The 57,304-nt window shown below is 67.5% G+C and carries 49 protein-coding genes, 1 tRNA gene, 1 other RNA gene and 1 riboswitch (1 of these 52 cut by a window edge); of the genes, 21 read left to right on the forward strand and 30 right to left on the reverse strand.

Features of this window, described 5'->3' with window-relative positions; genetic code table 11:
* Positions 1-204: 204 nt before the first annotated feature.
* Complete coding sequence (gene greB / locus BST28156_RS09610; protein ID WP_009690986.1) at positions 205-768, forward strand: transcription elongation factor GreB; 564 nt, start codon at positions 205-207, stop codon at positions 766-768.
* Between the two features lie 93 nt (positions 769-861).
* Here the strand turns inward: greB and BST28156_RS09615 are convergent, their stop codons facing one another.
* Positions 862-2,004: a porin gene (locus BST28156_RS09615; RefSeq protein WP_174902074.1), complete on the reverse strand. Its 1,143-nt coding sequence runs from the start codon at positions 2,002-2,004 to the stop codon at positions 862-864.
* Positions 2,005-2,500: 496 nt separating this feature from the next.
* Positions 2,501-2,767, reverse strand: coding sequence for a hypothetical protein (locus BST28156_RS09620; protein WP_174902075.1), 267 nt, complete (start codon positions 2,765-2,767; stop codon positions 2,501-2,503).
* A 392-nt stretch (positions 2,768-3,159) separates the two neighbouring features.
* On the opposite strand from BST28156_RS09620, the gene BST28156_RS09625 reads away from it, so the two are divergent.
* Both BST28156_RS09625 and BST28156_RS09630 read left to right on the forward strand, forming a co-directional pair.
* Positions 3,160-3,363: a cold-shock protein gene (locus BST28156_RS09625; RefSeq protein ID WP_006764903.1), complete on the forward strand. Its 204-nt coding sequence runs from the start codon at positions 3,160-3,162 to the stop codon at positions 3,361-3,363.
* A gap of 144 nt (positions 3,364-3,507) precedes the next feature.
* Positions 3,508-4,632, forward strand: a complete 1,125-nt coding sequence (locus tag BST28156_RS09630; RefSeq protein ID WP_174902076.1) for an exonuclease domain-containing protein — start codon at positions 3,508-3,510, stop codon at positions 4,630-4,632.
* A gap of 56 nt (positions 4,633-4,688) precedes the next feature.
* On the opposite strand, the gene BST28156_RS09635 is transcribed toward BST28156_RS09630, so the two are convergent.
* Both BST28156_RS09635 and BST28156_RS09640 read right to left on the reverse strand, forming a co-directional pair.
* Positions 4,689-5,282: a chorismate mutase gene (locus BST28156_RS09635; RefSeq protein ID WP_174902077.1), complete on the reverse strand. Its 594-nt coding sequence runs from the start codon at positions 5,280-5,282 to the stop codon at positions 4,689-4,691.
* A gap of 223 nt (positions 5,283-5,505) precedes the next feature.
* Positions 5,506-5,652, reverse strand: coding sequence for a hypothetical protein (locus BST28156_RS09640; protein ID WP_009690993.1), 147 nt, complete (start codon positions 5,650-5,652; stop codon positions 5,506-5,508).
* A gap of 198 nt (positions 5,653-5,850) precedes the next feature.
* Here BST28156_RS09640 and BST28156_RS09645 point away from each other — a divergent pair, with 198 nt between their 5' ends.
* Together BST28156_RS09645 and BST28156_RS09650 are read left to right on the forward strand one after the other, a co-directional pair.
* Positions 5,851-6,240, forward strand: coding sequence for a DUF2946 domain-containing protein (locus BST28156_RS09645; RefSeq protein WP_060242567.1), 390 nt, complete (start codon positions 5,851-5,853; stop codon positions 6,238-6,240).
* Positions 6,241-6,367: 127 nt separating this feature from the next.
* A complete protein-coding gene (locus BST28156_RS09650) occupies positions 6,368-8,743 on the forward strand; it encodes a TonB-dependent receptor (RefSeq protein WP_174902078.1) in 2,376 nt (791 codons plus the stop codon).
* Between the two features lie 169 nt (positions 8,744-8,912).
* Here the strand turns inward: BST28156_RS09650 and BST28156_RS09655 are convergent, their stop codons facing one another.
* The 7 genes from BST28156_RS09655 to pepN form a co-directional block, all read right to left on the reverse strand.
* Positions 8,913-9,167, reverse strand: coding sequence for a GlsB/YeaQ/YmgE family stress response membrane protein (locus BST28156_RS09655; RefSeq protein WP_060242572.1), 255 nt, complete (start codon positions 9,165-9,167; stop codon positions 8,913-8,915).
* Positions 9,168-9,409: 242 nt separating this feature from the next.
* Positions 9,410-9,619, reverse strand: a complete 210-nt coding sequence (locus BST28156_RS09660) for a hypothetical protein (protein WP_060242575.1) — start codon at positions 9,617-9,619, stop codon at positions 9,410-9,412.
* Positions 9,616-11,355: an FAD-dependent oxidoreductase gene (locus BST28156_RS09665; RefSeq protein ID WP_174902079.1), complete on the reverse strand. Its 1,740-nt coding sequence runs from the start codon at positions 11,353-11,355 to the stop codon at positions 9,616-9,618. Before BST28156_RS09665 ends, BST28156_RS09660 begins: the two co-directional genes overlap by 4 nt.
* A gap of 165 nt (positions 11,356-11,520) precedes the next feature.
* A complete protein-coding gene (locus tag BST28156_RS09670; protein WP_060242580.1) occupies positions 11,521-12,330 on the reverse strand; it encodes a helix-turn-helix transcriptional regulator in 810 nt (269 codons plus the stop codon).
* A gap of 163 nt (positions 12,331-12,493) precedes the next feature.
* Positions 12,494-12,569: transfer RNA gene (locus BST28156_RS09675), tRNA-Thr, on the reverse strand.
* Positions 12,570-12,778: 209 nt separating this feature from the next.
* The gene (locus BST28156_RS09680; RefSeq protein ID WP_174902080.1) at positions 12,779-13,792 is read right to left on the reverse strand and encodes a class 1 fructose-bisphosphatase; all 1,014 of its coding nucleotides are present in this window, start codon (positions 13,790-13,792) and stop codon (positions 12,779-12,781) included.
* Between the two features lie 287 nt (positions 13,793-14,079).
* Positions 14,080-16,773, reverse strand: coding sequence for an aminopeptidase N (pepN, locus tag BST28156_RS09685; protein ID WP_174902081.1), 2,694 nt, complete (start codon positions 16,771-16,773; stop codon positions 14,080-14,082).
* 186 nt (positions 16,774-16,959) lie between these two features.
* Here pepN and BST28156_RS09690 point away from each other — a divergent pair, with 186 nt between their 5' ends.
* Positions 16,960-17,661 (forward strand): DUF4136 domain-containing protein, encoded by a 702-nt coding sequence (locus tag BST28156_RS09690; protein ID WP_174902082.1) that lies wholly within the window; start codon positions 16,960-16,962, stop codon positions 17,659-17,661.
* Positions 17,662-17,706: 45 nt separating this feature from the next.
* Here the strand turns inward: BST28156_RS09690 and BST28156_RS09695 are convergent, their stop codons facing one another.
* The 8 genes from BST28156_RS09695 to BST28156_RS09730 all read right to left on the reverse strand — a co-directional run bounded on the left by BST28156_RS09695 (position 17,707) and on the right by BST28156_RS09730 (position 25,645).
* On the reverse strand, positions 17,707-18,279 hold the full coding sequence (locus tag BST28156_RS09695) for a TMEM165/GDT1 family protein (RefSeq protein WP_060242590.1): 573 nt from the start codon (positions 18,277-18,279) through the stop codon (positions 17,707-17,709).
* Between the two features lie 75 nt (positions 18,280-18,354).
* Positions 18,355-18,491: riboswitch (yybP-ykoY riboswitch) on the reverse strand.
* A gap of 60 nt (positions 18,492-18,551) precedes the next feature.
* Positions 18,552-19,871, reverse strand: coding sequence for a guanine deaminase (gene guaD / locus BST28156_RS09700; RefSeq protein WP_174902083.1), 1,320 nt, complete (start codon positions 19,869-19,871; stop codon positions 18,552-18,554).
* Complete coding sequence (locus BST28156_RS09705) at positions 19,868-20,167, reverse strand: hypothetical protein (RefSeq protein ID WP_060242595.1); 300 nt, start codon at positions 20,165-20,167, stop codon at positions 19,868-19,870. Before BST28156_RS09705 ends, guaD begins: the two co-directional genes overlap by 4 nt.
* Positions 20,168-20,193: 26 nt before the next feature.
* Complete coding sequence (locus BST28156_RS09710; RefSeq protein WP_174902084.1) at positions 20,194-21,219, reverse strand: adenosine deaminase; 1,026 nt, start codon at positions 21,217-21,219, stop codon at positions 20,194-20,196.
* An 18-nt stretch (positions 21,220-21,237) separates the two neighbouring features.
* A complete protein-coding gene (gene xdhC / locus BST28156_RS09715) occupies positions 21,238-22,242 on the reverse strand; it encodes a xanthine dehydrogenase accessory protein XdhC (protein ID WP_174902085.1) in 1,005 nt (334 codons plus the stop codon).
* A gap of 687 nt (positions 22,243-22,929) precedes the next feature.
* A complete protein-coding gene (locus tag BST28156_RS09720) occupies positions 22,930-23,445 on the reverse strand; it encodes a disulfide bond formation protein B (RefSeq protein ID WP_060242602.1) in 516 nt (171 codons plus the stop codon).
* Between the two features lie 138 nt (positions 23,446-23,583).
* Complete coding sequence (locus tag BST28156_RS09725; protein ID WP_174902086.1) at positions 23,584-24,960, reverse strand: amidase; 1,377 nt, start codon at positions 24,958-24,960, stop codon at positions 23,584-23,586.
* Positions 24,961-24,967: 7 nt separating this feature from the next.
* Positions 24,968-25,645 (reverse strand): GntR family transcriptional regulator, encoded by a 678-nt coding sequence (locus BST28156_RS09730; protein ID WP_174902087.1) that lies wholly within the window; start codon positions 25,643-25,645, stop codon positions 24,968-24,970.
* A 281-nt stretch (positions 25,646-25,926) separates the two neighbouring features.
* On the opposite strand from BST28156_RS09730, the gene BST28156_RS09735 reads away from it, so the two are divergent.
* Positions 25,927-27,123 carry a gamma-glutamyl-gamma-aminobutyrate hydrolase family protein gene (locus BST28156_RS09735; protein ID WP_060242609.1) on the forward strand — a complete coding sequence of 399 codons (1,197 nt, stop codon included), beginning with the start codon at positions 25,927-25,929 and terminating at the stop codon, positions 27,121-27,123.
* 115 nt (positions 27,124-27,238) lie between these two features.
* On the forward strand, positions 27,239-27,946 hold the full coding sequence (locus tag BST28156_RS09740) for a DUF2968 domain-containing protein (RefSeq protein WP_060242612.1): 708 nt from the start codon (positions 27,239-27,241) through the stop codon (positions 27,944-27,946).
* A gap of 70 nt (positions 27,947-28,016) precedes the next feature.
* On the opposite strand, the gene BST28156_RS09745 is transcribed toward BST28156_RS09740, so the two are convergent.
* Positions 28,017-29,027 carry a hypothetical protein gene (locus tag BST28156_RS09745; RefSeq protein ID WP_367651223.1) on the reverse strand — a complete coding sequence of 337 codons (1,011 nt, stop codon included), beginning with the start codon at positions 29,025-29,027 and terminating at the stop codon, positions 28,017-28,019.
* Positions 29,028-29,377: 350 nt separating this feature from the next.
* Here BST28156_RS09745 and BST28156_RS09750 point away from each other — a divergent pair, with 350 nt between their 5' ends.
* The gene (locus tag BST28156_RS09750) at positions 29,378-30,673 is read left to right on the forward strand and encodes an MFS transporter (protein ID WP_060242616.1); all 1,296 of its coding nucleotides are present in this window, start codon (positions 29,378-29,380) and stop codon (positions 30,671-30,673) included.
* 78 nt (positions 30,674-30,751) lie between these two features.
* Here BST28156_RS09750 and BST28156_RS09755 read toward each other — a convergent pair whose 3' ends face one another.
* The gene (locus BST28156_RS09755) at positions 30,752-32,590 is read right to left on the reverse strand and encodes a tetratricopeptide repeat protein (protein WP_174902088.1); all 1,839 of its coding nucleotides are present in this window, start codon (positions 32,588-32,590) and stop codon (positions 30,752-30,754) included.
* Positions 32,591-32,870: 280 nt separating this feature from the next.
* Between BST28156_RS09755 and BST28156_RS09760 the strand changes: the two genes are divergently transcribed.
* On the forward strand, positions 32,871-34,517 hold the full coding sequence (locus BST28156_RS09760; protein WP_174902089.1) for an FAD-dependent monooxygenase: 1,647 nt from the start codon (positions 32,871-32,873) through the stop codon (positions 34,515-34,517).
* Between the two features lie 7 nt (positions 34,518-34,524).
* Here BST28156_RS09760 and BST28156_RS09765 read toward each other — a convergent pair whose 3' ends face one another.
* The 4 genes from BST28156_RS09765 to BST28156_RS09780 are packed head-to-tail and all read right to left on the reverse strand — an operon-like array spanning position 34,525 to position 39,812.
* Entirely contained in the window at positions 34,525-34,776 is a 252-nt protein-coding gene (locus BST28156_RS09765) for a formate dehydrogenase subunit delta (RefSeq protein WP_060242623.1), read from the reverse strand.
* Between the two features lie 7 nt (positions 34,777-34,783).
* Positions 34,784-37,732: a formate dehydrogenase subunit alpha gene (fdhF, locus tag BST28156_RS09770; RefSeq protein WP_174902090.1), complete on the reverse strand. Its 2,949-nt coding sequence runs from the start codon at positions 37,730-37,732 to the stop codon at positions 34,784-34,786.
* Between the two features lie 17 nt (positions 37,733-37,749).
* On the reverse strand, positions 37,750-39,327 hold the full coding sequence (locus BST28156_RS09775) for a formate dehydrogenase beta subunit (RefSeq protein ID WP_174902091.1): 1,578 nt from the start codon (positions 39,325-39,327) through the stop codon (positions 37,750-37,752).
* Positions 39,324-39,812: an NAD(P)H-dependent oxidoreductase subunit E gene (locus tag BST28156_RS09780; protein WP_174902092.1), complete on the reverse strand. Its 489-nt coding sequence runs from the start codon at positions 39,810-39,812 to the stop codon at positions 39,324-39,326. The genes BST28156_RS09775 and BST28156_RS09780 overlap by 4 nt, the downstream gene beginning before the upstream one ends.
* A gap of 131 nt (positions 39,813-39,943) precedes the next feature.
* Here BST28156_RS09780 and BST28156_RS09785 point away from each other — a divergent pair, with 131 nt between their 5' ends.
* The 3 genes from BST28156_RS09785 to BST28156_RS09795 all read left to right on the forward strand — a co-directional run bounded on the left by BST28156_RS09785 (position 39,944) and on the right by BST28156_RS09795 (position 42,053).
* The gene (locus BST28156_RS09785; protein ID WP_174902093.1) at positions 39,944-41,050 is read left to right on the forward strand and encodes a substrate-binding domain-containing protein; all 1,107 of its coding nucleotides are present in this window, start codon (positions 39,944-39,946) and stop codon (positions 41,048-41,050) included.
* Between the two features lie 101 nt (positions 41,051-41,151).
* Positions 41,152-41,421, forward strand: coding sequence for a hypothetical protein (locus tag BST28156_RS09790; protein ID WP_040126890.1), 270 nt, complete (start codon positions 41,152-41,154; stop codon positions 41,419-41,421).
* 281 nt (positions 41,422-41,702) lie between these two features.
* A complete protein-coding gene (locus BST28156_RS09795) occupies positions 41,703-42,053 on the forward strand; it encodes a DUF4148 domain-containing protein (RefSeq protein ID WP_060242632.1) in 351 nt (116 codons plus the stop codon).
* 368 nt (positions 42,054-42,421) lie between these two features.
* Here BST28156_RS09795 and BST28156_RS09800 read toward each other — a convergent pair whose 3' ends face one another.
* The 5 genes from BST28156_RS09800 to ompA form a co-directional block, all read right to left on the reverse strand.
* Positions 42,422-43,183 (reverse strand): hypothetical protein, encoded by a 762-nt coding sequence (locus BST28156_RS09800; protein WP_174902094.1) that lies wholly within the window; start codon positions 43,181-43,183, stop codon positions 42,422-42,424.
* A 713-nt stretch (positions 43,184-43,896) separates the two neighbouring features.
* Positions 43,897-44,266: a transfer-messenger RNA gene (gene ssrA / locus BST28156_RS09805) on the reverse strand.
* 17 nt (positions 44,267-44,283) lie between these two features.
* On the reverse strand, positions 44,284-45,000 hold the full coding sequence (gene gph, locus BST28156_RS09810) for a phosphoglycolate phosphatase (RefSeq protein ID WP_174902095.1): 717 nt from the start codon (positions 44,998-45,000) through the stop codon (positions 44,284-44,286).
* Between the two features lie 13 nt (positions 45,001-45,013).
* Positions 45,014-45,712, reverse strand: a complete 699-nt coding sequence (gene ubiG, locus BST28156_RS09815) for a bifunctional 2-polyprenyl-6-hydroxyphenol methylase/3-demethylubiquinol 3-O-methyltransferase UbiG (RefSeq protein WP_060242640.1) — start codon at positions 45,710-45,712, stop codon at positions 45,014-45,016.
* A gap of 145 nt (positions 45,713-45,857) precedes the next feature.
* Positions 45,858-46,526: an outer membrane protein OmpA gene (gene ompA, locus BST28156_RS09820; protein WP_040126893.1), complete on the reverse strand. Its 669-nt coding sequence runs from the start codon at positions 46,524-46,526 to the stop codon at positions 45,858-45,860.
* 517 nt (positions 46,527-47,043) lie between these two features.
* Here ompA and gyrA point away from each other — a divergent pair.
* From gyrA to rpsA, 8 genes are all read left to right on the forward strand, one after another.
* On the forward strand, positions 47,044-49,647 hold the full coding sequence (gene gyrA, locus BST28156_RS09825; RefSeq protein ID WP_060242641.1) for a DNA gyrase subunit A: 2,604 nt from the start codon (positions 47,044-47,046) through the stop codon (positions 49,645-49,647).
* 102 nt (positions 49,648-49,749) lie between these two features.
* Positions 49,750-50,349 carry a DUF2059 domain-containing protein gene (locus BST28156_RS09830; RefSeq protein ID WP_060242710.1) on the forward strand — a complete coding sequence of 200 codons (600 nt, stop codon included), beginning with the start codon at positions 49,750-49,752 and terminating at the stop codon, positions 50,347-50,349.
* A gap of 171 nt (positions 50,350-50,520) precedes the next feature.
* Positions 50,521-51,603 carry a 3-phosphoserine/phosphohydroxythreonine transaminase gene (gene serC, locus BST28156_RS09835; RefSeq protein ID WP_174902096.1) on the forward strand — a complete coding sequence of 361 codons (1,083 nt, stop codon included), beginning with the start codon at positions 50,521-50,523 and terminating at the stop codon, positions 51,601-51,603.
* 33 nt (positions 51,604-51,636) lie between these two features.
* On the forward strand, positions 51,637-52,719 hold the full coding sequence (gene pheA, locus BST28156_RS09840; RefSeq protein ID WP_060242645.1) for a prephenate dehydratase: 1,083 nt from the start codon (positions 51,637-51,639) through the stop codon (positions 52,717-52,719).
* 199 nt (positions 52,720-52,918) lie between these two features.
* A complete protein-coding gene (locus BST28156_RS09845; protein WP_174902097.1) occupies positions 52,919-53,845 on the forward strand; it encodes a prephenate dehydrogenase in 927 nt (308 codons plus the stop codon).
* A gap of 13 nt (positions 53,846-53,858) precedes the next feature.
* The gene (gene aroA, locus BST28156_RS09850; RefSeq protein WP_060242649.1) at positions 53,859-55,163 is read left to right on the forward strand and encodes a 3-phosphoshikimate 1-carboxyvinyltransferase; all 1,305 of its coding nucleotides are present in this window, start codon (positions 53,859-53,861) and stop codon (positions 55,161-55,163) included.
* Between the two features lie 12 nt (positions 55,164-55,175).
* On the forward strand, positions 55,176-55,862 hold the full coding sequence (gene cmk, locus BST28156_RS09855) for a (d)CMP kinase (RefSeq protein ID WP_040126898.1): 687 nt from the start codon (positions 55,176-55,178) through the stop codon (positions 55,860-55,862).
* A gap of 142 nt (positions 55,863-56,004) precedes the next feature.
* On the forward strand, positions 56,005-57,304 hold the 5' portion of the coding sequence (rpsA, locus tag BST28156_RS09860) for a 30S ribosomal protein S1 (RefSeq protein ID WP_009694035.1). The gene runs 413 nt beyond the window's last position; 1,300 of the gene's 1,713 nt are visible here — the first part of the coding sequence; its start codon is at positions 56,005-56,007; its stop codon lies off the right edge, out of view.

The following is a 57,304-nucleotide window of genomic DNA, read 5'->3' on the forward strand; positions in this document are numbered from 1 at the left end:
CGGCTGGCAGGATTCGAACCCACGACCCCTTGGTTCGTAGCCAAGTACTCTATCCAACTGAGCTACAGCCGCACGCAGAAGCGAAATTATAGCAGGGTTGTATAAAAAGGGAAGCCTTATTCGCAAAATATGCGGCGCGGCCTCGCGGGCGCGCCCTTCGTGTACCCTTGAAGCATCCGTTACCCGTATTGTTGAACCTGCATCATGAACAAGGCGTTTGTCAAAGAGTCGGACGGCGACGACGACGATCTCGACCAGGCCCAGCCCGCGATCCCGGCGGGCGCGAAGAACTACATCACGCCGGCCGGGCACAAGCGGCTCAGGGACGAGTTGCTGAACCTGATCGATGTCGAGCGACCCGAAGTCGTGCGGCTCGTCTCGTGGGCCGCGTCGAACGGCGACCGTTCGGAGAACGGCGACTATATCTACGGCAAGCGGCGGCTGCGCGAGATCGACCGCCGGATCCGCTTCCTGACCAAGCGGCTCGATCTTGCCGAGGTCGTCGATGCGAGCCGGCAGGAGAACGTCGACCAGGTGTTCTTCGGCGCAACCGTCGACTATGCGACGCCCGACGGCGAGGATCACACGATCACGATCGTCGGGATCGACGAGGTCGACCTCGACCGCGGCTGCGTGAGCTGGATCTCGCCCGTCGCGCGTGCGCTGATCAAGGCGAGGATCGGCGATACCGTCACGCTGATGACGCCGGCCGGCCCGCAGCCGATCGACGTGCTCGACGTTCGCTACCCAGCGGCAGGCGAGGCCTGAGCGCCGGCAGTGCTTTGCGGCAAGCAAAAAGCGCCCTGACCGGGCGCTTTTTCGTGGGCGGCATGACGGCTGCCGAACCGGCGTGCCGTCCGCTCAGAAGCGATGGCGCATGCCGGCCGTAACCGCGATCTGCTTGTTGGACGACGACGCGGTGCCGAGCCCGTTGATGTTCGCGCCGATCGGCAGGCCGTCCGCCAGCACGCGCTGGTACTCGCCCTGCAGATAGACGTCGGTGCGCTTGGACAGCGCATAGTCGGCCTGCAGGTTGAACTGGTGCCAGCTCGGCTTCTGGCCGTCGAGGCGGCCGTCGGTATACGTATAGGAGCCCGCGAGCGAGAGTGCCGGCGTCAGCGCGTAGCGGCCGTTCAGTTCGTAGTTGTTGAAGCGGGTGCTGCCGGCCAGCGGAATGCCGGACGACACGCCGGACTGTCCCGCGCTGATGGCGGCGGAATCGTTCAGATGCGTCTGCGTGAATACGAAGCCGGCCGTCGCGGGACCGAACGAGTAGTTCAGGCCCGCGCCCCAGGTGCGCTGCCGGCTGGCCGCGAAGGTCCAGTCGCCGGCCACCGCACCCGGATCGCTGGCCGCCTGCGACAGCGAGTTGATGTTGTTGTTCAGCTGCATGTATGCGGCCGCGACGTTGAAGCCCATGAAGTTGTACGACGCGCCGACGCTGTACGCACGGTTGTTCGAGAAATTGCTCGAATTCGAGAAGCCGTACAGCGCGCCGAACTTCAGCCCGCCATAGTTCGCACTCTGGTACTTGACCGCGTTGTTGATCCGGAACGAATTGTTCAGGTTGTCGTTGTCGAACGGGTGCGCGAACTGGGTGCCGCCATATTGCGTGCCGGTCAGCGACAGCGGGCCGAGATAGTCGACGACGCTGTCGTACTGGCGGCCGAGCGTCAGCGAGCCGTAGCTGTCGTGCGCGAGGCCGACGAACGCCTGTCGGCCGAATTCGCGGCCGTTCTGCTTCAGCGTGCCGTTGTTGATGCCGAAGCCGTTTTCCAACGTGAAGATCGCTTTCAGGCCGCCGCCGAGATCTTCGGTGCCACGCAGGCCCCAGCGGCTGCCGTTGATCGAGCCGCTCGTTTCCTGCCACGCGCTGTGGCCGCCCTGGTTGTTCGTGTAGGTGATGCCGGCGTCGATCAGGCCATATAGCGTGACGCTGCTTTGCGCATAGGCGGTCGTGACGAACGCGCCCGACAGTGCGGCGAAGATCAGGGTCTTTTTCATGGATCTGTCTCCAAACAGGATGATGTGTCGATCGAACCTGCTGCTGGCATCGGCGGCGCACATGGCGGCGCCGAGCCTGTCGGGCGGGGCGCCCTTGTCGAAATCCATCTGCAGTGTACGGAGTGACGCGGGCGCCGAAGAAAATTGCTTTAAGCAATACAGTATTTTGGATTCCGCAAGAATTGAGAAATGCGCTCAAACCCCCGTCCAGCAAGGATTTGCGGCAGTGCGGAAAACGAAGAGGTCGATCAGGAGTGCAGAAACGGCGTTGCGCAATCGCGACAGGATTCCGCAACGGGTGGGTGCCGCTATAGCGCGATTATTGACACATCGGCAATAGAGGTTTGTGCGGACCATTAATAATGCAAGGAAGTTATCTCGCTATACTGCGATCTCTGCTTTCCGAAGCAGACTTTTTCGTTGACGGAAAAGATCTCCAAACCTTTGTCGGCGCGACTTCCCAGTCGCGCTTTTTTTTGCCCCCTCGTTCCGTCCTTTATTGCGCGTACGAGCGCCGCTTGCGCTTGCCCGCGGGCGCGGGGGCCTCGGCGTCAGCCGGCGGCGGTGTGTACGTCCAGTCTTCCATCACGTAGTGACGGGCATCCAGCGGCGACGCCAGCAGGTTTTGCCAGTGGTCGCCATGCCAGGTCGGATCGAACTCGGTATCGCAAGGGGTTTCATGGGCGGCGTCGGCGAGCGCGCGGGACTTGCGGCGCATGCGCCCGAGTCGGCTCGCGAAGCGCTTGATTCCGTCCAGCCACATGACGCTCTCCCTCCAGTCAACACGATGTCAGCATCGCAACGTCCCCCGCTTTCCGCAACCGGAAAAAACCCGAGGAATTTACCGAATCGATTTGTCCCCGGTAGGATTTTCGTCCTCGAAATAATTGATGATCCGATCCCGGTAATATTGACAGGTTTTTGATGCGAATCAATTAATCATGGGTGATCGGGTACCGATTCCATCGGCATTAGCGCTTTTTTGATAAAGCAGTCGCCAAAAATTTTCTTGACGCACCCGGATCGCCCAATTTATAAAGTCAGCACTCCGCCCCCGGGCGGTGGGCTGGCGCGGCTGCCGGCGTACGGCTTCGGGATTTCGGGAAACGGCTATAACAGTAGCTTTTTTGATCTAATCCAGTGGGGAACGAAGGTATGGATACCGGTATCGTGAAATGGTTTAACGATGCTAAAGGTTTCGGCTTCATTACGTCGGACAATGGTGGTGAGGATTTGTTTGCGCATTTTTCCGAAATCCGGATGGACGGCTTCAAGACACTGAAGGAAAACCAGCGCGTTTCCTTCGATGTGAAAGTCGGCCCGAAGGGCAAGCAGGCCGCGAATATCCAGGCGATCTGACGCGCCGCGCGTTGCCGATCACGTCCGGCCCCCGTATTGCGGGGGCTTTTTGCATTTCGGGGGCGGAAAAGGGTGGGGCGCCGGGCTGGCCGCGAACCCGCCGGCCGGTGCATACTCACGGAAGCGTCGCTTTTCCGTCCTTTCATGTCCGATTTCCGCCCGTCCGATCCTGCCTGCGAGCAGCCGCTCGTTTTCGTCGACCTTGAAACCACCGGCGGCTCGTCCGCCGAGCATCGCATCACCGAAATCGGGGTCGTCGAAATCGGTCCGCTCGGCGTGTCGACCTGGACCTCGCTCGTCAATCCCGGACAGCCGATTCCGCCGTTCATCCAGCAACTGACGGGCATTTCGGATGAGATGGTGCGTGACGCGCCGTCGTTCGCGTCGCTCGCGCCGGTGCTGTTCGAGCGGCTCGACGGCAAGCTGTTCGTCGCGCACAACGCGAGCTTCGATCGCGGCTTCTTGCGCGCCGAGTTCGAGCGGGCCGGCTTTGCATTCAATCCCGACGTACTGTGCACGGTGCGGCTGTCGCGTGCGCTGTTCCCGCGCGAGTCGCGGCACGGGCTCGATGCGCTGATCGCGCGGCACGGCCTCGTGCCGGCGGCGCGCCACCGCGCGCTCGCGGACGCCGATCTGCTGTGGCAGTTCTGGCGCCAACTGCACGAGATCGTGCCGCTCGAACGGCTGCGCGACCAGATCGCGCGCACGACGCGCCATTTCCGACTGGGGGGCGAGCTGACGGAGGCGTGGCTCGACACGGCGCCGGCCGGCTGTGGCGCGTATGCGCTGTTCGGCGAAGCCGACGCGCCGCTTTACGTCGGCCGCAGCGTGCGCGTGCGGCAGCGGCTGCGCGCGCTGCTGACGGGCGAGCGGCGTTCGGCGAAGGAAATGCGGCTCGCGCAGCAGGTGCGGCGCGTCGAATGGCGGGAAACCGGTAATGAACTGGGCGCGATGCTTGCCGAAGCGCAGTGGATCGCCCGCCTGCGCCCGTCGTTCAACCGTCGTCCCGCCGATGCGGGCCGCGCGGGGGCCGCCCCCTGGCCGTTCGACGGCGCGGTCGCATTCGAGGCGCACGGCGAGCGCCGGCTGTTCCACGTGATCGACAGCTGGCGCTACCTCGGCGCGGCGGAATCGCTCGACGCCGCCGCGCGACTCGCGGCCGACGGCATGGACGGCGCATTCGAACCGTTTACCCACCGCCTGTTGCAGACCCATCTCACGCGCGGTCTGCAACTGATCCCGCTCGCGGCGCTCACGCCGGCCGGGTGAGCGGGGCGCCGCGCGGATCGCGCGGCGTTATCGTGGGCTGAGTCGCAGCCTCGACTTCAACCGATCGCGCTTGCGCCACCGGCCGCGCACACATGCGACAGCGCGGTATCGAGCGCCTGCGTCTGCCCGGAGTCGTAGCGCGTGAGCGTCTTCCAGTTTGCGATGCTGCGCGCGAGCCGCGCCTGGCAGTCGGGCGCCTCGCGCAGCGGCGCGACCTGCGCCAGTCCCGCGAGCATTTTCTGCGTCAGCCGGTCGAGTGCCGGGCGCGTGCCGGTCGCAAGATCGGGCGGCGTGCCTTCGGGCGGGCGCGTCGCGCGCCAGGTGGCGAACAGCGCATTCTGCACGTCCTTGCTGGCAGCGATCTGATCTTCGAAGAACGTGCGCGCGAACGCGGGATCGACGCCGCTCTGCGGCGCGCGCTTGACGACGTTTGCCAGCAGCGCGGCTTCGCGCGGCCGGTCCTCGATCGGCTGGTGATTGGCCCACTTCCAGCGCGCGACGGGTTCGGCGAGCGCGAGGCGCTGCGACGCGAGCGCGACGAGGTTGGTGAGCGCGGTGTCGTCGCCGTCGGCGCTGGCGCGTTGCGACGGGACGAAAAGGGCGACGCCGAGCGCGGCGGCAGCGACGCTGACACGAATGGCTTGCTTCATCGGGACGATCGGGGAAACCGGGCGGGCCGGAGGTGGAAAACCAGAAGGATAGACGAAGACAGTCGCGCGGCGGAACGACGCGACAGCAGAATCAGCGGGCGAGCCGATCCGGCACCGTCAGGCCGTTGCAGCCCGGGTGCGAAGGGAACTGCGCCGAAAACGCAGTGATGTACCGCACGATGGCGACGATCGACACGTGGCGGTTACAGAGCGGAACGGTCGTTCACTTCGGCGAGTACAGCTTGTGCTGCTCGTCGAAGAACGCCCGGACATGCTCGGGCAATTCGGCGAGGAATTCCACGCCGACGGGTTCCGGATCCGGGCTCATCACTTGCTCGGGCGGCGGCATGCGGGTCGGTCTTTCGTCCATGATCGTTTCTCCAGCAGGTGCAATGATTATCAACCTCGCGCTCGGATTTATGCCAGTGGCGAATCGTTAGATTTTGTCTCTGTTGTATTAACGGCACATGCGCTGCGGCGTGCAGTGCGATGCCGGCTATTACCCTCTGCAGAATCGGCAACAATCGAGTCGCTTGTTATACTTGCGCGCACTTTTTTCTGAGCCGCGATGAAACGAACGACGCGATGGATCGGCCTCGTCTGGCTGGCGCTGGTACTGAACGTACTGTCGCCTGTCATCGGCTATGCGCGTCTTGCGTCGAGCGGTTCCGGCGAACTCCCGCTCGATTTGTGCAGTGCGGCGGGCGCGCATCGGGTCGTCCTCGCGCAGGCCGGCGGCGACCGCGGTACGTCGTCGCTCGATCATGCCGGCGTCGCGCACTGCGTGTATTGCCCGGGCTTCGCGGCGAACGTCGCGCTCGGCGCGAGCCTGCCCGCGCTGCCGGGCTTCGTGCGGTCGTACGCGTACCGTGCGGTGACGCCGGTCGTCGCCGATTTGCCGCGCAATCGCATCCGTCTCGCGCAACCGCGCGCCCCGCCTGAAAACGCTCCGATCTGATTGATGTCGCTCGCGCGCCCCGACGGCGCGCGTGCCGTCCGTGGCCAGGGCCGCGTGCCGTGCCGTTCGCGCGCGGTGCGCCGCCCTGCGCGCGACGGCATCCGATCCCGTTTTCAGGAATGCACTCATGTCGTTCTCTTTCACCGCGCGTTCATCGCGCGGCCGGCTCGCGCTCGCGTGCGCAGCCGCTTTCGCGTTGCCTGCCGCCCATGCGGCATCGACGGACGGCGCGCACGTCGATCCGCGCGAGGACGCTGCCGGCCGATCCGCCGGCGCAGCCTCGTCTTCCGCACCGGCCGCCGCCGTCGTCGCGACCTCGTCCGCGGCGCCGGCGGACGATACGCTGCGCGCCGTCAGCGTGACCGCCCGGCGGCAGCCGGTCGATCCGGATACACCGGCCGTCGTCGAGTCGATCACGCGCGAGCAGATCGACTCGCACACCAACGTCACGACCGAGGACGCGCTGAAATATGCGTCGAACCTGATGGTCCGCAAGCGCTACATCGGCGACCGCAACAGCGTGTTCGCCGGCCGCGATTTCAACGAGCTGCAGAGTGCGCGCGGGCTCGTGTATGCGGACGGGCTACTGCTGTCGAACCTGCTCGGCTCGAGCTATGCGTATCCGCCGCGCTGGTCGCTGATCCCGCCCGACGACATCGCGCGCGTCGACGTGCTGTACGGCCCGTTTTCCGCGCTGTATCCGGGCAATGCGATCGGCTCGACCGTGCTGCTCACGACGCGCCGTCCGGAAAAACTCGAGGCGTCGCTGTCGACGCAGTTCTTCACGCAGCGCTATCACGACGGCTATGGCTTTGCCGACAGCTTCGGCGGCAATCATCAGACCGCGCGAATCGCGAACCGCGTCGGCCGCTTCTGGTTCGCGCTGTCGCTCGACCGGCTCGAGAACGACAGTCAGCCGATGCAGTACGCGAGCCCCAATGCCGCGTACAACCCGAAACTCGGCCCCGCGGTGCCCGTGACGGGCGCGGCGGTCGACATCGGGCCGAACGGCAAGCCGCGCACGATCGTCGGCGCGCAGTCGCTCGAGCGGACCGAGCAGATCAACGAGACGGTGCGGATGGGCTATGCGTTCACCGACCACGTCGACGCGACGCTCACGCTTGGCCACTGGGAGAATCATTACCGGCAGCACGGCGAGACCTTCCTGCGCGATGCGGCCGGCAATCCGGTCTACGGCGGCAACGTGTCGATCGGCGGGCAGAACATGACCGTCGCGCCGAGCGCGTTCGCCCCGCAGCGCGGCGACCAGGAGAACTGGCTGTACGCGCTCGGCCTGAACGGCCGGCTCGATTCGGGCTGGCGGCTGTCGGGCATCGTGTCCGCGTACGACGTGTCGCGCGACGTGCAGCGCGCCGCGTCGACCGCGCAGGGCGGCGCGGGCACGCTGTTCCAGGGCGACGGCACGGGCTGGCGCACACTCGATCTGAAGGCCGAGGCGCCGGAAGTGAAGGGCCACACATTCACGTTCGGCTACCACTACGACAACTACTTCCTGCGCAGCGTCACGTACAACACGGCCGACTGGCTGGCCGGCCCGACCACGTCGCTCGCGAGCGTCTACCGCGGCGACACGCGCACGCAGGCGCTGTTCGCGCAGGACGCCTGGCGCGTCGCGCCGGGCTGGCTCGCGACGCTCGGCCTGCGGTACGAACGCTGGGACGCATACGGCGGCGCGCTCGGCAACGCGAGCGGCACGCTCGGCTATGCGGACCGCAGCGCGAATGCGCTGTCGCCGAAACTGGCGCTGCAATGGGATGCGACGGACGTGTGGCGGTTCCGCGTGTCGTTCGCGACCGGCACGCGCTTTCCGACGGTCGGCGAGCTGTTCCAGGGCACGATCTCGAACAACGCGATCGTCAACAACAACCCGAACCTGCGGCCGGAAAAGGCGATCGACTGGGACTTCACCGCCGAGCGCGACGTGGGGGTTGGCGTCGTGCGCGCGAGCGTGTTCCAGAGCGACCTGCGCGATTCGATCTACAGCCAGACGACCGTGTCGGGCGCGTCGACCGTCACCAACATCTCGAACGTCGACCGTGTGCGCGTGCGTGGCGTCGAACTCGCGTTCAGCGGCGAGAACGTCGGACTGAAGGGGCTGTCGGTCGATGCGAACGTATCGGCGAGCAATGCGCAGATCCTGGCCGACGCGGCGAACCCTGCATACGTCGGCTCGCGTTTTCCGCGCATCCCGCGCATGCGCGCGAACCTGCTCGCGTCGTACCGCTTCGACGAGCACTGGCTCGCGAGCGTCGGCGTGCGCTACTCGGGCCGCCAGTTCAACACGCTCGACAACAGCGACGTGAATCCGGACGTCTATGGCGGCACGAGCGCCTTCACGGTCGTCGACCTGAAGGCGCGCTATCGCTTCGATCGTCACTGGACCGCGTCGGTCGGCATCGACAACCTGACCGATCGCCGCTACTACGTGTTCCACCCGTATCCGGGCCGCACGTTCTACGGAGAGCTGAAATGGTCGCTGTGAAAGCGCTTACGAGCACGAGCGCATCGGCCGGCGGCGGGTTGACGAGCGACCTGCTCGATCGCCGGTCGCGGTGCCCCGAGCGTCGCTGAGACGGGCGCGACGTGCGGCGAATGCCGCCGCGCGCCGTGCCCGATACAAAAACGCGCCCGAAGGCGCGTGGAGACGATCGTCAGGCCGCTCGCTTGAATAGACGGATCACGAACAGCAGGATCACTGCGCCGACGACCGCGACGATCACCGAGCCGACGAAGCCGCTGCCGATGCTGATGCCGAGGATCCCGGCAAGCCAGCCGCCGATCACCGCACCGACGATCCCGACGATGATGTCGACGATCAGCCCGAACCCGCCGCCCTTGACGAGCAGTCCGGCGAGCCAGCCGGCGATCGCGCCGATGATGAGCCACATAATCAAGCCATGAGTCATGGTGGTCCTCTCCTTGTGTTGAGTCGAAATGACCGGACGTCGGCTGTGTCGCCGCAAGCTCGATGCAGGCGGCTTCGCGACCCGCCGCGCCGCCCCCGCAATGTAACGCGATAGGCGGGTCGGAATCGTTAAGTAATGTTATGCACCCTTAACTGGATTTTCCAGGGAATTCGTCTGCACAGGACGCGAAGTGTGTGCAAACCCGGCTTGATGAAATGGATCTGTAAGAAACGGGCGGCGCGTTATTGCCCGAGCGTCGATGCCGGCGCGAATGCATCGGGCAGTCCGTCGCCCGCATCGGCGATCAGTCGCGTGACGGTGGCGGTGTCGCCGATCGCCTCGATTGCGAGCAGTGCGAAGCGAGCGAGAAAGAGCGGCGCATCGGTTTGGCCGATGCGGGTCATCGTCGTGCAAAGGTCGGTGTAGAGCATGTCGCGTTCGGCGTCTGTCATCGTGCGTTCTCCTGAGGATGGGGTGCGGCGTGCGGGCGCAGGCCCGCCCGTTCGAGCGCGGCCGTCAGATCGTCGGCGTGCGCGTCGTGCCAGCGGCCGAGTACGTGTCCGTCGGGCCGCACGAGATAGACGGTGCCGTCGCGCGCGCCGTACATGCGGAACAGCCGGCCGTCGTCGTCGTAGCCTCGGCAGGACGGCTGCCGCGGCGCCGCGTGCCGCGCCAGCACGACGAGCGCGAACGGCACGCCGGCGCGACGCAGCCGCAGTTCGAGATCGGCGAGCGACGGATCGGGCATGCCGTCGGCGGTGAAGCAGAGCGCGGTGAAGCGCGGCGCAACGAGGTCGGTCAGATGACCGCGGCGTGCGTCGTCATGCTGCGCCGCATGCAGCATCAGCGGGCATTCGGCGAGCACCGTGCCGGGCGGGGGCCCGGCGTCGAACGCGTCGCGCTCGGCGGCGTTGAGCGGCGACGCCGTATACGCGATCGGCGACGTCTGGCGCGGATTGATCAGCGAGCGCAGCGCAGGATGCCGGGTCGCGAGCGACAGCACGGCCTTGCGCATCAGCGCGAACGCGAACGACGGCGGCGCCATGAATTCGGTGCTCTTGGTGCCGTAGCGCAGATTCTCGTGCGTCGCGAACACGCGCTCGTCGGAATAGCTGTCGAGCAGCGTGTCCGCTGCGAGGCCGCGGATCACGTACGCGAGCTTCCACGCGACATTGTCGGCGTCGTCGATGCCCGAGTTGGCGCCGCGCACGCCGAAGATCGGCACGAGATGCGCGGCGTCGCCGCAGAACAGCACGCGGCCGTGCCGATACCGTTCGAGCGTCAGCGCATTCGCCTTGTAGATCGTGATCCAGATCGGCGACCAGTCGCCGCGCTCGCCCATCATGTCGAGCAGGTTCTGCACGCGCGGCATCACGTTCTCCGGTTTCACGGCCGCTTCGGCATCCTCGTCGTCGCGCAACTGATAGTCGATCCGCCAGACGTTGTCGGGCTGCTTGTGAACGAGCACCGTCGAGCCCGGATTCGACGACGGGTCGAAATAGGCGAGCCGCTCGGTCGGCCTGTCGCTGTCGAGCGCAATGTCGACGATCACATAGCGCCCCTCGTAGCTCGTGCCCCGAAGCGACAGGCCGAGCGCGTCGCGCATCGTGCTGCGTCCGCCGTCGCACGCGACGATCCAGTCGGCGTCGAGCGCATAGCCGCCGAGCGGCGTGTCGACGTCCAGGCGCACGCCGTCCTGCTGTTGTGCCACGCCGACGACCTTCGTCTGCCAGCGGATCTCGATCAGGTCGGGGCGGCGTCGCGCGGCGTCGAGCAGGAACTGTTCGATGTGGTACTGCGCGAGGTTCACCATCGGCGGCAGCTTTTGGTTCTCGTCCTGCGGCATCGTGAAGTGCAGCACCTCGTCGGTGCGGTAGAAGCTGCGTCCGCCGGTCCACGGCAGCCCGACACGCAGGAAGTCGTCGAGCGCGCCGAGCCGCTCGATGATCTCCAGGCTGCGCCGCGAGATGCAGATGGCGCGGCTGCCGTGGCAGACCGCGTCGTCGGCCTCGAGCAGCACGCTGCGGATCCCGTGGTTCGCGAGTCCGAGCGCGACGGAGAGGCCCACCGGGCCGCCGCCGACGATCGCGACGGCGTGCCGCTGCGTGTCGACGCCGTGCTCGAGCGGCGGCAGGTGGGCGGGATGGCGCTCGGCGACGAACGGATATGGCTTGAATTCGATGCCCATCGTGATTGGCTTCCAGGTGGATGGAGGGCGATGCGCGCATGCGGCGATGCATGCGATTCGTCCGTGCAGTATGGAAGCCGGCCGGCGTACCGCTGTCCCCATTCCGGGTACGGCACCGGACCGGGATTTACCCCGATGCGTGCGGTGCAGGCAGGCGCTGCCCGGTCAGGGCTGCAGGCACAGCGCGAACAGCTGGCGCTGGCTCGAAATGCCGAGGCGGCGATATGCGCGCTTCTGGTAGGTCACGACGCTCGATGCCTTCACGCCGATCGTTTCGCCGATCTCGTGCGCACTCTGGCCATCGAGCACGCCGCGCAGCACGTCGAGCTCGCGCTTGGACAGCGTCGGGCATGCGCTGCGCAGGCGCGCGAGCATCCGCTGCGGGATGTCGATCTGCATGGCGCCGGCAAGCGCGTAGTGATGTTTCGCGGCCTGCGCGATCAGCGGCGCGAGCGCCTCGATCTCGGCGATCGCGCGCGGCTCGAACGCGCCGCTGCGATGCGCGCGGTACAGGTTGATCGACAGCCAGACCGCGTCGTCGGGCTGCATCAGCAGCGACAGGCGGTCGGAGACGTCGGGGGCGCGGTAGCAGGCCGCGCGATACGCGTCGTGACCGATCTCGTCGCCGGCCTGCTGATGCAGCAGCAGGTCGCGGCGATGCGCGCCGCGCGGTGTGGTCGACACGATCGTCTGGTTGCCGTCGAGCGCGTAGAAGTGCCGCGCATAGGTGTCGGCGACGTCGCGCAGATAGCGGCCGCCGCGATGGTCGGCGACCGATACCGTGCGCGGGCGGTTGCCGAACTCGTACGCGAAGACCGTGCATTGCGTGACCGACAGCGCATCGTCGAACAGCTTCAGCACTTCGGTCGCGAACGCGTTCGGCTCGCTGCTGCCGATCGCGGCAACGAGACTCGTCGCGCGGGACACGTGCAGTTGCCCGGAGAGGTTCGGTCGCTCGAGACGCCAGGTGCGCATGATGCAGGAGAAGGGCGGGGGGATCCGGCGATTGTAATCGGCGGAATGCAGCGCGTGAGTCGGGGGATGCCCGCAAGCGGAGCCGGGGGAGAGGGCGTGCACGATTGCGCGCGCGGAAAAGAGAAAAGGCCTGACAAGCGATGCTTGTCAGGCCTTTATATCTTGGTGCCGGAGATAGGAGTCGAACCTACGACCTTCGCATTACGAATGCGCTGCTCTACCAACTGAGCTACACCGGCAGCAGAGAAATGAAATTATAGGGTGAAATCTGAAGTCTTGGCAATAGGTTTTTCGAAAATTTTTTCAGCTTGCTGCTGCTGTTTCGCGAAACCATCGATCCGGCGGACTTCCCCCGCTTTCACTTCACTGCGATGCAGCCCGTCGGGGCCACATCGCGAGGCGCGATTGTACTTGCGTCATCCGCACCCGTCTAGTGTTGCAGCGCAAATTAATGGCTTTCGTTGTGATAGCTCGTCACGCGCTCGACTTCGTTCTTCGAGCCGAGGAACACCGGCACGCGCTGGTGCAGGCCGGTCGGCCGCACTTCCATGATGCGCTGCGTGCCCGTGGTCGCGGCGCCGCCCGCCTGCTCGACGATGAACGACATCGGGTTCGCCTCGTACATCAGGCGCAGCTTGCCCGGACGATCGGGCGTGCGCTTGTCGGCCGGGTACATGAACACGCCGCCGCGATTCAGGATCCGGTGCACGTCGGCCACCATCGACGCGATCCAGCGCATGTTGAAATTCTCGCCGCGCGGGCCGTCCTTGCCGGCGTTCAGTTCGTCGACGTAGCGCTTGACCGGGTCGTACCAGTGGCGCGCGTTCGATGCGTTGATCGCGTACTCGCGCGTGTCGGCCGGGATCTGCATGTTGCTTTGCGTGAGCACCCACGAACCGACTTCGCGATCGAGCGTGAAGCAGTTCACGCCGTTGCCGGTCGTCAGCACGAACACCGTCTGCGGGCCGTAGACCGCGTAGCCGGCGGCGACCTGCTGCGTGCCGGGCTGCAGGAACGATTCCTCGGTGGCCTGCTTGCCGTCCGGGCAGCGCAGCACCGAGAAGATCGTGCCGATCGACACGTTCACGTCGATGTTCGACGAACCGTCGAGCGGATCGAACACGAGCAGGTATTCGCCGCGCGGATAGTTCGCGGGGATCGGGAAGAACGTTTCCATTTCCTCCGACGCCATCGCGGCGAGGTTGCCGCCCCATTCGTTCGCGTCGAGCAGGATCTCGTTCGACAGGATGTCGAGCTTCTTCTGCACTTCGCCCTGGACGTTCTCGCTGCCGGCGGTGCCGAGCGCGTCGCCGAGCGCCCCCTTCGACACGTTGTAGCTGATCGCCTTGCAGGCGCGGGCGACGACTTCGATCAGCAGGCGCAGGTCGGCGGGGAGGTTGTTGGTCTCGCGCTGCTGTTCGATCAGGAACTTGGACAGCGTGGTGCGGCGGGCAATGGACATGACAGACTCCGAAAGGCCAAAGAATCCTTGAATTGCCGCAATTTTACCTGTCGCGCTTCGGGCGCCGCCGCCTTTTTTCGTCCGGTTACAAGGGCCGGCGGCCGAACCGGCCCGGTTTTTGCAGAGGGAAGACGGGGCGCGCCCGGGATGCGATGACCGAAAAGCCGGCCCTGCCGCGCGACGCGGCGCCACGCACCATGATCGTCCGACCAATAAAAAGCCGGCGCTGCAGCGGACAGCGCCGGCCTTCGCGCCCCGGAAGGGCGCGATGCGATGCAGCGACCGCGTTACGCGAGCGCCTTCTCGACGATCTCGCGCACGTCGCGCGATTTCGCGCCCGCCGCGACTTTTTCGAGTGCGTCGCGCATCCGGTCGCGCAGCGCGGGCGTGAAGCGGCGCCACAGTTCGAGCGAGCGTGCGAGGCGCGCGGCGACCTGCGGATTGATCGCGTCGAGCGCGAGCACCTGCTCGGCCCAGAACGCATAGCCCGAACCGTCCGCCGCATGGAACTGCGCCGGGTTGGCCGCGCAGAAGCTGAAGATCAGCGAACGCGCACGATTCGGGTTCTTCAGGTTGAACGCGGGATGCGCCATCAGCTTGCGGACCTTCGCGAGCGTCGGCTGCGCGGGCGTGCCGCGCTGCGCGGCCTGCATCGAGAACCACTTGTCGATCACCAGCGCTTCCTTCTCGAAGCGCCGGTAGAAGTCGTCGAGTGCGCGCTCGGCCGGTTCGTTCGCGCCGGCCGCCGCAGCGGAAAGCAGCGCGCCGAGCGCGGCCGCGCGATCGGTCATGTTGTTCGCCGCGTCGTACTGCGCGGTCGCGATGCGTACCGCGTCGGCCGGATCCTCGAGTTCGGCGAGGTAGGCGAGCGCGAGGTTCTTCAGTGCGCGGCGGCCGGACGCGTCGGGCGTCGGTTCGTATGCGCCCGGCGTCTGGTGATGTTCGTACGCGGCGAGCCAGTCGGCGCGCAGCGCGGTCGCGAGCTGGCGGCGCACGAACTGGCGCGCGCGATGCACGGCGGCCGGATCGGCTTCGGCCATCTGGTCGGCGAGGTAGGTTTCCGACGGGAGCGTCAGCGCGAGTTCGCGGAATGCGGGCGACAGCTTCGCATCGGTCAGCACGCGGCGGAACGCGGCGACGAAGTTCTCGCCGAGCGCGAGCGGCTCGTTCGCCGCGGCGCGGGCGGCGAGCGTCAGCAGCGCGCGCGTCGCGAGGCGCTGGCCGGCTTCCCAGCGGTTGAACGGATCGCTGTCGTGCGCGAGCAGGAACGCGAGGTCGTCGTCGCTGTAGTCGTACTCGACGATCACCGGCGCCGAGAAATTGCGCAGCAGCGACGGCAGCGGCGCTTCCGGCACGTCGACGAACGTGAAGCTCTGCTCGGTTTCGGTGAACTCGAGCACGCGCGTCGTGCCGGCTGCGGCGGCCTCGCCGTCGAGCCGCAGCGGCAGGTCGCGGCCGTCGCGGCCGATCAGGCCGATCGCGAACGGGATCAGCAGCGGACCCAGCTGCGTTTCGCGCGCGGCCGCCGACGCGTCGCCGTAACCCTGCGCGAGCGTGACCGTATAGCGGCGCGCGGCGGCGTCGTAGGCGGTGCGCACCGTCACGCGCGGCGTGCCGGCCTGGCTGTACCAGCGCTCGAACTGCGCGAGGTCGCGGCCGTTCGCGTCGGCCATCGCGTGACGGAAGTCGTCGCAGGTCACCGCATGGCCGTCGTGGCGCTTGAAGTACAGGTCCATCCCCTTGCGGAAACCGTCGCGGCCGAACAGCGTCTGGTACATCCGCACGACTTCCGAGCCTTTCTCGTAGACGGTCATCGTGTAGAAGTTGTTGATCTCGACGTAGCTTTCCGGGCGCACCGGGTGCGCCATCGGGCCCGCATCCTCGGCGAACTGCAGCTGGCGCAGCACGCGCACGTCCTCGATGCGCTTGACCGCGCGGGCCGCCGATTCGAGGTCGTCGCCCGCGGCCATGTCGGCCGAGAACTCCTGGTCGCGGAACACGGTCAGGCCTTCCTTCAGGCTCAGCTGGAACCAGTCGCGGCAGGTCACGCGGTTGCCGGTCCAGTTGTGGAAGTACTCGTGGCCGACCACCGATTCGATATTCGCGAAATCGACGTCGGTCGCAGTCTCGGGGTTCGCCAGCACGTACTTCGTGTTGAAGATGTTGAGCCCCTTGTTCTCCATCGCACCCATGTTGAAGTCGCCGACCGCGACGATCATGAAGCGGTCGAGATCGAGCTCGAGGCCGAAACGCTTTTCGTCCCAGCGGATCGAGTGGATCAGCGAATCCATCGCGTGGCGGGTCTTGTCGAGATCGGCCGGTTCGACCCACACCTGCAGCAGTTTTTCCTTGCCGGAGCCGGTGGTGATCTTTTCCTCGATCGCGACGAGCTTGCCGGCGACCAGCGCGAACAGGTAGCTCGGCTTGCGGAACGGGTCTTCCCACTTCGCGAAGTGACGGCCGTCGGGCAGTTCGCCCGAGTCGACGAGGTTGCCGTTCGACAGCAGTACCGGGTAGGCGGCCTTGTCGGCGCGCAGCGTGACCGTGTAAGACGCCATCACGTCCGGGCGGTCGAGGAAGTAGGTGATGCGGCGAAAGCCCTCGGCCTCGCACTGCGTGAAGAAATTGCCGCTCGACACGTACAGGCCCGACAGCGTCGTGTTCTGGTCGGGCGCGCACGCGCTTTCGAGCGTCAGCTCGAACGCGTCGGGCACGTTCTCGACGGTCAGCCCGTGCTCGTGCGCGCGCACGGCGCCGTGCGGCGCACCGTCCAGCTGCGCACCGAGGAATTCGAGCGCCTCGCCCATCAGTTCCAGGTGCGGGACGGGCGCGGCATCCGGATTGCGGCGCACGCGCATCGTATTCCTGACGATCGTGCGGGCCGGCGCGAGATCGAATTCGAGCGCGACGGAATCGATGAGGAAGGCCGGCGGCGTGTAGTCGGCGCGGCGGATCACGGTGGAGGAGGCGTTGTCGGACATGGTCGTCGAGATCGGTGGAATGGGGATCGGGCCCGCAACGCGGGCCGGGCGAACCGGCCCATTGTACAAAGGCTTGCGGCCGCGTGCCGCGCGAACTTTTTACCGGTCCGGACAGTCCGCGTATTATCGGCATCCCGTCCGGCTCGCGCGGTGCGACGAACGGGTGACGGATCGACGAGGACCAACATGAAACGCGAATGGATTCATCGCAGCGCGGGCTGGCTCGCGGCGCTCGGCGTGATGCTGCTGACCGGCTGCACCAGCTACGTGACCACGCAGGTCACCGCCTTCTCCGACTGGAGCGGCAGCGACGCGACCCGCACCTATGCCTTTGCGCGCACCGACGCGCAGAAGAACAGCATCGAGCAGTCGACCTACGAGCCGATCGTCGCGAACGAACTGTCCGCGTACGCGTTCCGCCAGGTGCCGCCAGCGCAGGCGCGCTACCTCGTCGGGCTGAGCTACGGCGTCGGCAGCGATCTCGTGACGGTGCCGCAGCCCGTCTACTACGATCCGTGGTTCGTCGGGCCGGGTCCGTACTGGCGGCGCGGGCCGTGGGGACCGTGGGGCCCCTGGGGGCCGATGCCGGCCGGCTACGTCGCGCAGACGTACCAGGTCTTCGATTACACGCTCGGCATCCGCATCACCGAGCGCGCGACCGGCAAGGAGGTCTACAACGTGACCGCGCGTACCACCGGCGACAACGGCGCACTGCTGTATGCGATGCCGTTTCTCGCGCGCAGCGCGCTTGCCGACTTCCCGCTCGCGAACGGGGCGATCCGCACGGTGCGGCTGCCGGTCGACAAGCACGGCGGGCCGGCAGCGCCGGCCGCCAACGAACGCGCGGTGCCGGCCGCGCCGGCATCGGGCGCGGCCGTCGCGAAGTAGTACGCAGCGGCGCGGCCACCCGGTCGCGCCGCTGCGCGTGAGCGATCAGAGTCCGACGCCCAGCAGCGCCAGCGCGCCGAGCACGACGAACAGCACGGCCGCGATCGCATGCACGAGCTTGGTCGGCAGGCGGTGCGCGAAGCGGTCGCCGAGCAGGATCGCCGGCACGTTCGCGAGCATCATCCCGAGCGTGGTGCCGGCCACGACGCCGATATAGTCCTGGAAGCGCGCGGCGAGCGCGACGGTCGCGAGCTGCGTCTTGTCGCCCATTTCCGCGAGGAAGAACGCGACGAAGGTCGCGCCGAACACGCCGAGCCTCGAGCGGTTCGCGTTGGCTTCGTCGGCGTCGAGCTTGTCCGGCACGAGAATCCACAGCCCCATCCCGATGAACGACGCCGCGAGCGCCCAGCGCATGATCGACGGCGTGACGAGCGCGCCGAGCCATTCGCCGAGCGCGCCTGCGCAACCGTGGTTGACGAGCGTCGCGACGAGCACGCCGAGAATGATCGGAACCGGCTTGCGATAGCGCGCGGCCAGGACGAGGGACAGCAGCTGGGTTTTGTCGCCGATTTCAGCGAGGGCGACGGCGCCGGTGGAGATCAGGAAAGCTTGGGTCACGTACGGGATTCCACGGGCCTTGTTATGTGCGAGCGACGATCCACGGCGCGCCGGGCCCAGATGCGGCGCGCCATGAACCATCGGTCTCGCCAGGCCTCGGTGGCTGCGTCCGCCATGGCCGAACGGCCAAGTCTGTTGACGGACGCCTCCGTCACGATGCGCGCCGTGGGCGCGGACATCGAGCGGAGCGGCTACTCCCCAATGAGTGGCGGATTCTAGCATGCCGCGCCGCGCGCGGAAAAGCCGGTTGAAAGGCGCCGGCTCGCCTGCCGTTACGCGGCGGCGGTGCGTCTGGCCGCGCCGCGCTCGTGCACCAGCCGGCCGGCCGCGTAGGTACGATAGACCGCGCGATCGTCGCCGAGCAGCGCGAACGCGAACAGCAGTTCCTCCAGCGATTCCGCGTGCTTCGTGCGGCGCGCGAGCAGCGGCGTCGCGGCCGGGTCGAGCACGACGAAGTCGGCTTCGGTGCGCGGCGCGAGCGTGCCGACCGTGTCCGCGAGATCGAGCGCCTGCGCGGCGCCGGCCGTCGCGAGCCAGAACATCCGCGTCGCGGTCAGGTGATGGCCCGACAGCCGCGCGACCTTGTGCGCCTCGTTCATCGTCTGCAGCATCGAGAACGACGTGCCGCCGCCGACGTCCGTCGCGAGCGTGACGGGCACGTCGTATTCGCCGGCCTTGTCGAAATCGAACAGCCCGCTGCCGAGGAAGAAGTTCGACGTCGGGCAGTGTGCGACCACGGTGCGCGTCTCGGCCATCCGGCGGCGGTCTTCGTCGTCGAGGTGGATGCAGTGGCCGTACACCGCGCGCGGACGCAGCAGCCCGTAGCGGTCGTAGATGTCGAGATAGCTGCGATGGCCCGGGAACAGCTCGGCCACCCATTTCACCTCGTCGACGTTCTCCGCGACGTGGCTCTGCACGAACACGTCCGGATGACGGCGCGCGAGCTCGGCGCACGCTTCGAGCTGCGCCTCGGTCGAAGTCGGCGCGAAGCGCGGCGTCAGCGCGTACAGCTGGCGCCCGCGGCCGTGCCAGCGGCCGATCAGCTCGGCGCTGTCGTCGTAGCCCGACTGCGCGGTGTCGCGCAGGAACTCGGGGCAGTTGCGGTCCATCAGCACCTTGCCGGCGATCATCCGCAGGTCGCGCGCGTCGCTCGCCGCGAACAGCGCGTCGGCCGACTGCTTGTGCACCGTGCAGTAGACGAGCGCGCTCGTCGTGCCGCACGCGAGCAGTTCGTCGACGAAGAACTCGGCGACCTCGCGCGCATGCTCGGGATCACCGAACCGGCGCTCGGTCGGAAACGTGTACTTGTCGAGCCACGGCAGCAGGCCGGGCGCCGGCGACGCGATCATGTCCGTCTGCGGATAGTGGATGTGCGTGTCGATGAAGCCGGGCACGATCAGCTTGTCGCGCAGATCGTGCACGACCGCGTCGCGCGCGAGCGTCGTCGCGAGCCGCGCGTACGCGCCGGCCGCGACGACCTTGCCGTCGTCGACGATCAGCAGGCCGTCGGTCTCGTGGTTCGCGGCCTGGCTCGACTGTGCCGGGTCGCCGTTGAAAGTCAGCAGCTGGGATCGAAAAGCGGTTTGCGTCATGACGAATGGTCCTGCATCAAGGTAAGGCGAACAGAAGAAGACAGCCGGCGCCGCGCGGGCGACGGCATGGCGCGCGCGCCCCGCGCGCGGGCGGGACGGTGGATTGCGCGGGAGCGTGGCGCGATCGCGGCCGATGCGGCTGCGGCGGTCCGCAACGGCGCGCGCTCGCGAACCACGACAGCAGGCAGCGTCGCGACCGCCGCGCCGCACGCGTTCGGGCGATGCACGCGCATGCGGCCGGCGTGGCGCCAGGCCGGGCCGGTCGTCGCGAAGCGGATGCCGTTGCCGTGTTTCATCTGTCAGCGCACCTCGATGCCGGCCGTCATGCGGACTGCCAGTACGCGTCGAGGCGCGCGATCAGCGCGTCGCGCTGCGCCGCGTCGACGAACGACGCCTCGAAGCCGTTGCGGATCACCGCATGGACTTCGGCGTCGGTGAGCTGCAGCCCGTCGACGGTCGCGAAATAGTTGTCGTTGACGTAGCCGCCGAAATAGGCCGGATCGTCGGAGTTGATCGTCACCGCGACGCCGCGCTCGAGCAGCGCCTTCAGCGTGTGCTTCGCCATGTCGTCGAACACGCACAGCTTCAGGTTCGACAGCGGGCACACGGTGAGCGCCGTGCGCGTCTTCGCGAGCCGCTCGACGAGCGCCGCATCCTCGATGCTGCGCACGCCGTGATCGATCCGGTCGACCTTCAGCACGTCGAGCGCTTCGTAGATGTATGCGGGCGGCCCTTCCTCGCCCGCGTGCGCGACGAGCTTCAGCCCGAGCGCGCGCGCCTGCTCGAACACGCGCGCGAACTTGGTCGGCGGATGGCCGAGCTCGGACGAGTCGAGGCCGACGCCGATCAGGCGGTGACGGTAGCGCTCGAACAGCGGCAGCGCGGCTTCGAACGTCGCGAGCGCGTCCTGTTCCGGCAGATGGCGCAGGAAGCACAGGATCAGCCTGCTCGACAGCCCGCGCTTTTCGGCATCGGCAAGCGCGCGCTCGATGCCGGCGACGACCGTTTCGATCGGCACGCCGCGTTCGGTATGCGTCTGCGGATCGAAGAACAGTTCGGTATGCACGACATTGTCCGCAAGCGCGCGCTCGCAGTACGCGGCCGTCATGTCGTAGAAATCCTGCTCGGTCAGCAGCACGCTCGCGCCGGCGTAGTAGATGTCGAGGAACGACTGCAGATCGGTGAACGCGTAGGCGGCGCGCAGCGCGTCGATCGAGTCGTACGCGAGCTTCACGCCGTTGCGCTGCGCGAGCGCGAAGATCAGTTCGGGCTCCAGCGAGCCTTCGATGTGGATGTGCAGCTCCGCTTTCGGCGCGCGGGCGATCTTGTTCTTGAATGTCGGGGTCATGGCGTCGTTCTTGGTCGGTCAGAGAATGGGGGAAGCCTGCGCGGACGCATTCGCCTCGACGGCCTGCAGCAACTGCGCGGCCACCGAGATCGCGATCACTTCGGGCGCCTTGTCGACGATGCCTTCGACGCCGATCGGGCAGCGCATCCGCGCGACCTGGGCCGGGTCGATGCCGATCGCCGCGAGGCGATGGTCGAACTGCACGCGTTTCGCGTGCGAACCGATCATCCCGAAGTACGCATAGTCGCCGCGCCGCAGGATGCGCTCGGCCAGCACGAAATCGAGTGCGTGGTCGTGCGTTATCACGACGAAGTACGTGTGCGGCGGCGCCGCGTCGACGGCGTCGGCCGGGTCGTCGCGCGCATCGAGCGCGAGGTTGCCGATGCCCGCGAGCGCGTCGGCCGGCGGGAACGCCGCGTCGCGCCGGTCGATCCAGCGCACGTGGCACGGCAGCGTCGCCAGCACCTTGACGAGCGCGGCGCCGACGTGCCCGGCGCCGAACAGCGCGACGGGGAACGTGTACGGCGCGATCGTCTCGGTCATCAGCGACACGCCGCCGGTTTCCCACAGCAGGCAGTCGGCGCGCGCGGCGGCCGATTCGGGTTCGCTGAGCAGCGGTGCGCCCGGCGAGGGGCCGAATGATACGCTACGCACGGTCGCGGCGCCGGCCGCGACGCGTTTCGCGAGCGACATGATCCAGCCGAGATCGCCGACGTCGAGCCGCTCGAACGCGAGCACGACGGCGCCGCCGCAGCACTGGCCGAGGCTCGGGCCGAGCGCGAGCCGCTCGAGCCGGCGCGCGTGGGGCACGTGCGCACCGTCCTTCAGCAGGTGCCGGGCGATTTCGATCGCCTTCCATTCCAGATGACCGCCGCCAATCGTATGGCGCGCCGTGTCGCGCGTGACGAGCATCTTGGTGCCCGCCTCGCGCGGCGCGGAGCCGTCGGTGTGCGCGACCGTCACGAGCACGGCCGCTTCGCCGTGCGCGAGCAACTGCTGCAGATCGCCGAGCCAGGCCTCCATCAGCAGGCTCCGTGCGAAACGACGCGGCACGACGCGCGGCGCGGGCTGGCGGGCGCGGCGGCAACGCAAACGGACGGGAGCGGGGCGGGCCGCACGCGCGGCCGGCGCGCGGCGACGGCGCCCGGACGGGGCGCGCGAACGGGGCGGCCGGACGAGCGGACGCCATGAGGGTGACGGATGCGGATGGTTTGCGTTGTCATGATGAATCCAGTCGACATTGCGGATCAGGCGCGCGTTACGCAGGAGGTGAGACCGCCTGGCCTCGCGCACGTAGATCGCCATCCAGTCGCGAAGATAGCACCGCGGGACGACGCGAACATCGTCGGGCGCTGATTCGGGCTATCAGACGGCGATCATGTCGATCATAGGCCCGTCGCGCGGTATCGGGGCGCCGATGCGTGCATATCGGGCCGAAACGTTGGCGGGACGGGGCGCGGGCGCGCGGGCGGTGCGAGGCGCGAGGTTGCGGAAATTCGGGGAGCGGCGGGGTAGGTGTTTACGTGCGGCTGACTACGAGCGGCCGGCGAGGTGCGGCCGGCCACGTCTCGCCGAAACGGGGAAACGGGCCGGCGACAGGCGAACGGGCCGGCCGCACCGGTATGACGATCCGGCGGCCTGCGCCTTGGCGGCCGGCGTCCCGGCACCCGTCCGAATCGCCGGCCTCGCTGTCGCGTCGCGCGTCGGCCGTCAGGCCGATGCCAGCTTGCGCCGGTGACGCCAGAGGCTCGCGGCGACGGGAAGCAGGATCGCCGCGAAGCCGATCAGCGACCAGCCGGGCAGCAGGATCCCGAAGATCGGCGGGTAGACCGTTTCGCACAGGCCGGCGACCTTGAACATGCCGGGGAACCAGTGCGCGGGCGGCAGGCTGTCGACGATCGGCTGCAGCGTGTCGAAGCCGCAGCTGAAGCCCGGGTTCAGCTGGATCGACAGGTGCCGCGCGGCGGTGCCCACGCCGCCGGCCGCGGCGATCGCGATCAGCAGCTCGAGCACCCAGACGCCGCGCCAGCTGCGAATCCCGGCGGCGAGGAACGCGAAGATCCCGATCGCCGCGAAGAAGTAGCGCTGGATGATGCACAGCGGGCACGGGTCTTCGTTCTTCACGTACTGCAGGTACAGCGCGCCGGCCAGCAGCGCGATGCAGACCCATCCGAGCAGCATCAGCAGGCGGCGTTCGCGGCGTAGTGCAAGCGTGGAGTCGTTCATGTCGGCGGGATTCCTCGTCGGTCGGTCCGGAAAACAATCGCGCGATTTTAGCGCGAACGAACCGGCACGAAACGGACGGCGCACCTGCGGCGTCCCGCCGCACCCCGTGCGCCGCCTGCCGTCACGTCGCGCCGCCGGTCAGCGGATCGTGTTCAGCACGGCCTCGACCGACTGCCCGATTGCGAGCAGCGCATCGTCGCGATGCGGCGCGGCCGCCAGCATCAGGCCGACCGGCGCCGCGTCGCGCGGATGACACGGCAGCGACAGCGCACATGCGTCGAGGAAGTTGAACGCGCTCGGATTGCGCAAGATCAGCGCGTTGGTGCGCGTGAACGCGGCGTCGTCCGTTTCGAGGTCCGCGATGCGCGGCGGCACGACCGGCACCGTCGGCGCGACGAGCGCATCGAAGCGCGACCAGACCGTGTGCGCGGCTTCGTCGAGCATCGCGCGGCGCGCGGCGAGCAGGTCGAGATAGTCGGCCGCGCTGGCGGGCTCGCCCTTCAGGATGCGCGTCAGCACGCGCGGGTCGTAGCGGTCGCGATGCTGCGCGAGCAGCGGACGATGCCACGCGTAGGCCTCGATCGGCGAGAAGCCGAAGCGGTTGATCTCCGGCAGCCGGTCGAGCGCAGCGAAGCGCACTTCGGTGACGATCGCGCCGGCGGCTTCCAGATGCTTGAGCGCGGTATCGAGCGCGGCCGCGACGTCGGCGTCGACGCCGTCCGTCACATGATTCGTCAGCACGCCGAGCCGCACGCCTTCGAGGGGCCGCGCGGCCGGCACGTGCGGCTCGAGGCCCGCGAGCATCCGGTCGACGAGCGCGCAGCACGCGACCGTCAGGCCGATCGGGCCGAACGAATCGAGCGTGGTCGACAGCGGCACGCCGCCTTGCGTCGGGATCCGGCTCGCGGTCGGCTTGAAGCCGGTCAGTCCGCACAGCGCGGCGGGAATGCGGATCGAGCCGCCGGTGTCGGTGCCGAGCGCGACGGCCGCCATCCCGTCCGCGACGGAAGCCGCCGCGCCCGACGACGAGCCGCCGGCGATCCGCGCATCGCCCGGCACGCCGCGCCGATACGGCGACGCCGGCGTGCCGAAGTGCGGATTCAGCCCGAGGCCCGAGAACGCGAATTCGCTCATGTTGGTGCGGCCGACCAGCACCGCGCCCGCGCGCTTGAGCCGCGCGACGGCGACCGCATCGGCCTGCGCGGGCGGCGCGCCGTCGAGCACGCGCGAACCCGCGCGCGTGACCTGGCCGGCGACGTCGAACAGATCCTTCACCGACACCGGGATGCCGGCGAGCGGCGACAGCACGGTGCCGGCGGCGCGCAGGCGGTCGTGCGCGTCGGCCGCAGCGCGCGCGTTGTCGGCGTCGACTTCGGTGAACACGACGGCGCCCTGGCCGGACGGATCGGCGATGCGGTCGAGCGCGGCGTCGACGAGCGCGCGGCTGGTGGTCGTGCCGGCGGCGAGATCGGCGGCGAGCTGGGCGAGCGGGGGGAACGGGGTGAAGGTGGTCATGGGCGGCTCAGGAACGAAGATGTTGGACAAGCGTGGAGCGAAACGAATCGATATGGCGTTCGACGGCCGCGCGTGCGCCGGCGGCGTCGCGCGCGGACAGCCGTTCGAACAGGTCGCGGTGCTCGCTTTGGACGTCGGCGAGATGGCGCGGCTCGGACAGCGTGACGAACCAGAAGCGCAGCGAGCGCTCGTGCAGCGCGCGCAGGACGTCGGCGAGGACCGGATTGCGCGCGGCCGCGGCAATCGCCTGATGGAACGCGCGGTCGATCTCCATCATGCCTTCGACGTCGTGCGCGTCGACACGCGCGCGCCCGTCGTCGAGCAGCGCGGCCAGCCGCGCGAGATCGTCGGGCGTCGCGTGGCGTGCGGCCAGTTCGGCGCAGTGCGCCTCGTTGATGCGGCGCACGTCGATCACCGCGACGATGTCGTCGAGCGACAGCGGCTGCACCATCAGCCCCTTGCGCGGCATCACGGACAGCAGCCCTTCGAGCACGAGCCGGTGCACGGCCTGGTGCACGGGCGTGCGGCCGATGCCGGTGCGTGCGACGAGGTCGGCCTCGTTGAGCGCGGCGCCCGGTTTCAGGCGCATCGTGATGATGTCGCGCTGGATCAGCGCGTACGCGCGGTCGGCAAGGCTCGACGCGGCGGCGGGCCGGGCGTGCGGCAGGTCTATCAGCGTGTTCATGCGAACGGTGGCGCGGGGGCCGGGCGACGCGGTCATCGCGCCGACGACCCCGGCAAGCGTGGACGATGCGACGATATTATTGTGATATATCACTGATGTCCAGTGTGCCGCGTGAGAGGAGGGCGATTCCGCTTGTGCATGAAAGGATGCCGTCGGACGCACCTTGCGACGAACTTGCAACAATATCGACAGGATGTTGCAGGTTTGCCGCGCGATCGTGCACTGACGCATAATGAATCCTCGTCTATCCATACGCGTGAGCGACGTACCAGACCATCGTCATGAGCGAAAACACGCCTTCCCTGGCCGGTCTGCCCGGCACCTCGTCAGCCTCTTCCGATTCTCCCCGTCCCGATCCGGCGCCAGCGCCCGATGCCTCAGCGCCCCGGTCTGCTGCCGCGCAGAACGTCGCCGCCGACGGCGCGTCGCCCGTCACGGCAGCGTCCGAACCGGGCGCGCCCGGCGCGACGACGGCAGCCGCCGGCGAAGGCGCGGCCGCCGCGGCGGCGCCGAGGCCCGGCTCGCCGCCGCCCGGCTTCGGCGCGGCGCCCGATTTCGACACGCCGCGCCCGCCGCCCGCGAACGCACCGACTGCGCCGCCCGCCTATCTGAGGCAGAGCGACACGCCGTGGTCGGTGTTCGGCCGGATCATCGCCGCGCGTGCGCGCCGGCTGTTCGATCGCGCCGGCCAGCGCATCACGCAGCGCACGCTGCGCATCGGCGTGTCGGCGCGGATCTTCCATCCGGAACCGGGCGCGAAGGGACTGCGCGGCAAGACGCTGCAGTATCTCGAGGAATCGATCGCGCACTGGGTGATGTCGCGCGACGTGATCGTGTTCATGATTCCGACCGTCGGTCATCAGGGGATGCTGCATCCGAGCAACATCCGTCTGCGCGATTACGCGAAGTGTCTCGACGGCCTGCTGCTGCAGGGCGGCGCCGACGTGTCGCCGCAAACCTACGCGGCGTCGGATGCGCGCCCCGAATGGCCGGGCGATCGCGTGCGCGACATGTACGAGCTGGAACTGCTGCACGAATTCGTCGAGTCCGGCAAGCCGGTGCTCGGCGTGTGCCGCGGCTGCCAGTTGATCAACGTCGCGTTCGGCGGCTCGCTGTATCAGGACATCGCGACCGACGTGCCGACCGCGAATGCGCACGTGAGCGAGCATTACGACCAGCATCGCCATGCGATCCGCTTTCCCGATTCGTCGACGCTGGCGAGCATGTTCCCCGGACGCAGCGAGGCGATCGTCAACTCGATCCACCATCAGGCGATCCGCGATCTCGGCCGCGACCTGAACATCGAGGCCGTGTCGGCCGGCGACGGGATCATCGAGGCGATTCGCTACCGGCGTGCGCCGTTCGTGGTCGGCGTGCAGTGGCACCCCGAGTTTCACCGCGCCGGCGGCGCCGAACTGCTCGACTGCACGCCGCTGCTCGATGCGTTCCTGCGCTCGGCGCGCGAGACGCGCCTGTAGACGGCCGTTCGACACGCATCGCACGAAGGCCGGCCGCATCCCGTTAAATTCGAGATGCGGCTGTTGCGTTTTCAATGATAATGGCGCGTTTCAATTCGTCCGCCGGAGTCTGACGTTGGCCTTCCGAGATCTTTCCCCTGCACGATGCGCAACGTGGCTCGTTGCGATGGTCGCCTGCGCGCATGCGGGCGCGGCGTGGTCCGACGGCGCGACGGCGCCTGTCGCCGGTACGCGTCCCGCGGTGACGAGTCTTGCTGCCGATGCGGCGTCGGCGGGTTCTGCGGCTTCCGCGGTCGCTGCAACCGACGCCGCCGCGCAAGGCAATGTCGCCGAGCTCGCGCAGATGCTGCGCGACGGGCGGATCGTCGAGATGCGCACCACATACAACGGGAGTTACGGCGCGAGCCTGATGTTCGATCCGCGCGAGATGACGTACTACGTCGTGCTGTTCCAGGACAAGCAGATGTGGCGCGTAATCAAGTCGCAGGACAAGCGCCGTGCCGAGATGGTGTACGCGAATTTCGTCGAGCAGACGGTGCAGCTTGCGGACGTCGAGATTCGCCGCACCGAACTGCAGGCGCAGAAGGCGTTTCTCGAACGCGTGATCGCACTGCAGGCGAATCGCGCACAGCAACTGCAGGCGGACCTGAACGTCGCGCATAGCCAGCAGGCCGAAGTTGCGCAGCGGCAGAAGTCGGCGCAGGAGCAGGCGCAGGCGTTGCAGGTCGAAAAGCGCGCAGCGCAGATCCAGTTGCGCGATCTGCAGCAGCAGGTCCGGCAACTGGAGCGGCAAGCCGAGACGGGATTGCCTGCGCGTCCGTGACGATGCGTCGAACAGACGGAAAGATGAACGAACGAAAAAGCCGGCGAAGCGATCTTCGCCGGCTTTTTCGTCAGGTGGCGGCTAGCGTGCGAACGCGTGCGGCGTGTCGGTCAGGCGGCGATGGGACAGTTGGGACGTCCAGTCGAAACCGGTGGCGGGCGCAGGCGCGGCGGGGGGCGGCCCGATCGGCACCCAGCGCATGCGCGATCGCGATCAGCGTGAGCGGATCGTCGAGCGCGTCGAGCGCATCGGCGGTGTGCGGCACCGGCGACAGGCGGTCGCGGACCGGCGCGTGCGGCGCATCGCGGGCAATCGGCGGGCGCACGGCGGCGCGCAGTATGGACGGCGGACGCGCTTGTGCGATCGTCGTGCGCACACCGTTCGGCCGGTGCATTGATGGCGGCGGCGATGCGGCGGCGGCCCGCCGCGTGTCCGGCGTCGCAGTGGCTCGCGGCGACGTCCGGCTGCGCGAAATGTCCGATGCGACGTGGGGCGATCCGGCCGAGGGCCCCGCGGATGTCGCCGCGGCGTGCCGCACGGGCGGGATAGCGGCCGGCTCCGGCGGCGCGGGCACGACCGGCGGCGTGCCTCCCGACGTAGACGTGGCCGTGAACGCGGACGTCGACGAGCCCGTAGACGTAGACGGCGCCGCGCGAACCGCCACGGCGTCGGCTGTCTGGATGGGCCCGCCGGGTGTGGAAGCCCCGAACGGCTCATGCATCGCGATCAGCGCGCCGATGATGCCGAGCGCACCGATGCTCCAGCACGCCGCATACATCGCACGCCGCTGGTGCGACGGGGGGCCGGCTCGTGCGGTGGGCCGGCCGGCCGCAGCAACAGCGACCGACGCATCGGCCGCAGGCAGCGCGGACGCCGGCAGCGGCTCCCAGCGGCATGCGCGGTGTGGCGCGCCGATATCGATGCACGACGTCGACAGCGTGGCGAGACAGCGCCTGTCGCGCTGCTCACCGGACGCGCCGCGAAAGATCCACTCGCGGCCGAACGGCGGAACGTCGTCGAGCGGGGCGGCGCGAGGGCGGGCAAGCGCGCCTTCGACAGGGACGAGGGACGATGGGGTCATGAGGAAGGTACGCCTGCGACACCGAGCGACCGTGCCGGCTGCGGCGCGAATGTCGTCGCAAACGTGACATTGTGGCCACGCGAAGACGATCGGTCGATCAGACCAATCCGATTTTTGTGCAAATGTTGCAGCAATTCGTACGAGCACTGCATCGCGGCGCCGTTGGCCGGGGCGGCTACAAGGCAAATGTCGGCTTCGCGTGGCATCATCTGGCGATCACGCCGGGTCGCGCATGGTTGCGCGGCGCAGCCGATATGCAGCGATGTCCGCGCGCGCCGGGGCCGGCGCGATACGCATCGTCGTGTCCATGCGGCGCGTATTTCGCGCCATCCGAGCTCGAGCGAGAAAACATGTCCACAGCCTCACCAGCGATCGCGCAGGAATCGAAAGTCCGCACCGTGTTCCGGGTCGTCAGCGGCAACTTCCTCGAAATGTACGACTTCATGGTCTACGGCTATTACGCGTCGGCCATCGCCAAAACCTACTTCCCGAGCGGCAATGCGTTCGCGTCGCTGATGCTGTCGCTGTCCGTGTTCGGCGCGGGCTTCCTGATGCGGCCGGTCGGCGCGATCGTGCTCGGCGCGTATATCGACCATCACGGGCGACGCAAGGGGCTGATCCTGACGCTCGGGCTGATGGCGCTCGGCACGCTCACGGTGGCCGCGGTGCCCGGCTACGCGACGATCGGCGCGCTCGCGCCTGCGCTCGTGCTGCTCGGCCGGCTGCTGCAGGGCTTCTCGGCGGGCGTCGAGCTCGGCGGCGTGTCGGTCTATCTGTCGGAGATCGCGACGAAGGGCCACAAGGGCTTCTATACGTCGTGGCAGTCGGGCAGCCAGCAGGTGGCCGTCGTGTTCGCCGCGTTCGTCGGCGTGCTGCTGAACCGCGCGCTGCCGGCCGAGGACATGACCGCGTGGGGCTGGCGCATTCCGTTCCTGATCGGCTGCCTGATCGTGCCGTTCCTGTTCCTGATCCGGCGCTCGCTGAAGGAGACCGACGAGTTCCTCGCGAAGCATCATCGGCCGACGATGGGCGAGATCATGCGCTCGATGCTCGACAACTGGGGCGTCGTGATCGCCGGCATGGGGATGGTGATCATGACCACGGTGTCGTTCTACATGATCACCGCCTATACGCCGACCTTCGGCAAGGAAGTGCTGCATTTGTCGTCGCTCGACGCGCTGGTCGTGACCGTGTGCGTGGGCGTCTCCAACCTCGTCTGGCTGCCGCTGTCGGGCGCGCTGTCGGACCGCATCGGCCGCCGTCCGGTGCTGATCGCCTTCACGGTGCTCACGCTCGTGACGGCTTATCCGGCCGTGCTGTGGCTCGTCGGGGAGCCGTCGTTCCTGCGGCTGCTCGCGGTCGAGCTGTGGCTGTCGTTCCTTTACGGGTCGTACAACGGTGCGATGGTCGTCGCGCTGACCGAAGTGATGCCGGCCGACGTGCGCACCGCCGGCTTCTCGCTCGCGTACAGCCTCGCGACGACGATCGGCGGCTTTACGCCCGCGATCTCGACGCTGCTGATCCACGAGACGGGCAACAAGGCCGCGCCAGGGCTGTGGCTCAGCGTCGCAGCGATTTGCGGGTTGATCGCGACGCTGGTGCTGTATCGCACGCCCGACGCGCGCAATCAGTACAAGGCGGTCTGACGCGCCACGCACCGCCGGCTGGCTGCGGCCGCCGGTTTCGCCACTGGGAGCGCATCGCGCTCCCTTTTTTGTCGGTGCTCAGCCGCCGCGCAGCGCGTCGGCGACGGTGGCCGCGACGTCGTGCCATGCGCCCGGTGTGCGCTGGCGGACGATCCGGGCCTGCGGATACCACGGGCAGTCGTTGCCGGTGAACCAGCGCCAGTCGGCCGCGAACGGCAGCATCAGCCACAGCGGCTTGCCGAGCGCGCCCGCGAGGTGCGCAACGGCCGTATCGATCGTCACGACGCCGTCGAGCCGCTCGATCAGCGCGGCCGTATCGGCGAAATCGTTCAGCCGGCCGTCGAGGCGATGCACGCGCGGGTGCGCGTCGATGCGCGCGCGTTCGTCGTCGTCGAGCGCCGGTTGCAGCACGATCCAGTCGATGTCGGGCAGCGCGAGCAGCGGCGCGAGCGTGTCGAACGGCATCGAGCGGTTTTCCTGCGCCTGCCGGCGCCCCGACCATGCGAGGCCGAACTTGCGCTTCGCCTGTCCGCCGAGCGAGCCGCGAAAACGCCGGCGCGCGCTGTCGGGCGCGCCGAGATAGCGCGCGCCGGCCACGATGTCGGCCGGTTGCAGCCCGAGCGCAAACGGCAGGCTCATCAGCGTGCACGCGACGTCCGCCGCGGGCGGTTTCGCCGCGCCCTGCGCGACGAGCGTCACGCGCCAGCGCGTCGCGGCCGGCGCGAGCAGTGCGACGAGTTCAGGTTGCACTTCGAGCACGACGCGCGCGCAGCGTTCGCGCGCGCGCGGCACGAAGCGCACGAACTGCAGCGTATCGCCGAACCCCTGTTCCGCGCGGATCAGCAGCGTCTGCGACGCGATCGGTTCGCCGCGCCAGCGCGGCAGCGCGCCGATCGGCGTGGCGCCGGGCGTGTCGTGACGCGCTTCGTAGGCGGGCAGGCCGCGCGTGAAGTCGCCGAGCGTCAGCAGCGTGACCGCGCGGTGCAGTTGCGCGAGCGTGAGGTCGGGCGCGACGCGCAGCGCCTGGTCGAACGCGCGCAGCGCCATTTCGTGTGCGCCGAGCGCGTGATGCGCGTTGCCGAGATTCAGCCACGCGAGACTGAACGACGGGTCGAGACCGACCGCGCGTTCGTAGTAGGGCAGCGCGTCGCGATGCCGCGACTGCGCGCACAGCGCGTTCGCGAGCCCGAACAGCGCGAGCGGAAACGGCGGATGCAGCGCGAGCGCGGCCTCGAACGCGGCGGCGGCTTCCGCATGACGGCCCACCGCGTCGAAGGTGTTGCCGAGGTTGAAGTGCGCGGCGACGAAGCGCGGCTGCGCGGCGATCGCAGCCTGGAAATGCGCGATCGCGTCGTCGGCATGGCCCATCGCGCTCAACGCCATCGCGAGGTTGTTGTGCGCGCCCGCATGTCCGGGGCGCAGTTCGAGCGCGCGACGGAACGCGGCGAGCGCGTCGTCGTGGCGGCCGAGCGCGTTCAGCGCGTTGCCGAGGTTGTTGTAGATCGATGCGTCGTCGGGCGTCAGCCGCAGCGCGCGGCCGAATGCGTCGACGGCATCCTCGTGGCGTTGCAGCGCCGCATACGCGTTGCCGAGGTTGTAGTGCGCGAGCGGAAATTCGGGCGCGAGCGTCAGCGCATTGCGAAAGCGGTCGATCGCCTCGTCGAGCCGGCCGAGCGCCTTCAGCGCGTTGCCGAGGTTGAGCTGCAGCGCGGCGTCGTCTGGACGCAGCGCGACCGCGCGACCGACGAGATCGGCCGCCTCGGCATGCTGGCCCTGCTGATGCCGCAGCACGCCGAACAGATGCAGCGCGTCGGCGTCGGCGGGGTTGGTGGCGAGCGCCGCGCGATAGCCGTGCTCGGCCTCGGCGAGGCGGCCCGCGCGATGCGCGGCGTACGCTCGGTCGAATGCGGAATCCATGACGCGAAAACTGACGGAAAACGCGTATTTTCCCACACCGCGCGCGCCGGCCGCTCATCGGCAGGACGGCATATGGCCCCGTCACGCCGAGCGGCGTAGACTAAGGTCTGTTTGCATGGGGAGCGCGCATGCGAATGCCGGAAATCGCGCGTCGCGCGCGGCCGCTCTCGTGGCAACGCAAGCGCGTTCCGCATGCAACCAGACCCTCGGGCCGATGTGCGCGACAGGCGCATCGTCGCGCAAACCGGTCCCGGCAAGATCGTGTGTCATCGAGGTGCCCATGGCTGACACCCTTCTCGATATTCCGCCCGTGCTGATCGTCGGCGCGGGGCCGACCGGCCTTGCCGCCGCGATGAGTCTCGCGCGCGCCCGCGTGCCGGTGCGCATCATCGACAGGCTGGCTGCGCCGGCGCCGCATTCGCGTGCGATCGGCATCCAGGCGCGCACGCTCGAACTGCTGGAGCAGCATCGCGCGGTCGAGCCGTTCCTCGCGCTCGGGCATCGCGCGCATGCGGCTGCGCTGCATGCCGACGGCCGCGTGATCGCGCGGCTCGATTTCGATCCGCTGCAAACGCGCTATCCGTATCTGCTGTTGCTCGACCAGAGCGTCACCGAGCGGCTGCTCGCCGAACACCTGGCCGGCCTCGGCGTGACGGTCGAGCGCGGCGCGACGCTGGTCGCATGCGACAACGGCGGCACCTCGCTCGACGTGACGATCCGCGATGCCGACGGGCGCGACACACGCTGCACGCCGTCGTACCTGATCGCCGCCGACGGCGCGCACAGCACGGTGCGCCACCTGCTCGGCGTCGGCTTTGCCGGGCAGGCGTTCGAGCAGACTTTCCTGCTCGCCGATCTCGCGGCGATCCCCGACTGGCCGGACGACGAGATCCATCTGTTCACGACGCCCGCCGGCATCGCCGGCCTGTTCCCGATGGGCGACGGCCGTTACCGGCTGGTCGCCGACCGGCCGCCCGGGGGCGATGCGTCGCCCGACGCGTCGACCCCGTCGCTCGCGGAATGCGAAGCGATCGTGCGCGCGCGCATCGGCGCGTCGATCGCGACGAGCGATCTCGCGTGGTCGTCGTATTTTCATCTGCACAGCAGGATGGTCGGGCAACTGCGGCGCGGGCGCGTGTTTTTTGCGGGCGATGCCGCGCATATCCACAGCCCGGCCGGCGCGCAGGGCATGAACACCGGCATCCAGGAAGCGCTCAATCTCGGCTGGAAGCTCGCGCGCGTACTCGGCGCAGGCGCGCCCGAGCGGCTGCTCGATACCTATCACGCGGAGCGTCATCCGATCGAGCGCGACGTGCTGCGGCAGACGAGCTTCGTCACGCAGATCGCCGAAGCCGATCACGGCGCGATGAAGCTGCTGCGCGACCATGTGCTGCCGCTGCTGTCGTCGTTCGGGCCGATGCGCGACGCGGTGCGGCGCTCGGTCAGCGAGCTCGGCGTGCAGTACCGCAAGAGTCCGCTGACGCTCGAGCGCGTGCTCGACGGCGGCCCGCGCGCAGGCGAGCGCGCGCCCGACGCGGTCGTGCATGTGATCGACGGGCCGCTCGGTCAGGCGCCCGGTACGGCGCGGCTCTACGATCTGCACGATCCGGCGAGCTTCACGCTGCTGCTGCTCGAGGAGCAGCCGGCCGACGAAACGGAAGACGCGCCGCCGTTGGCGGCGGATGCGCAGTCGCTCGTGCAGGGCCTCGAGCGCATCATGCCGGACGCGGTGCGCGTATGGCGCGTCGCCGATGCCGAAGGCGACGGCGCGGCCGGACTGGCGCAAGCCTATGGCCGGTCGCGGCCGTCGTTCTATCTGCTGCGGCCCGACGGCTACGTCGCCGCGCGCGGTCGCGCGGCTTCCGATGCCAACGCGCTGCTGCGCCACTGCGAGACCTGGTTCGCGGGCACGCCGCTGCCCGCGTAGCGGCGGCTCAGGCCGGCGCCGCGGCCGGCACGAGCGAGGCGCGATGCGCGGCGATCGCGTCGCGCACGATCGGCATCGCGCGCTGCGCGCCTTCGCCCGCCGGGTCGTCGAGCGCGGCGAGCAGCGCGCGGCGCATCCGCGGTTCCCAGAAGCGCCGGATATGGTCGGCGATGCCGGCCAGCGCTTCGTCGCGATCGGGCATCGATTCGAAAAACGCGCCGATCTGGTTGGCCATGTCGATCAGGTGTTGCTGGTTCATCGCGGCCTCACTTGCCAGTCGTCACGGGAGCCGGCGCCGCGCGACGCTCGAGCAGGTCGAGCTGCTCGGCGTTGAAACGCGCATACGCACGCTGCCAGTCGGACGGCTGCGCGACCGGCATCACCTGCACGGCCGTTACCTTGTATTCGGGGCAGTTCGTCGCCCAGTCCGAACTGTCCGTCGTGATCACGTTCGCGCCCGATTCGGGAAAGTGGAACGTCGTGTACACGACCCCCGGCTGCATGCGTTCGGTCACGAGCGCGCGCAGCACCGTCTGCCCGGCACGCGATTCGATGCCGACCCAGTCGCCGCTCCGGATGCCGCGATCCTGCGCGTCGTGCGGATGGATTTCGAGGCGATCCTCTTGGTGCCACTGCACGTTCTCGGTGCGGCGCGTCTGCGCGCCGACGTTGTATTGCGACAGGATGCGGCCCGTGGTCAGGATCAGCGGATAGCGCTGCGTGACCTTCTCCGGCGACGCAATGAACTGCGTGATCACGAACTTGCCCTTGCCGCGCACGAACGTGTCGATGTGCATCGTCGGCGTGCCTTCCGGCGCGGCTTCGTTGCATGGCCACTGGATGCTGCCGAGTGCGTCGAGCTTCGCGTACGACACGCCCGAGAAGGTCGGCGTGAGCCGCGCGATCTCGTCCATGATTTCCGACGGATGCGCGTAATCCATCTCGTAGCCGAGCGCGCGCGACAGCATCAGCGTCACTTCCCAGTCCGCGTAGCCGGCCAGCGGCGGCATCACCTTGCGCACGCGCGAGATGCGGCGCTCCGCGTTCGTGAAGGTGCCGTCCTTCTCGAGGAACGACGAGCCGGGCAGCAGCACGTGCGCGTACTTCGCGGTTTCGTTCAGGAAGATGTCCTGCACGACGATGCATTCCATCGCCGACAGCGCGGCTGCGACATGCTGCGTGTTCGGATCCGACTGGACGATGTCCTCGCCCTGGCAGTAGAGCCCCTTGAAGCTGCCGTCGAGCGCCGCGTCGAACATGTTCGGGATGCGCAGGCCCGGTTCCGGTTGCAGCGTTGCCGACCATGCCTCCTCGAACAGCGCACGCACGCTCGCGTCGCCGATATGGCGGTAGCCGGGCAGCTCGTGCGGGAACGAGCCCATGTCGCACGAGCCCTGCACGTTGTTCTGGCCGCGCAGCGGATTGACGCCGACGCCTTCGCGCCCGACGTTGCCGGTCGCCATCGCGAGGTTCGCGATGCCCATCACGGTGGTCGAGCCTTGCGCGTGCTCGGTCACGCCGAGCCCGTAGTAGATCGCGGCGTTGCCGCCCGTCGCATAGAGCCGCGCGGCGGCGCGCACCTGTTCCGCCGGCACGCCCGTCACCTCGGCGGTCGCCTCGGGCGAATTCTCGGCACGCGACACGAACTCGCGCCACTGCTCGAACGCGCGCGTGTCGCAGCGCTCGGCGACGAACGCGTCGGCGACGAGCCCTTCGGTGACGATCACGTGCGCGAGCGCGTTGACCATCGCGACGTTGGTGCCGGGGCGAAGCTGCAGGTGATGGGTGGCCTTCACGTGCGGGCCGTCGACCACGTCGATGCGGCGCGGATCGATGACGATCAGCTTCGCGCCTTCGCGCACGCGGCGCTTCAGCCGCGAGCCGAACACCGGGTGGCCGTCGGTCGGGTTCGCGCCCATCACGACGATCACGTCGGCCTTGCCGACCGACGCGAAGGTCTGCGTGCCGGCCGATTCGCCGAGCGTCGTCTTCAGGCCATAGCCGGTCGGCGAATGACACACGCGCGCGCAGGTGTCGACGTTGTTGTTGCCGAACGCGGCGCGCACCAGCTTCTGCACGAGGTAGGTTTCCTCGTTCGTGCAGCGCGACGACGTGATGCCGCCGATCGAATCGCGGCCGTACTTGTCCTGCAGCTTGCGGAACTGCGTCGCCGCATAGGTGAGCGCCTCGTCCCAGCTCACTTCGCGCCACGGATCGGTGATCTTCGCGCGGATCATCGGCTTCGTGATGCGGTCCTTGTGCGTCGCATAGCCCCACGCGAAGCGTCCCTTCACGCACGCGTGGCCTTCGTTCGCGAGCCCGTTCTTGTGCGGTGTCATCCGCACGACCTGCGTGCCCTTCATCTCGGCCTTGAACGAGCAGCCGACGCCGCAGTATGCGCAGGTGGTGATCACCGAATGCTCGGCCTGCCCGAGCTGGACGACCGACTTCTCCTGCAGCGTGGCCGTCGGGCAGGCCGCGACGCACGCGCCGCAGGACACGCATTCCGACGCCATGAACGATTCGCTCTCGCCGGCGGCGACGCGCGATTCGAAGCCGCGCGCGGCGATCGTCAGCGCGAACGTGCCCTGCGTTTCCTCGCAGGCGCGCACGCAGCGATTGCAGACGATGCACTTCGACGGGTCGTACGTGAAGTACGGATTCGACTCGTCCTTCGCATCGCGCAGATGATTCGCGCCGTCGAAGCCGTATCGCACCTCGCGCAGGCCGACCACGCCCGCCATGTCCTGCAGCTCGCAGTCGCCGTTGGCGGGGCAGGTGAGGCAGTCGAGCGGGTGATCGGAGATGTACAGCTCCATCACGTTGCGGCGCAGCGCCTGCAGCCGGTCCGACTGCGTGCGTACCTTCATCCCGGCTTCGGCGGGCGTCGTGCACGAGGCCGGATAGCCGCGCCGGCCTTCGATCTCGACGAGGCACAGGCGGCACGAGCCGAACGGCTCGAGCGAATCGGTCGCGCAGAGCTTCGGCACGTTGACGCCGGCTTCGATCGCGGCGCGCATCACCGACGTGCCGGCCGGCACAGTGACGGGCTGACCGTCGATTTCGAGCGTCACGTCGGTATCAGCATGGCGCAGCGGCGTGCCGTAATCGGTATCGTCGAGCGGGTCGCGCGCACGCGCCTGGGTGGCGCTCTTGCACGCGCATTGGCCTGAGCCGCAGCCGCCTTGGCGGACGTTGTTCGTGTCGAGGGACATGCAGGGCTCCTTCTGGGTCAGGCCGCAGCCTTGACCGGACCCGACGCGGCATCCTTGCCGGCGGCGAGCCCGAAATCTTCGGGGAAGTGATCGAGCGCGGACAGCACCGGATACGGCGTCATCCCGCCCATCGCGCACAGCGAGCCGGCGAGCATCGTGTCGCACAGGTCGCGCAGCAGCGTGACCCGCCGCTCCGACGTATCGCCCTGGCGGATGCGCGCGATCGTCTCGACGCCGCGCGTCGAACCGATCCGGCATGGCGTGCACTTGCCGCACGATTCGATCGCGCAGAACTTCATCGCGTATTCGGCGAGCGCCGCGAGGTTCGACGTGTCGTCGTGCAGCACGATGCCGCCGTGGCCGACGACCGCGCCGATCGCCGCGTACGCTTCATAGTCGAGCGGCACGTCCCACTGGTGCTCGGGCAGGTAGGTGCCGAGCGGGCCGCCGACCTGCGCCGCGCGCGCGGGCCGGCCGCTGGCCGTGCCGCCGCCGAACTCGAACAGCAGCTCGCGCAGCGTGACGCCGAACGCGAGTTCGACGAGGCCGCCGTGGCGGATGTTGCCCGCGAGCTGGAACGGTAGCGTGCCGCGCGAGCGGCCCATCCCGTAATCGCGATAGAACGCGGCGCCGCGCGCGAAGATCACCGGCGCGGTCGCGAGCGTGATCACGTTGTTGATCACGGTCGGCTGGCCGAACAGGCCGGCGAGCGCGGGCAACGGCGGCTTCGCGCGCACGACGCCGCGCTTGCCTTCGAGCGATTCGAGCAGCGCGGTTTCCTCGCCGCATACGTACGAGCCCGCGCCTTTCGCGACATGCAGGTCGAACGCATGCGCGGAGCCGAGCACGTGCGCGCCGAGCCAGCCGGCCTCGCGCGCCCGTTCGATCGCGGCTTCGAGCGTCGCGATTGCGTCCGGGTATTCGCTGCGCACGTAGATATGGCCGATCGTCGCGCCGGTCGCGATGCCCGCGATGATCATCCCTTCGATCAGGCAGTACGGGTCGCTTTCCATGATCAGGCGATCGGAGAACGTGCCCGAATCGCCTTCGTCCGCGTTGCAGACGATGTATTTCTGCGTTGCGCGCGCCTGCCGGACCGTACGCCACTTGATGCCGGCCGGGAACGCCGCGCCGCCGCGGCCGCGCAGCCCCGATTCGATCAGCATCTCGCACGCGGCGTCGCCGTCGAGCGCGAGCGCGTTCTTCAGGCCGGCGAGGCCGTCGTGCCGCAGGTAGTCGTCGATCGACAGCGGATCGGTCAGCCCGATCCGCGCGAACGTCAGGCGCTGCTGGCGCGCGAGATAGGGCAGCGCGTCGACGAGGCCGACGCCGCTCGGATGCGCGCCGCCTTCGAGCCAGCCGGCGTCGAACAGTGCCGGCACGTCGGCGGCCGACAGGTTCGCGTAGCCGACGCGGCCCGCGGCCGTGCCGACCTCGACCAGCGGTTCGAGCCACAGCAACCCGCGCGAGCCGTTGCGGACCAGTTCGATCGCGGCGCCGCGCCGTTCGGCTTCCGCGACGATCGCGGCGGCGAGCGCATCGGCGCCGAGCGCCAGCGCGGAGGAATCGCGCGGGACGTAGATGCGGGTCGTCATGCGGCCTCCTCGGTGTGCGCGACCGCATCGGCCAGCAGCGCATCGAATTTCTGCGGCGTGACCTTCGCGTGCAGCACGCCGTTGACCGTCATCGACGGCGACTGCGCACACAAGCCGAGGCAGTAGACCGATTCGAGCGCGACGGCCTGCGCATCCGAAGCGTCGTGCGCGGCGTCGAACCGGCACCCCGTGCGCGCCTCCGCGTGTTCGGCAAGCGCCTCGCAGCCCATGCTGCGGCACGCTTCGGCGCGGCACATCTGGATCGTCACGCGTGCGGGCGGCACGGTGCGGAAATGGTGGTAGTAGGTCAGCACGCCATGCACTTCGGCGCGCGACAGGTTCAGCGCCTTCGCGAGCGGCGCGACGCAGCCCGGCGGCACATAGCCCGCGTCGTCCTGGATCGCGTGCAGGATCGCGACGAGCGACCGGCCGGCGCGCACGTGGCGCTCGACGAGGGCGTCGGGCGCGGGGGAATTCGGGGACATCGCTTATGCTCCTCCAAAGTCTCATATGCGCTGTGAATTCATATAATGCGCATTGCGACTTCGTTCTGATGGATTTTGGTCAACGATAAGCGGAAGATTGGACGGTCGCAATAAGAAATCGGAGTACATAATTGATTCGAATCGAATGCGACGCGTATCTGACCGTACGCGACACGGAGGGGCGCACCGCGAGTCTGTCGGAGGTCGCGCCGCTGCTGGAACTTGTGGCCGACACGGGCAGCATCGCGCAGGCTGCGCAGGCGAAAGGACTGTCTTATCGGCATGCGTGGGGCCTGCTGCGCGCGCTGGAGGCGTGCGTCGGCGGAGAACTGATCGAAACCGCGCGTGGCAAGGGCTCGACGCTGTCGGAACTCGGGCAGGCGGTCGTCGATGCGCAGCGCCTCGCGCGCAGCCGGCTCGACGGCAACCTGCGCGCGCTGGCGGCGGAAGTGGCGAGCGACCTGAACCGGCGGCTCGCGCAGCGGGACGGCGCGGTGCGCATACACGCATCGCACGGCTATGCGGTCGCGACGCTCGTATCGGCGCTGGTCGATGCGCACGCCGCGGTCGACATCAAGTATCGAGAGAGCGTCGAGGCCGTGCAGGCGCTGGCGCGCGGCGAGTGCGAACTGGCCGGCTTCCATCTGCCGCGCGGCGCGTTTCGCGCGCAGTGCGCGCAGATCTACCGGCCGTGGCTCGACGATACGCGTCACGTGCTGATTCATTTGACGCGTCGCCAGCAGGGGCTGTTCATTCCGCGCGGCAATCCGAAGCAGGTGCGCGGGCTCGCAGACCTGGCGCGCAACGACATCCGCTTCGTCAACCGGCAGCCGGGTTCGGGCACGCGCATGCTGCTCGACCTCGCGCTGCGCGCGATCGGCATCGATCCGGAGCGTATCGACGGCTATGCGTCGGCCGAACTCACGCACTCGGCGATCGCGGCGTTCGTCGCGAGCGGGATGGCCGATCTCGGCTTCGGCGTCGAGCCGGCCGCGCATCATTTCGGGCTCGATTTCATCCCGGTCGTCGACGAGGACTATTACTTCGCGTGCGAGCGCGCGCGGCTCGATGCGCGACCGCTCGCCGGCGTGCTGGCGCTGCTGCGCGACGCGCGTTTCGTCGAGCGCGTCGCGCATCTCGACGGCTACGATCCCGCTGCATGCGGGACGCTGGAAAGCGTTGCAGCGGGGCTGGCCGGCGACGATGGCGCGGCTCCGGCGCACGGCAATGCGCGGTAACGGGTGCGCGATCGAAGCGCGCTGCAGCAGAGGGGGATTTGCGCTACGCTTGCCGCTTGATCAACGTTCCAACAAGCACGCCGTTCAGGCGTCATTCCGCCATGAAACTTTCCGTTTCCCTCTCCGCGGCAGCGTTGACCGCGGGGCTTCTGGTCGCTGTCTCGCCGCTTGCGTTCGCGCAGAATTCGCCGGGCGTGCCCGGCGGCATCCTGACCGACCAGTTTCGCCTGAACGAACATCCGCAGATGCCGTTCGCGGCGTCGGCACCGTCGAAGAAATACCAGACCGGCAAGAAATCGGCGCTGCGCCGCAAGGGTGACATGGGCGACCCGAACGGTTGCAACCTGAAGTGCCCGATGGACGATCAGTGACGCGCCGACCGACAAGCGCGCCGACTGTCGGTTTCGTTGTCTCCGGGCCCCGCGAAGCGTTGCCGCTTCGCGGGGCTCGCGTTTTCTTGTCTGTCGAATGAATCGGGGCGCGGACAGGGTGGCGAGTCTCGCCGCTCATTGACTAGGGTTAACCCGAATTCAGGAAGTATATGTTCCTGAAACCTGCCTTATTCTTAAGCAGCTGCCTACATAAACTTCGGTTTGTCAGCGATGAGCAAGGTGTTCATCGCGAAAAACGGACAAATCTGGAGGTCAGTATCATGAAGTCGCTCGTTCAAGCTGTTGTCGTTGCCGCCGCTCTCGTTGCCCCGGTCGTGTCGTTCGCGCAGTCGGGCTCGACGATCACCCGCGCACAGGTCCGCGCTGAACTGGTTCAACTGCAGCAGGCCGGTTACAACTCGGCCCGCGGGGAAGATCCGCACTATCCGGAAGCGATCCAGGCCGCAACGGCCCGCGTCGCGGAACAACAGCGGGCGCTGGCGCAAGCGCAAGGTGCCGATGCCAGCGGCTACGGCGCACAGGCGCAGGGCGCTTCGGCATCGGGTTCGCGCGCGATCGGCGTGCGTCCGGCCAGCGATGAGGAAATGAAGTCGCTGTATCGCGGCAGCTAAGCAGCGCATCGCCCGGTTCGGCCATGCGCCGGGTGCGACGATGGGTCGTGCCGAGGCTGCGGCGCCGGGCGGGCCGCCGTGGCGAGCGATGCGCGCGCAGCGGCGGCCGAACATCCGTCACCTCCTGTCGCCGGGATGCCGGCGACATTCCGCCTGGCCCGTCCGGGGCTGGGCGCTTTTTCGAAAGACTGAGGTGCTTGTGCGTTTTGCCGGCAACAAAAACCCCGCAGACTTGCGTCGTGCGGGGTTCGTGCGTGTTGCGCGGTGGGGCGTCACTCGAATTGTGGCGTGTAGGCCACGCCAGTAAATGGCGTAGACATTTCGGCTTTGAAATGTACCCCCCCAGAAATACCCCCAAACTCTCGATGCTATCCCTCGATCGCCACGATTGACGCGCGGCCTGCATAGCGGCGCGTCGTCGGCGCGAACACTGTCCCGAATCGCAGAAAGAGATGCAACTGCGCAGGGCGTGCGGAACCGCAGATACGGCGGAACTGGTTGAGGGCAGGCTGTCGGCCCCAAGTGCCGCGGGGCGCCATGAAGTCGGTTGGGATAGTTGCTACCCGATCGAAGGCCGACGGCTGATTGCGCGCAGTCCTTTCTGCTCGCCGGAGACGCGCGCGTAGCGTGCGCGCCTTGACAGCAAAGTGGTTCGCCAGCGCGGCGCCGTCGCCGTCGAACTGGTCGAACATGTGAAAGTACGCGACCGCTTCAGAGAACTGCGCGGCGACGATTTGCGCGGTTTCCTCGATTTCCTCTTCGCGCTCGAGCGCGGAGTGCGGCTCATAGTGGGCCGGACCGGCCAAGCGAGCAGCAAGGGCGTTTTCCCGAGTGTCCCCGTTGTCGTCCTGATCCTCCTCGTCCAGCCTCACGGCAAAACGCATCGCGCGGTTCACGAACTGGCCGAACAGCTTGTGGAGCCGAGTGACGTCGGTTTCCTGAAGATCAGTGTCTTCTGGCTCGACCGTTCCGCCCCGTTCAGCCTTGATTTCCTCGGCGATGATCCAAGCTTCGCTTTTTAGGTCGTCGACAGTGTGCTCGCCTTGAGTCAGCTTGGCGATATACCGAAGGTGGCGAAGCATGGGCGCGATAAGCCGCTCGAAGAATGACGCGTCGTGACGTTTTGTCATGCAGTTCCTTTCGAGGGAGTGGGAAGGCGGATTCGCGTTTCGAACCCGCGGCCGCCGCTTAGTTCGCGCCGACCTCCCCGGCAGAGGGTTCGCACTGCCCGTTTTCGTGGATACCGGCCCGGATACCGGTTGCCTGGATACTGGGCTGAACCGTGGCAACCCCACTGGAAACCTCTCGTCTGAAAACCTGGTGAGGTCGGCCTTTACCTCGGCGACCGTACGCTCGGACGGACCTGTTTCCGTGCGAACCTTAGTGCAAACCTCGGTCCTGCGAACCGGCACCTCGGTCGCTGCTCGGACAAGGATTCAGTCGGAAAACCGAGGTTTCCGTGGCAACCTCACGCCTGGGAATCAGCGCATCAGCCTTAGCCTGTATGTGTTGGTTGGATTCCGCGCCAGCGCGGGTCGACAGGGCGGGACGCACGTTGACTCACGCCGTGCCGACGCACCGAAGGCTGAGAATCCAAGCGCGCCGACCGCTGACTGAGCAACCTGTTCGCGGGCCTCACGGGCGGCCAGTGCGGCGCGTGTGGTCGTGTCGGTCAGCGGCATGGGGGTATCTGTGCACGGGGGTATGTCTGATACCCCCGGAAATACCCCCAAATACCCCGGCTGTCATGGTGAAACTTTGGCGTCGCTGGAAGTAAAAAACCCGCGAAGCCTTGTGCTGTCGCGGGTTTCTGTACTTCCTCGGAACATCTCGGAAGGGAATTTGGTGGAGGCGGCGGGAATCGAACCCGCGTCCAGAAGCGCTCCACGACTAGTTCTACATGTTTAGTTCTGTCTTTTGATTTAACCGCAGCGACGCGGACGAACACGCTGCGCTACGGCGATTCGCTAGGTTTTCGACCCTGGCGTCGCGACGCCGACAGGGCTTAACTGACGTATATGACCTCTGGCGGTATTGCTACCGGTCTTGCGACTCTAGCCCGTCAGTGAACTAGGCAGAGGACGGCGGCCCTTAGGCTGCCAGTGCGAACGTATCGTCGTTTGCAGTTACGATTTTCCCATTGATTAACGAGGTGACGGGTCCTCGACATGCCCTAGCCGCTTCACAACCCCTGTCGAAACCAGGTCGCCCCCGCGGATAAGATCTAGCATTATAGCCCAACATCGCGCAGCAGTTCGCGCAACTGCTGCGTCGTGTCGACGAGGTGCTGCGCCTGCCAGTCGCCCGGCGCGGCGCCGTCGCCGCAGTAACCGTACGCGGCCGCGACCGTCGCCATCCCGGCTGCGCTGCCGGCCTGGATGTCGCGCAGATCGTCGCCGACGTAGACGATGCGCTCGGGCGCCAGCGTCAGTTCGCCGGCCGCGTGCAGCAGCGGGGCCGGATGCGGCTTCGAGTGCGGCGTTGTGTCGCCCCCGACGATGCAGGCCGCGCGCGGCGCAAGGCCGAGCAAATCGACGAGCGGTGCAGTGAGCCGCATTGCCTTGTTCGTCACGATGCCCCAGCGCACGCCGCGCGCATCGAGCTCGTCGAGCACGTCGCCGATGCCGGGGAACAGCGTCGTATGCACGCACAGGTCGGCCGCGTAGTTCGCCAGGAATTCGTCGCGCATCGCTTCGTAGCCGGGCGATTGCGGATCGATGCCGAACGCACCGCCGAGCAGGCCGCGCGCGCCGGCCGACGCGAGCCGCCGCAATGCGTCGAGCGGCGTCTCGGGCAGGCCGCGCACGCGCTGCATCTTGTTGACGGCAGCCGCCAGGTCGGGCGCCGTGTCGGCGAGCGTGCCGTCGAGGTCGAACAGCACCGCGGCGCAGTGCTGCAGGCGCGGCTCGTCGAGCACGGTCCGCGCGGGCGAGAGGAGAGTCGTCATGCCGGTCGGAAGGTCACGCGCCGCGGCGGCACGCGACCAGATAGTTGATGTCGGTGTCGTTCGACAGCGCGAAGCGCTTGCCGAGCGGGTGATAGGTGATGCCCTTGATCTCGACGATGTGCAGATCGGTCGCGCGCACGAAGGCGGCCAGTTCCGACGGGCGGATGAAGCGCGCGTAGTCGTGCGTGCCCTTCGGCAGCATCTGCGCGATGTACTCCGCGCCGATCACGGCGAACAGGTAGGACTTCAGGTTGCGGTTCAGCGTCGAGAAGAACACCCAGCCGCCCGGTTTCACGAGTGTCGCGCAAGCGGCGACGATGTCGGCCGGCGACGGCACGTGTTCGAGCATTTCCATGCAGGTGACGACGTCGTAGCTGCCGGGCTCGCGCGCGGCGATCGCTTCGGCGGCGATGGCCTCGTAATCGACCGAGATGCCGCTTTCGAGGCTGTGCAGATCGGCGACGCCGAGGGCTTCGGTCGACAGGTCGATGCCCTTGACCTGGGCACCGAGCCCGGCCATCGATTCGGACAGGATGCCGCCGCCGCAGCCGATGTCGAGCGCGCGCTTGCCGGCCAGATGCGCATGCGAGTCGATCCAGCCGAGCCGGACCGGGTTCAGGTCGTGCAGCGGCTTGAATTCGGCATTCGGATCCCACCACCGATGGGCGAGGTCGCTGAATTTCTGGAGTTCGTGCGGATCGGCGTTGGTCATGTCGGCAAACGGGCTACGGGAGGAGGGCGGTGCAACGGTGCATCAGCCCCGAGTATATAAGAAGCGGGCGAGCGACGAAGCGGCGGCGGGCGTCAAAGAAAAAGCCCCGCCGGAGCGGGGCTTTGAGGCAGTCGAAAACCGCGGCTTACTGCGCCGGAACGGTCGTCTTCTGCACTTCTTGCGTACCGACCACTTCGACTTCCACGCGGCGATCCGGTGCGAGGCAGGCGATCAGTTGCTTGCGGTTCTTCTGGTTGCAGCCCGTCGTGACCGGGTTGCGCTTGCCCTTGCCTTCCGTGTAGATCTTGTTGGCCGGGACACCCTTGCTGACCAGGTACGACTTCACGGCTTGAGCACGGCGCAGCGACAGGCGGTCGTTGTACTTGTCCGAACCGATGCGGTCCGTGTAACCCGTTGCGACGACCACTTCCGTGTTCATGCCTTCGATCTTCGAAGCCAGTTCGTCCAGCTTCTGCTTGCCCAGCGGCTTGAGCGTTGCCTTGTCGAAGTCGAACAGTGCGTCAGCCTGATACGTGATCTTCTGGCTCGTGATGGCCGGAGCAACCGGAGCGACCGGCGGCTGCGGTGCCTGGGCGACCAGTGCGCCATCGCACTTCGCGTTGGCGGTGGCCGGCGTCCAGAATGCGTCGCGCCAGCAGAGCTCGTTCGTGCCGTTCATCCACACCCATTCGCCCGTGCCGTTCACCCAGTTGTCATTGACGGCTTGACGCGACGCCGGCACCGACTGTGCCGAAGCGGATGCAGCCATAACTGCGGTAGCTGCAATGAACGCGAGCTTTGAAAGTTTATTCATATTTCTCCTCTCGAAATTGAGATTACCGCAGGTTTACTGCGAGCCTGTTGACGATGACAAGTCATACATTGCTCGAAGTATAACATTGGTGCGGCACAAAAAACGCGGCGCCGCTCTGTGTAGACTTCGAGCAGCGTCTAACTTTCAGTGCGTTGGCATTTTGCCATATCGTTCCCTTCCTACGAAAAAAAATCCTCCCCACCCCAAGATCGCCTTGACGATTGTGGTGCATGCGCAACACCGGCTTGCCGCAACTTTCAGAAATTGTCAAGAGTGTGACGGGGAAATTGCGCGGGAAGCGAGGAGCGTCCATTCGCGCGCGTGACGCGGATGTGACAACGCGGCCTGCGGCGCCGCGACAGCGAGGGTCCGGCGGTGGCCGCAATTTCCGCCTTATATATAGAGAGGGGCCCCGAATTGGCGGCTGATGGGCGCATGTTAGAATCTCGCGTTGCGTTGCGCATGCATCGCTCACGCGAAAGGCGTTCCCGTCTTCGCTCCGAAAAGATACGGATACATGGATCAATTCGCCAAAGAGACCCTGCCCACCTCCCTCGAGGAGGAAATGCGCCGTTCGTATCTCGATTACGCGATGAGCGTGATCGTCGGACGTGCCCTCCCGGATGTCCGCGATGGCCTGAAGCCCGTGCACCGGCGTGTGCTGTTCGCGATGCACGAACTGAACAACGACTGGAACCGGGCGTACAAGAAGTCGGCGCGTATCGTCGGCGACGTGATCGGTAAGTACCACCCTCACGGCGACAGCGCGGTCTATGAAACGATCGTGCGGATGGCGCAGGACTTCTCGCTGCGCTACATGCTGGTCGACGGGCAAGGCAACTTCGGCTCGATCGACGGCGACAACGCCGCCGCGATGCGTTACACCGAAATTCGCATGGCGAAGATCGGTCACGAGCTGCTGTCGGACATCGACAAGGAAACCGTCGACTTCGGGCCGAACTACGACGGCAGCGAGATGCAGCCGCTGATCCTGCCGGCGCGGATCCCGAACCTGCTGATCAACGGCTCGTCGGGCATCGCGGTCGGCATGGCGACCAACATCCCGCCGCACAACCTGAACGAAGTCGTCGATGCGTGCCAGCATCTGCTGAACAATCCCGAAGCGACGATCGACGAGCTGATCGAGATCATTCCGGCGCCGGACTTCCCGACGGCCGGCATCATCTACGGCGTCGCCGGCGTGCGCGACGGCTACCGCACCGGGCGCGGCCGCGTCGTGATGCGCGCGGCCACGCACTTCGAGGAAATCGACCGCGGCCAGCGGATGGCGATCATCGTCGACGAGCTGCCGTACCAGGTCAACAAGCGTTCGCTGCTCGAGCGCATCGCCGAGCTCGTCAACGAGAAGAAGCTCGAGGGCATCTCCGACATCCGCGACGAGTCCGACAAGAGCGGCATGCGCGTCGTGATCGAGCTCAAGCGCGGCGAAGTGCCGGAAGTGGTGCTGAACAACCTGTACAAGGCGACCCAGCTGCAGGACACGTTCGGCATGAACATGGTCGCGCTGGTCGACGGCCAGCCGAAGCTGCTGAACCTGAAGGAAATCCTTCAGTGCTTCCTGTCGCATCGCCGCGAAGTGCTCACGCGCCGCACGGTCTACGAACTGCGCAAGGCGCGTGAACGCGGCCACGTGCTCGAAGGCCTCGCGGTCGCGCTCGCGAACATCGACGAGTTCATCGCGATCATCAAGGCCGCGCCGACGCCGCCGATCGCCAAGCAGGAACTGATGGCGAAGGCGTGGGATTCGTCGCTCGTGCGCGAGATGCTGACGCGCGCCGAATCCGAGAACGCCGCGGCGGGCGGGCGCGACGCGTACCGTCCGGAGGGGCTGAACCCGGCGTTCGGCATGCAGGGCGACGGGCTGTACAAGCTGTCCGACACGCAGGCGCAGGAAATCCTGCAGATGCGTCTGCAGCGCCTGACCGGCCTCGAGCAGGACAAGATCATCGGCGAATACCGCGACGTGATGGCGCAGATCGCCGACCTGCTGGACATCCTCGCTCGCCCCGAGCGGATCACGACGATGATCGGCGACGAGCTGACGTCGGTGAAGGCCGAGTTCGGCGACGCGCGCCGCTCGCGGATCGAGCTGAACGCGACCGAGCTGAACACCGAGGACCTGATCACGCCGCAGGACATGGTCGTCACGATGTCGCACGCGGGCTACGTGAAGTCGCAGCCGCTGTCCGAGTACCGCGCGCAGAAGCGCGGCGGGCGCGGCAAGCAGGCGACGCAGATGAAGGAAGACGACTGGATCGAGACGCTGTTCATCGCGAACACGCACGACTACATGCTGTGCTTCTCGAACCGCGGCCGCGTGTACTGGATCAAGGTGTACGAAGTGCCGCAGGGCTCGCGCAACTCGCGCGGCCGTCCGATCGTCAACATGTTCCCGCTGCAGGACGGCGAGAAGATCAACGTCGTGCTGCCGGTCAAGGAGTTCTCGGCCGACAAGTTCGTGTTCATGGCGACGTCGCTCGGCACCGTGAAGAAGACGCCGCTCGAGGCGTTCAGCCGTCCGATGAAGAAGGGCATCATCGCGGTCGGCCTCGACGACGGCGACTACCTGATCGGCGCGTCGATCACCGACGGCGCGCACGACGTGATGCTGTTCTCCGACGCCGGCAAGGCCGTGCGCTTCGACGAGAACGACGTGCGGCCGATGGGGCGCGAGGCGCGCGGCGTGCGCGGCATGCAGCTCGAGGATGGCCAGCAGGTCATCGCGCTGCTGGTGGCCGGCAGCGAAGAGCAGTCGGTGCTCACCGCGACCGAGAACGGCTTCGGCAAGCGCACGCCGATCACCGAATACACGCGTCACGGCCGCGGCACGAAGGGTATGATCGCGATCCAGACGTCCGAGCGCAACGGCAAGGTCGTGGCTGCGACGCTGGTCGACCCCGAGGATCAGATCATGCTGATCACGACGGCCGGCGTGTTGATTCGCACGCGCGTGTCGGAGATCCGCGAGATGGGACGCGCGACGCAAGGTGTTACACTCATCAGTCTCGATGAGGGTACCAAGCTCTCTGGCCTGCAGCAGATCGCGGAGGCCGAGGAGGGCGACGGCGAGGCCGACGAGGCGTCGGACGGCGAAGCCTGAACGGATGAGACTATCGAGCCGCCGCAGGCGTGCCGCGCAAAGGTTTGAGCGCGGCGCGATGCGGCCGGCGAGAAACCATTCATATTTCCAAAGGGAGTGATGATGCAAAAGCAATTCAAGCAACTGGTCCTGCTGGCCGCACTGGTGCCGACGTTCGCGATGGCGCAGGCGCTGTCGAATTCCGCACCGGCTGCGCCCGCGGCAGCTGCGCCGATCGACGCCGACAAGAAGGCAGCGATCAAGGATCTGCTCGACGCGATCGACGCGCCGAAGCTCGTGTCGGCAATCGGCAACAGCGCCGAGATGCAGGCCAAGCAGCTCGTACCGGCGATCCTGTCGGACGCGCTGTCGGAGAACAAGACGCTGAACGACAAGCAGAAGCAGGCCGCCGTGCCGACGCTGCAGAAGAACGCGGTGCCGAAGCTGGTCGACGGCGCGGGCAAGGTGTTCGGTACGCAGGCGTTCAACAACGACGCGATGCAGGCTCAGTACGACGCGTACGCGAAGTACTACAGCACGTCGGAGATCAAGGATCTGACGACGTTCTACAAGAGCCCGACGGGCCGCAAGTTCATCCAGGTCCAGGATCAGGTCGGCCGCGACGTGGTCAACGGCCTGATGCAGAAGTACATGCCGCAAGCGATCCAGGCGACGCGCGCCCAGGCCGACAAGGAAGTCGCGGCAGTCAAGCCGGGCAAGTAAGCCGTCCGGGCACGCCCCCGGCCGTTCGGCCGGGTTTGGCGGGAGCCTGATGACAGTGCGATAATGGCCGTTTGCGCGCGAGCGCAAGCGGCCATTTCCTTTCTGGCGCGGCTGATTTGCAATGACAGGCGGCGGCACGTCGCCGGTCGCGTCCCTCCCGAGGTTTTCACGATGCGCGTCTTTAATTTCTCCGCCGGTCCCGCGGCGATGCCGGAAGAAGTGCTGCGGCAAGCGGCCGACGAAATGCTCGACTGGCACGGCAGCGGCATGAGCGTGATGGAGATGAGCCATCGCGGCAAGGAATTCATGTCGATCCACGAGGCGGCGCTGACCGACCTGCGCGATCTGCTCGGCGTGCCGGCCAGCCACCGCATCCTGTTCCTGCAGGGCGGCGGCATCGCGGAGAACGCGATCGTGCCGATGAACCTGCTCGGCTCGCGCAAGACGGCCGATTTCGTCGTCACGGGCTCGTGGTCGCAGAAGTCGTTCAACGAGGCGAAGAAGTACGGCACGCCGCATCTGGCCGCGACCGGCAGGACGCAGGACGGCTTCACGCGCGCGCCCGCCCGCGCCGAATGGCAGTTGTCCGACGATCCGGCCTACGTGCATCTGTGCACCAACGAGACGATCGACGGCGTCGAGACGTTCGAGATTCCCGACCTCGGCGACGTGCCGCTCGTCGCGGACGTGTCGTCGCACATCCTGTCGCGCCCGATGGACGTCGCGAAGTACGGCGTGCTGTTCGGCGGCGCGCAGAAGAACATCGGGATGGCCGGCGTGACGCTCGTGATCGTCCGCGAGGACCTGCTCGAGCGCGCGCTGTCGATCTGTCCGTCGGCGTTCGAATGGAAGACCATCGCTGCCAACAATTCGCTGTACAACACGCCGCCCACCTATGCGATCTACATCGCGGGCCTCGTGTTCCAGTGGCTGAAGCGGCAGGGCGGGCTCGAAGCGATCGAGGCCCGCAACATCGAAAAGGCGAAGCTGCTCTACGACACGATCGACGCGAGCAGCTTCTATCTGAACAAGGTCGAGCCGGCGGCGCGTTCGCGGATGAACGTGCCCTTTTTCCTGGCCGACGAAACGCGCAACGAAGACTTCCTTGCCGGCGCAAAGGCGCGCGGGCTGCTGCAGCTGAAGGGCCACAAGTCCGTCGGCGGCATGCGGGCGTCGATCTACAACGCGGTGCCGCTCGAGGGCGTGAAGGCGCTCGTCGAGTACATGAAGGACTTCGAGCAGCGCGGCGCCTGACGGCGGCGCTGTTCAAACAGCACGGCAAAACGCATGGACGACGAACTGAATTCCCGCCTCAAACCGCTGCGCGACCGCATCGACGCGATCGACGCGCAGCTGATCTCGCTGCTGAACCAGCGCGCCGCGGTGGCGCTGGAAGTGGGCGAGGTCAAGAAGCATTTCAACGCGCCGGTGTTCCGGCCGGAGCGCGAGCTGCAGGTGATCGCGCGCCTGCAGGACATGAGCGCGGGCCCGCTTGCGGGCGAGCACATCAGCGCGATCTGGCGCGAGATCATGGCCGCGAGCCGCGCGCTCGAGCAGACGATCCACGTTGCGTTCCTCGGGCCGGTCGGCACGTACAGCGAACAGGCGATGTTCGAGTATTTCGGCCAGTCGATCGAGGGGCTGCCGTGTCCGTCGATCGACGAGGTGTTCCGCTCGGTCGAGGCTGGGGCCGCCGCGTTCGGCGTCGCGCCGGTCGAGAATTCGACCGAGGGCGCCGTGTCGCGCACGCTCGATCTGCTGTTGCAGACGCAGCTGCTGATCAGCGGCGAGTTCGCGCTGCCGATCCATCACAACCTGCTGACGCTGAACGGCTCGCTCGACGGCGTGACGCGCGTCTGCGCCCATGCGCAGGCGCTCGCGCAGTGCCAGCAGTGGCTCGCGGCGAATGCGCCGCAGCTCGAGCGGCAGGCCGTGTCGAGCAACGCCGAGGCCGCGCGCCTCGCGGCGGCCGATCCGTCCATCGCGGCGATCGCCGGCGATCGCGCGGCCGCGCACTACGGGCTGCAGATCGCGTTCTCGCTGATCCAGGACGATCCGCACAACCGCACGCGCTTCGTGATCATCGGCAAGCAGCCGGCCGGGCCGAGCGGGAACGACCAGACGTCGCTGATCGTGTCGGTGAAGAACGAGCCGGGCGCGGTGTTCAAGCTGCTCGAGCCGCTCGCGCGGCACGGCGTGTCGATGACGCGCTTCGAGTCGCGTCCGGCGCGCGTCGGCACGTGGGAGTACTACTTCTACATCGACATCGAGGGGCACCGGGACGATGCGCCGGTCGTGGCCGCGCTCGCGGAGCTCGGCCAGAAGGCCGCGTTCCTGAAGATACTCGGTTCGTATCCGCGCGCGCGCTGACCGCGCGACGGCTTCATCGCGCGGCGCGCACGCATCGCGGCGATGCGGGCAGGGCGGGGCGGCCGGTGGATCGGCCAGCGCTGCCTGAGGCGGGTTCGGGCGGCATCCGGCGCAGCGCGCGCGGGGTGCGGGCCCGTGGCCCGGGATCTGGAATTCCGTGCGTGAGGCTTCGGCCCGCGTGCGTCACTTGGCTCTTGTCGTGTCAGGCTTTGCATTCAACAAACTGGTCATTTTCGGCGTCGGCCTGATCGGCGGATCGCTGGCCCGCGCGCTGCGCGAGCGCGCGCCGGGCGGCGCGGGCGAGATCGTCGGCGTCGGCCGTTCGCGCGCGTCGATCGAGCATGCGCTGTCGCTCGGCGTGATCGATCGCGCGGCGTCGCTCGACGACGACGCGCAGTTGCGCGCCGCGCTCGCCGGCGCCGATCTCGTGCTGCTGGCCGCGCCGGTCGCGCAGACCGGGCCGCTGCTCGCGCGCATCGTGCCGTGGCTCGACGACGCGACGATCGTCACCGATGCGGGCAGCACCAAGTCCGACGTTGTCGCGGCGGCGCGCGAAGCGCTCGGCGCGCGGATCGCGCAGTTCGTGCCCGGGCACCCGATCGCCGGGCGCGAATCGAGCGGCGTCGAGGCCGCGCTGCCGGACCTCTACGTCGGTCGCAACGTCGTGCTGTGCCCGCTGCCGGAGAACGCGCCCGAGTCGGTCGCGCGGATCGACGCGATGTGGCGCGCGACCGGCGCCGACGTGCGCACGATGAGCACGGCGCAGCACGATCGCGTGTTCGCGTCGGTCAGCCATCTGCCGCACGTGCTGTCGTTCGCGCTCGTCGAGCAGATCCTCGGCGAGGCCGATGCCGAACTGAAGTTCTCGTATGCGGCCGGCGGTTTCCGCGATTTCACGCGCATCGCGGCGTCGAGCCCGGAAATGTGGCGCGACGTGTGCGTCGCGAACCGCGCGGCGCTGCTCGACGAGCTCGACAGCTATACGCGCGTGCTCGCGCGCTTGCGCGACGCGATCGACGCCGGCGACGGCGCGGCCCTCGAAGCCGTGTTCGCGCGCTCGCGCGCGGCCCGCAAGGCGTGGCAGGAGCGCGGCGGCCAGCCCGCTGCCGAACCCGTCAAGAAATAACAGGACGATTCCCATGGACTATCTCGATCTCGGCCCGTACTCCAGCGCATCGGGCACCGTGCGCCTGCCCGGCTCGAAGAGCATCTCGAACCGCGTGCTGCTGCTCGCGGCGCTTTCCGAAGGCGACACGACGATCACGAACCTGCTCGACTCCGACGACACGCGCGTGATGCTCGACGCGCTCGGCAAGCTCGGCGTGAAGCTCGCGCGCGACGGCGACACCTGCGTCGTCACCGGCACGCGCGGCGCGTTCACCGCGAAGACGGCCGACCTGTTCCTCGGCAACGCGGGCACGGCCGTGCGTCCGCTGACGGCCGCGCTCGCGGTGAACGGCGGCGACTATCGCGTGCATGGCGTGCCGCGCATGCACGAGCGGCCGATCGGCGACCTCGTCGACGGGCTGCGGCAGATCGGCGCGCAGATCGACTACGAGCAGAACGAAGGCTATCCGCCGCTGCGGATCAAGCCCGCGACGATCTCGGTCGACGCGCCGATCCGCGTGCGCGGCGACGTGTCGAGTCAGTTCCTCACGGCGCTGCTGATGACGCTGCCGCTCGTGAAGGCGAAGGACGGCAAGAGCGTCGTCGAGATCGACGGCGAGCTGATTTCGAAGCCGTACATCGACATCACGATCCGGCTGATGGAGCGCTTCGGCGTGAACGTCGAGCGCGACGGCTGGCAGCGCTTCGTCGTGCCGGCCGGCGTGCGCTACCGCTCGCCCGGGCGGATCATGGTCGAGGGCGATGCGTCGTCCGCGTCGTACTTCCTTGCGGCGGGCGCGCTCGGCGGCGGCCCGCTGCGCGTCGAGGGCGTGGGGCGCGCGAGCATCCAGGGCGATGTCGGTTTCGCGAACGCGCTGATGCAGATGGGCGCGAACGTGACGATGGGCGACGACTGGATCGAGGTGCGCGGTATCGGCCACGACCACGGCAAGCTCGAACCGATCGACATGGATTTCAACCTGATCCCCGACGCGGCGATGACGATCGCGGTCGCGGCGCTGTTCGCGAGCGGCACCAGCACGCTGCGCAATATCGCGAGCTGGCGCGTGAAGGAGACCGACCGCATCGCCGCGATGGCGACCGAGCTGCGCAAGGTCGGCGCGACCGTCGAGGAGGGGCCCGACTATCTCGTCGTCACGCCGCCGCCGGCGCTCACGCCGAACGCGGCGATCGACACCTACGACGATCACCGGATGGCGATGTGCTTCTCGCTTGTCAGCCTGGGCGGCGTGCCCGTGCGCATCAACGATCCGAAGTGCGTCGGCAAGACGTTCCCCGACTATTTCGACCGCTTCGCCGCGCTCGCGAAGGCCTGACCGACTGACCTGATGAAATCGACCCGACCCTTTCACCCGACTCCCGTCATCACGATCGACGGCCCCACCGCCTCCGGCAAGGGCACCGTCGCGGCGCTCGTCGCCGCGCACCTCGGCTTCCACCTGCTCGACAGCGGCGCGCTGTACCGTCTCGCGGCGCTCGCGAGCGTGCGGTACGACATCGCGGCGGAAGACATCGACGCCCTTGTGAAGCTGATCGACGATCTCCATATCACGTTTCGCGAAGGCTGCGCGCAGCTCGACGGCGTCGACGTGTCGAACGAGATCCGCGCGGAGGCGATCGGCAACCGCGCGTCGGCGATCGCAGTGCACGGCCCCGTGCGCGCCGCGCTGGTCGCGCGCCAGCGCGCGTTCCGCAAGACGCCGGGCCTCGTCGCCGACGGCCGCGACATGGGCACGGTGATCTTCCCGGACGCCGGGCTGAAGGTGTTCCTGACGGCCAGCGCGGAGGCGCGCGCGGCCAGACGGCATAAGCAATTGATGCAAAAAGGTTTTTCTGCTAATATAGATGACTTGCTCCGGGATCTTCGTGAACGTGACGCGCGCGACAGCAATCGCGCGGCCGCGCCGCTGAAGCCTGCGGCAGATGCGAGGCTGCTCGATACGTCGGCGCTTTCGGTCGACCAGGCGGTCGACCAGGTGCTGCAGTGGTACCGGGCGCTTGGCCAGCCTGCCTGAGAAGGCGGGCAGCGGTAGGTGCTCCGCGTCGCAAGCGCGAAGCGTGTTTTGAACCCTTAACCCCGTGTGGACTTCGATCTGGCCCTTTCAGCCTGCCATTCCGGCCGGCGTGGCACAGCGATCCATGCACAATCAGATTTTTATGTCCGACCTGCAAACCTCCAACCCGAATACCGAATCCTTTGCGGCTCTGTTCGAAGAGTCGCTGACCCGCCAAGACATGCGCGCCGGCGAAGTGATTTCCGCCGAAGTCGTGCGCGTCGACCACAACTTCGTGGTCGTCAATGCAGGCCTGAAGTCCGAGGCTTACATTCCGATCGAGGAATTCCTGAACGATCAGGGCGAGGTTGAGGTGCAGTCGGGCGATTTCGTGTCCGTCGCGATCGACGCACTCGAAAACGGCTACGGCGACACGATCCTGTCGCGCGACAAGGCGAAGCGCCTTGCATCGTGGCTGTCGCTGGAAAAGGCGCTCGACAACAACGAGCTCGTCACCGGCACGATCACCGGCAAGGTGAAGGGCGGCATGACCGTGATGGTCAACGGCATCCGCGCGTTCCTGCCGGGTTCGCTGGTCGACACGCGTCCGGTCAAGGACACGACGCCGTACGAAGGCAAGACGCTCGAGTTCCGCGTGATCAAGCTCGATCGCAAGCGTAACAACGTCGTGCTGTCGCGCCGTGCAGTGATCGAAGCCACCCAAGGCGAAGAGCGCGCGAAGCTGCTCGAGACGCTGAAGGAAGGCGCGATCGTCAACGGCGTGGTCAAGAACATCACCGACTACGGCGCGTTCGTCGACCTCGGCGGCATCGACGGCCTGCTGCACATCACCGACATCGCATGGCGTCGTGTGCGTCACCCGAGCGAAGTCCTGTCGGTCGGCCAGGAAGTCACCGCGAAGATCCTCAAGTTCGACCAAGAGAAGAACCGCGTGTCGCTGGGCATCAAGCAGCTGGGCGACGATCCGTGGGAAGGCATCTCGCGCCGTTACCCGTCGGGCACGCGCCTGTTCGGCAAGGTCACGAACATCACCGACTACGGCGCATTCGTCGAAGTGGAATCGGGCATCGAAGGCCTGGTCCACGTGTCGGAAATGGACTGGACCAACAAGAACGTTGCGCCGTCGAAGGTTGTCCAGCTGGGCGACGAAGTCGAAGTCATGGTCCTCGAGATCGACGAAGACCGCCGTCGTATCAGCCTCGGCATGAAGCAGTGCAAGCCGAATCCGTGGGATGACTTCAGCCGCAACTTCAAGAAGGGCGACAAGATCACGGGCGCAATCAAGTCGATCACCGACTTCGGCGTGTTCATCGGTCTGCCGGGCGGCATCGACGGCTTGGTCCACCTGTCGGACCTGTCGTGGAGCGAAGCCGGCGAAGAAGCCGTTCGCAAGTACAAGAAGGGCGACGAAGTCGAAGCGATCGTGCTCGGCATCGACGTCG

The sequence above is a fragment of the Burkholderia pseudomultivorans genome (genome assembly GCF_902499075.1).
Classification (GTDB): domain Bacteria; phylum Pseudomonadota; class Gammaproteobacteria; order Burkholderiales; family Burkholderiaceae; genus Burkholderia; species Burkholderia pseudomultivorans.

Coding starts and splice junctions, on each gene's coding strand:
- BST28156_RS09745 (WP_367651223.1), bottom strand. CDS start 29,027: ATGACCCCATCGTCCCTCGTCCCTGTCGAAGGCGCGCTTGCCCGCCCT.
- BST28156_RS09830 (WP_060242710.1), top strand. CDS start 49,750: ATGCAAAAGCAATTCAAGCAACTGGTCCTGCTGGCCGCACTGGTGCCG.
- BST28156_RS09710 (WP_174902084.1), bottom strand. CDS start 21,219: ATGACCCCGACATTCAAGAACAAGATCGCCCGCGCGCCGAAAGCGGAG.
- BST28156_RS09780 (WP_174902092.1), bottom strand. CDS start 39,812: ATGTCCCCGAATTCCCCCGCGCCCGACGCCCTCGTCGAGCGCCACGTG.
- cmk (WP_040126898.1), top strand. CDS start 55,176: ATGAAATCGACCCGACCCTTTCACCCGACTCCCGTCATCACGATCGAC.
- ompA (WP_040126893.1), bottom strand. CDS start 46,526: ATGAATAAACTTTCAAAGCTCGCGTTCATTGCAGCTACCGCAGTTATG.
- xdhC (WP_174902085.1), bottom strand. CDS start 22,242: ATGGAGGCCTGGCTCGGCGATCTGCAGCAGTTGCTCGCGCACGGCGAA.
- BST28156_RS09795 (WP_060242632.1), top strand. CDS start 41,703: ATGAAGTCGCTCGTTCAAGCTGTTGTCGTTGCCGCCGCTCTCGTTGCC.
- BST28156_RS09705 (WP_060242595.1), bottom strand. CDS start 20,167: ATGAAACACGGCAACGGCATCCGCTTCGCGACGACCGGCCCGGCCTGG.
- BST28156_RS09625 (WP_006764903.1), top strand. CDS start 3,160: ATGGATACCGGTATCGTGAAATGGTTTAACGATGCTAAAGGTTTCGGC.
- BST28156_RS09725 (WP_174902086.1), bottom strand. CDS start 24,960: ATGACCACCTTCACCCCGTTCCCCCCGCTCGCCCAGCTCGCCGCCGAT.
- BST28156_RS09635 (WP_174902077.1), bottom strand. CDS start 5,282: ATGAAGCAAGCCATTCGTGTCAGCGTCGCTGCCGCCGCGCTCGGCGTC.
- BST28156_RS09690 (WP_174902082.1), top strand. CDS start 16,960: ATGAAACGCGAATGGATTCATCGCAGCGCGGGCTGGCTCGCGGCGCTC.
- BST28156_RS09670 (WP_060242580.1), bottom strand. CDS start 12,330: ATGCGCACCTGGCGTCTCGAGCGACCGAACCTCTCCGGGCAACTGCAC.
- BST28156_RS09630 (WP_174902076.1), top strand. CDS start 3,508: ATGTCCGATTTCCGCCCGTCCGATCCTGCCTGCGAGCAGCCGCTCGTT.
- serC (WP_174902096.1), top strand. CDS start 50,521: ATGCGCGTCTTTAATTTCTCCGCCGGTCCCGCGGCGATGCCGGAAGAA.
- BST28156_RS09775 (WP_174902091.1), bottom strand. CDS start 39,327: ATGACGACCCGCATCTACGTCCCGCGCGATTCCTCCGCGCTGGCGCTC.
- BST28156_RS09730 (WP_174902087.1), bottom strand. CDS start 25,645: ATGAACACGCTGATAGACCTGCCGCACGCCCGGCCCGCCGCCGCGTCG.
- BST28156_RS09800 (WP_174902094.1), bottom strand. CDS start 43,183: ATGACAAAACGTCACGACGCGTCATTCTTCGAGCGGCTTATCGCGCCC.
- BST28156_RS09790 (WP_040126890.1), top strand. CDS start 41,152: ATGAAACTTTCCGTTTCCCTCTCCGCGGCAGCGTTGACCGCGGGGCTT.
- guaD (WP_174902083.1), bottom strand. CDS start 19,871: ATGACGCAAACCGCTTTTCGATCCCAGCTGCTGACTTTCAACGGCGAC.
- BST28156_RS09680 (WP_174902080.1), bottom strand. CDS start 13,792: ATGTCCATTGCCCGCCGCACCACGCTGTCCAAGTTCCTGATCGAACAG.
- BST28156_RS09655 (WP_060242572.1), bottom strand. CDS start 9,167: ATGACTCATGGCTTGATTATGTGGCTCATCATCGGCGCGATCGCCGGC.
- BST28156_RS09645 (WP_060242567.1), top strand. CDS start 5,851: ATGAAACGAACGACGCGATGGATCGGCCTCGTCTGGCTGGCGCTGGTA.
- BST28156_RS09640 (WP_009690993.1), bottom strand. CDS start 5,652: ATGGACGAAAGACCGACCCGCATGCCGCCGCCCGAGCAAGTGATGAGC.
- BST28156_RS09620 (WP_174902075.1), bottom strand. CDS start 2,767: ATGTGGCTGGACGGAATCAAGCGCTTCGCGAGCCGACTCGGGCGCATG.
- BST28156_RS09735 (WP_060242609.1), top strand. CDS start 25,927: ATGAGCGAAAACACGCCTTCCCTGGCCGGTCTGCCCGGCACCTCGTCA.
- ubiG (WP_060242640.1), bottom strand. CDS start 45,712: ATGACCAACGCCGATCCGCACGAACTCCAGAAATTCAGCGACCTCGCC.
- BST28156_RS09750 (WP_060242616.1), top strand. CDS start 29,378: ATGTCCACAGCCTCACCAGCGATCGCGCAGGAATCGAAAGTCCGCACC.
- BST28156_RS09765 (WP_060242623.1), bottom strand. CDS start 34,776: ATGAACCAGCAACACCTGATCGACATGGCCAACCAGATCGGCGCGTTT.
- greB (WP_009690986.1), top strand. CDS start 205: ATGAACAAGGCGTTTGTCAAAGAGTCGGACGGCGACGACGACGATCTC.
- BST28156_RS09650 (WP_174902078.1), top strand. CDS start 6,368: ATGTCGTTCTCTTTCACCGCGCGTTCATCGCGCGGCCGGCTCGCGCTC.
- pheA (WP_060242645.1), top strand. CDS start 51,637: ATGGACGACGAACTGAATTCCCGCCTCAAACCGCTGCGCGACCGCATC.
- BST28156_RS09615 (WP_174902074.1), bottom strand. CDS start 2,004: ATGAAAAAGACCCTGATCTTCGCCGCACTGTCGGGCGCGTTCGTCACG.
- BST28156_RS09665 (WP_174902079.1), bottom strand. CDS start 11,355: ATGGGCATCGAATTCAAGCCATATCCGTTCGTCGCCGAGCGCCATCCC.
- BST28156_RS09755 (WP_174902088.1), bottom strand. CDS start 32,590: ATGGATTCCGCATTCGACCGAGCGTACGCCGCGCATCGCGCGGGCCGC.
- gyrA (WP_060242641.1), top strand. CDS start 47,044: ATGGATCAATTCGCCAAAGAGACCCTGCCCACCTCCCTCGAGGAGGAA.
- pepN (WP_174902081.1), bottom strand. CDS start 16,773: ATGTCCGACAACGCCTCCTCCACCGTGATCCGCCGCGCCGACTACACG.
- aroA (WP_060242649.1), top strand. CDS start 53,859: ATGGACTATCTCGATCTCGGCCCGTACTCCAGCGCATCGGGCACCGTG.
- gph (WP_174902095.1), bottom strand. CDS start 45,000: ATGACGACTCTCCTCTCGCCCGCGCGGACCGTGCTCGACGAGCCGCGC.
- BST28156_RS09720 (WP_060242602.1), bottom strand. CDS start 23,445: ATGAACGACTCCACGCTTGCACTACGCCGCGAACGCCGCCTGCTGATG.
- fdhF (WP_174902090.1), bottom strand. CDS start 37,732: ATGTCCCTCGACACGAACAACGTCCGCCAAGGCGGCTGCGGCTCAGGC.
- BST28156_RS09660 (WP_060242575.1), bottom strand. CDS start 9,619: ATGACAGACGCCGAACGCGACATGCTCTACACCGACCTTTGCACGACG.
- BST28156_RS09760 (WP_174902089.1), top strand. CDS start 32,871: ATGGCTGACACCCTTCTCGATATTCCGCCCGTGCTGATCGTCGGCGCG.